Origin of the sequence: Micromonospora sp. NPDC049679 (genome assembly GCF_040659735.1) — a bacterium.
In the GTDB taxonomy this organism is placed as follows: Bacteria; Actinomycetota; Actinomycetes; order Mycobacteriales; family Micromonosporaceae; genus Micromonospora_I.
Map to the genome: position 1 here is coordinate 55,729 of NZ_JBFANZ010000017.1, position 56,367 is coordinate 112,095.

53 protein-coding genes, 1 tRNA gene and 1 pseudogene (2 of these 55 cut by a window edge) are annotated in these 56,367 nt (G+C 71.8%); 39 read left to right on the forward strand and 16 right to left on the reverse strand.

The genetic code is table 11. The features are described 5' to 3' along the window. The 3 genes from AB0J06_RS13605 to AB0J06_RS13615 all read left to right on the forward strand — a co-directional run. Positions 1-753: the 3' portion of a hypothetical protein gene (locus AB0J06_RS13605; protein WP_357428230.1), read on the forward strand. 210 nt of this gene lie to the left of the window's left edge; the window shows 753 of its 963 coding nt (coding positions 211-963); its start codon lies off the left edge, out of view; the stop codon is at positions 751-753. Between the two features lie 39 nt (positions 754-792). Then, positions 793-2,319: a fused MFS/spermidine synthase gene (locus AB0J06_RS13610; protein ID WP_357428111.1), complete on the forward strand. Its 1,527-nt coding sequence runs from the start codon at positions 793-795 to the stop codon at positions 2,317-2,319. Between the two features lie 84 nt (positions 2,320-2,403). After that, on the forward strand, positions 2,404-4,077 hold the full coding sequence (locus AB0J06_RS13615) for a serine/threonine-protein kinase (RefSeq protein ID WP_357428232.1): 1,674 nt from the start codon (positions 2,404-2,406) through the stop codon (positions 4,075-4,077). Between the two features lie 7 nt (positions 4,078-4,084). Here AB0J06_RS13615 and AB0J06_RS13620 read toward each other — a convergent pair whose 3' ends face one another. Both AB0J06_RS13620 and AB0J06_RS13625 read right to left on the reverse strand, forming a co-directional pair. Continuing rightward, positions 4,085-4,759, reverse strand: coding sequence for a TrkA family potassium uptake protein (locus AB0J06_RS13620; RefSeq protein ID WP_357428113.1), 675 nt, complete (start codon positions 4,757-4,759; stop codon positions 4,085-4,087). Then, positions 4,752-6,086, reverse strand: a complete 1,335-nt coding sequence (locus AB0J06_RS13625) for a potassium transporter TrkG (RefSeq protein WP_357428115.1) — start codon at positions 6,084-6,086, stop codon at positions 4,752-4,754. The genes AB0J06_RS13620 and AB0J06_RS13625 overlap by 8 nt, the downstream gene beginning before the upstream one ends. A 150-nt stretch (positions 6,087-6,236) precedes the next feature. Here AB0J06_RS13625 and AB0J06_RS13630 point away from each other — a divergent pair, with 150 nt between their 5' ends. The 8 genes from AB0J06_RS13630 to AB0J06_RS13665 all read left to right on the forward strand — a co-directional run bounded on the left by AB0J06_RS13630 (position 6,237) and on the right by AB0J06_RS13665 (position 15,344). Next, positions 6,237-7,352, forward strand: coding sequence for a glycerophosphodiester phosphodiesterase (locus AB0J06_RS13630; RefSeq protein WP_357428117.1), 1,116 nt, complete (start codon positions 6,237-6,239; stop codon positions 7,350-7,352). 521 nt (positions 7,353-7,873) lie between these two features. After that, positions 7,874-8,128, forward strand: a complete 255-nt coding sequence (locus tag AB0J06_RS13635; protein ID WP_357428119.1) for a hypothetical protein — start codon at positions 7,874-7,876, stop codon at positions 8,126-8,128. A 123-nt stretch (positions 8,129-8,251) separates the two neighbouring features. After that, positions 8,252-9,454 carry a substrate-binding domain-containing protein gene (locus tag AB0J06_RS13640; protein WP_357428121.1) on the forward strand — a complete coding sequence of 401 codons (1,203 nt, stop codon included), beginning with the start codon at positions 8,252-8,254 and terminating at the stop codon, positions 9,452-9,454. Positions 9,455-9,522: 68 nt separating this feature from the next. After that, positions 9,523-10,266, forward strand: a complete 744-nt coding sequence (locus AB0J06_RS13645) for an ABC transporter ATP-binding protein (protein ID WP_357428234.1) — start codon at positions 9,523-9,525, stop codon at positions 10,264-10,266. 53 nt (positions 10,267-10,319) lie between these two features. Then, on the forward strand, positions 10,320-11,051 hold the full coding sequence (locus AB0J06_RS13650; RefSeq protein WP_357428123.1) for an ABC transporter ATP-binding protein: 732 nt from the start codon (positions 10,320-10,322) through the stop codon (positions 11,049-11,051). Beyond that, positions 11,048-11,938, forward strand: coding sequence for a branched-chain amino acid ABC transporter permease (locus AB0J06_RS13655; RefSeq protein ID WP_357428125.1), 891 nt, complete (start codon positions 11,048-11,050; stop codon positions 11,936-11,938). Before AB0J06_RS13650 ends, AB0J06_RS13655 begins: the two co-directional genes overlap by 4 nt. Further along, positions 11,935-13,053, forward strand: coding sequence for a branched-chain amino acid ABC transporter permease (locus AB0J06_RS13660; protein ID WP_357428127.1), 1,119 nt, complete (start codon positions 11,935-11,937; stop codon positions 13,051-13,053). Before AB0J06_RS13655 ends, AB0J06_RS13660 begins: the two co-directional genes overlap by 4 nt. A gap of 119 nt (positions 13,054-13,172) precedes the next feature. Further along, entirely contained in the window at positions 13,173-15,344 is a 2,172-nt protein-coding gene (locus AB0J06_RS13665; RefSeq protein WP_357428129.1) for a DEAD/DEAH box helicase, read from the forward strand. A 59-nt stretch (positions 15,345-15,403) separates the two neighbouring features. Here AB0J06_RS13665 and AB0J06_RS13670 read toward each other — a convergent pair whose 3' ends face one another. Then, positions 15,404-16,396: an NlpC/P60 family protein gene (locus AB0J06_RS13670; RefSeq protein WP_357428131.1), complete on the reverse strand. Its 993-nt coding sequence runs from the start codon at positions 16,394-16,396 to the stop codon at positions 15,404-15,406. Positions 16,397-16,483: 87 nt separating this feature from the next. Between AB0J06_RS13670 and AB0J06_RS13675 the strand changes: the two genes are divergently transcribed. Genes AB0J06_RS13675 through AB0J06_RS13685 form a run of 3 tightly spaced genes read left to right on the forward strand, consistent with a single transcriptional unit; the run spans position 16,484 to position 18,003 of the window. Beyond that, positions 16,484-16,810: a metal-sensitive transcriptional regulator gene (locus tag AB0J06_RS13675; protein ID WP_357428133.1), complete on the forward strand. Its 327-nt coding sequence runs from the start codon at positions 16,484-16,486 to the stop codon at positions 16,808-16,810. 13 nt (positions 16,811-16,823) lie between these two features. Continuing rightward, positions 16,824-17,042 (forward strand): copper ion binding protein, encoded by a 219-nt coding sequence (locus AB0J06_RS13680; RefSeq protein ID WP_357428135.1) that lies wholly within the window; start codon positions 16,824-16,826, stop codon positions 17,040-17,042. Beyond that, positions 17,035-18,003 (forward strand): hypothetical protein, encoded by a 969-nt coding sequence (locus AB0J06_RS13685; RefSeq protein ID WP_357428137.1) that lies wholly within the window; start codon positions 17,035-17,037, stop codon positions 18,001-18,003. The genes AB0J06_RS13680 and AB0J06_RS13685 overlap by 8 nt, the downstream gene beginning before the upstream one ends. Positions 18,004-18,019: 16 nt before the next feature. On the opposite strand, the gene AB0J06_RS13690 is transcribed toward AB0J06_RS13685, so the two are convergent. Continuing rightward, a complete protein-coding gene (locus AB0J06_RS13690) occupies positions 18,020-18,436 on the reverse strand; it encodes a helix-turn-helix transcriptional regulator (RefSeq protein ID WP_357428139.1) in 417 nt (138 codons plus the stop codon). 381 nt (positions 18,437-18,817) lie between these two features. Between AB0J06_RS13690 and AB0J06_RS13695 the strand changes: the two genes are divergently transcribed. Beyond that, entirely contained in the window at positions 18,818-19,207 is a 390-nt protein-coding gene (locus AB0J06_RS13695) for a hypothetical protein (protein ID WP_357428141.1), read from the forward strand. Here AB0J06_RS13695 and AB0J06_RS13700 read toward each other — a convergent pair. From AB0J06_RS13700 to AB0J06_RS13715, 4 genes are all read right to left on the reverse strand, one after another. Beyond that, complete coding sequence (locus AB0J06_RS13700) at positions 19,204-20,376, reverse strand: SAM-dependent methyltransferase (protein ID WP_357428143.1); 1,173 nt, start codon at positions 20,374-20,376, stop codon at positions 19,204-19,206. The two genes, AB0J06_RS13695 and AB0J06_RS13700, sit on opposite strands and share 4 nt — an antisense overlap. A gap of 2 nt (positions 20,377-20,378) precedes the next feature. Beyond that, positions 20,379-21,386, reverse strand: a complete 1,008-nt coding sequence (locus tag AB0J06_RS13705) for an MBL fold metallo-hydrolase (protein ID WP_357428145.1) — start codon at positions 21,384-21,386, stop codon at positions 20,379-20,381. A gap of 44 nt (positions 21,387-21,430) precedes the next feature. Continuing rightward, positions 21,431-22,426 carry a hypothetical protein gene (locus tag AB0J06_RS13710; RefSeq protein WP_357428147.1) on the reverse strand — a complete coding sequence of 332 codons (996 nt, stop codon included), beginning with the start codon at positions 22,424-22,426 and terminating at the stop codon, positions 21,431-21,433. 133 nt (positions 22,427-22,559) lie between these two features. Continuing rightward, a complete protein-coding gene (locus tag AB0J06_RS13715) occupies positions 22,560-24,221 on the reverse strand; it encodes a DEAD/DEAH box helicase (RefSeq protein WP_357428149.1) in 1,662 nt (553 codons plus the stop codon). Between the two features lie 302 nt (positions 24,222-24,523). Here AB0J06_RS13715 and AB0J06_RS13720 point away from each other — a divergent pair, with 302 nt between their 5' ends. Further along, entirely contained in the window at positions 24,524-25,195 is a 672-nt protein-coding gene (locus AB0J06_RS13720; RefSeq protein WP_357428151.1) for a ferritin-like fold-containing protein, read from the forward strand. 54 nt (positions 25,196-25,249) lie between these two features. On the opposite strand, the gene AB0J06_RS13725 is transcribed toward AB0J06_RS13720, so the two are convergent. Both AB0J06_RS13725 and AB0J06_RS13730 read right to left on the reverse strand, forming a co-directional pair. Then, complete coding sequence (locus tag AB0J06_RS13725; RefSeq protein WP_357428153.1) at positions 25,250-25,474, reverse strand: DUF3107 domain-containing protein; 225 nt, start codon at positions 25,472-25,474, stop codon at positions 25,250-25,252. A gap of 66 nt (positions 25,475-25,540) precedes the next feature. Next, positions 25,541-26,167 (reverse strand): TetR/AcrR family transcriptional regulator, encoded by a 627-nt coding sequence (locus AB0J06_RS13730; protein ID WP_357428155.1) that lies wholly within the window; start codon positions 26,165-26,167, stop codon positions 25,541-25,543. 150 nt (positions 26,168-26,317) lie between these two features. Between AB0J06_RS13730 and AB0J06_RS13735 the strand changes: the two genes are divergently transcribed. The 4 genes from AB0J06_RS13735 (at position 26,318) to moeZ (ending at position 31,722) form a co-directional block, all read left to right on the forward strand. Then, a complete protein-coding gene (locus AB0J06_RS13735) occupies positions 26,318-28,372 on the forward strand; it encodes a hypothetical protein (RefSeq protein ID WP_357428157.1) in 2,055 nt (684 codons plus the stop codon). 201 nt (positions 28,373-28,573) lie between these two features. Then, the gene (locus tag AB0J06_RS13740; protein WP_357428159.1) at positions 28,574-29,347 is read left to right on the forward strand and encodes a DUF3152 domain-containing protein; all 774 of its coding nucleotides are present in this window, start codon (positions 28,574-28,576) and stop codon (positions 29,345-29,347) included. Positions 29,348-29,455: 108 nt separating this feature from the next. Next, on the forward strand, positions 29,456-30,433 hold the full coding sequence (locus AB0J06_RS13745; protein ID WP_357428161.1) for a DUF3152 domain-containing protein: 978 nt from the start codon (positions 29,456-29,458) through the stop codon (positions 30,431-30,433). A gap of 68 nt (positions 30,434-30,501) precedes the next feature. After that, positions 30,502-31,722 carry an adenylyltransferase/sulfurtransferase MoeZ gene (gene moeZ, locus AB0J06_RS13750; protein ID WP_357428163.1) on the forward strand — a complete coding sequence of 407 codons (1,221 nt, stop codon included), beginning with the start codon at positions 30,502-30,504 and terminating at the stop codon, positions 31,720-31,722. 200 nt (positions 31,723-31,922) lie between these two features. On the opposite strand, the gene AB0J06_RS13755 is transcribed toward moeZ, so the two are convergent. Both AB0J06_RS13755 and proB read right to left on the reverse strand, forming a co-directional pair. Next, positions 31,923-33,167 carry a glutamate-5-semialdehyde dehydrogenase gene (locus AB0J06_RS13755; RefSeq protein WP_357428165.1) on the reverse strand — a complete coding sequence of 415 codons (1,245 nt, stop codon included), beginning with the start codon at positions 33,165-33,167 and terminating at the stop codon, positions 31,923-31,925. A gap of 10 nt (positions 33,168-33,177) precedes the next feature. Beyond that, positions 33,178-34,287: a glutamate 5-kinase gene (proB, locus tag AB0J06_RS13760; RefSeq protein WP_357428236.1), complete on the reverse strand. Its 1,110-nt coding sequence runs from the start codon at positions 34,285-34,287 to the stop codon at positions 33,178-33,180. Positions 34,288-34,348: 61 nt separating this feature from the next. On the opposite strand from proB, the gene AB0J06_RS13765 reads away from it, so the two are divergent. The 3 genes and pseudogenes from AB0J06_RS13765 (at position 34,349) to AB0J06_RS13775 (ending at position 36,845) form a co-directional block, all read left to right on the forward strand. Next, positions 34,349-34,690, forward strand: a complete 342-nt coding sequence (locus AB0J06_RS13765; RefSeq protein ID WP_357428168.1) for an MGMT family protein — start codon at positions 34,349-34,351, stop codon at positions 34,688-34,690. A 142-nt stretch (positions 34,691-34,832) separates the two neighbouring features. Then, a pseudogene (locus AB0J06_RS13770) lies at positions 34,833-35,396 on the forward strand (NADH-quinone oxidoreductase subunit B family protein); the annotation flags it as partial. 123 nt (positions 35,397-35,519) lie between these two features. After that, positions 35,520-36,845: a DUF2252 domain-containing protein gene (locus AB0J06_RS13775; protein ID WP_357428170.1), complete on the forward strand. Its 1,326-nt coding sequence runs from the start codon at positions 35,520-35,522 to the stop codon at positions 36,843-36,845. On the opposite strand, the gene AB0J06_RS13780 is transcribed toward AB0J06_RS13775, so the two are convergent. Further along, positions 36,842-37,882 (reverse strand): glucose 1-dehydrogenase, encoded by a 1,041-nt coding sequence (locus AB0J06_RS13780; protein WP_357428172.1) that lies wholly within the window; start codon positions 37,880-37,882, stop codon positions 36,842-36,844. The genes AB0J06_RS13775 and AB0J06_RS13780 overlap by 4 nt on opposite strands. Before the next feature lie 125 nt (positions 37,883-38,007). On the opposite strand from AB0J06_RS13780, the gene AB0J06_RS13785 reads away from it, so the two are divergent. Both AB0J06_RS13785 and AB0J06_RS13790 read left to right on the forward strand, forming a co-directional pair. Next, positions 38,008-38,613, forward strand: coding sequence for an NADH-quinone oxidoreductase subunit C (locus AB0J06_RS13785; RefSeq protein ID WP_357428174.1), 606 nt, complete (start codon positions 38,008-38,010; stop codon positions 38,611-38,613). Continuing rightward, positions 38,613-39,575, forward strand: a complete 963-nt coding sequence (locus AB0J06_RS13790; protein ID WP_357428176.1) for a complex I subunit 1 family protein — start codon at positions 38,613-38,615, stop codon at positions 39,573-39,575. Before AB0J06_RS13785 ends, AB0J06_RS13790 begins: the two co-directional genes overlap by 1 nt. 3 nt (positions 39,576-39,578) lie before the next feature. Here the strand turns inward: AB0J06_RS13790 and AB0J06_RS13795 are convergent, their stop codons facing one another. Further along, on the reverse strand, positions 39,579-40,205 hold the full coding sequence (locus AB0J06_RS13795) for a hypothetical protein (RefSeq protein ID WP_357428178.1): 627 nt from the start codon (positions 40,203-40,205) through the stop codon (positions 39,579-39,581). Then, positions 40,196-40,945, reverse strand: a complete 750-nt coding sequence (locus tag AB0J06_RS13800) for a MerR family transcriptional regulator (RefSeq protein ID WP_357428180.1) — start codon at positions 40,943-40,945, stop codon at positions 40,196-40,198. The genes AB0J06_RS13795 and AB0J06_RS13800 overlap by 10 nt, the downstream gene beginning before the upstream one ends. 72 nt (positions 40,946-41,017) lie before the next feature. On the opposite strand from AB0J06_RS13800, the gene AB0J06_RS13805 reads away from it, so the two are divergent. The 10 genes from AB0J06_RS13805 (at position 41,018) to AB0J06_RS13850 (ending at position 51,487) form a co-directional block, all read left to right on the forward strand. Continuing rightward, positions 41,018-41,425: an ester cyclase gene (locus AB0J06_RS13805; RefSeq protein WP_357428182.1), complete on the forward strand. Its 408-nt coding sequence runs from the start codon at positions 41,018-41,020 to the stop codon at positions 41,423-41,425. A gap of 153 nt (positions 41,426-41,578) precedes the next feature. Beyond that, a complete protein-coding gene (locus tag AB0J06_RS13810) occupies positions 41,579-42,319 on the forward strand; it encodes a hypothetical protein (protein ID WP_357428184.1) in 741 nt (246 codons plus the stop codon). Positions 42,320-42,511: 192 nt separating this feature from the next. Then, positions 42,512-43,105, forward strand: a complete 594-nt coding sequence (locus tag AB0J06_RS13815; protein ID WP_357428186.1) for an NADH-quinone oxidoreductase subunit I — start codon at positions 42,512-42,514, stop codon at positions 43,103-43,105. Continuing rightward, on the forward strand, positions 43,102-43,620 hold the full coding sequence (locus AB0J06_RS13820) for an NADH-quinone oxidoreductase subunit J (protein WP_357428188.1): 519 nt from the start codon (positions 43,102-43,104) through the stop codon (positions 43,618-43,620). Before AB0J06_RS13815 ends, AB0J06_RS13820 begins: the two co-directional genes overlap by 4 nt. Next, on the forward strand, positions 43,620-43,997 hold the full coding sequence (nuoK, locus tag AB0J06_RS13825; protein WP_357428238.1) for an NADH-quinone oxidoreductase subunit NuoK: 378 nt from the start codon (positions 43,620-43,622) through the stop codon (positions 43,995-43,997). Before AB0J06_RS13820 ends, nuoK begins: the two co-directional genes overlap by 1 nt. After that, positions 43,994-45,880, forward strand: coding sequence for an NADH-quinone oxidoreductase subunit L (locus AB0J06_RS13830; RefSeq protein WP_357428190.1), 1,887 nt, complete (start codon positions 43,994-43,996; stop codon positions 45,878-45,880). The genes nuoK and AB0J06_RS13830 overlap by 4 nt, the downstream gene beginning before the upstream one ends. A gap of 19 nt (positions 45,881-45,899) precedes the next feature. Then, the gene (locus AB0J06_RS13835) at positions 45,900-47,447 is read left to right on the forward strand and encodes an NADH-quinone oxidoreductase subunit M (RefSeq protein WP_357428192.1); all 1,548 of its coding nucleotides are present in this window, start codon (positions 45,900-45,902) and stop codon (positions 47,445-47,447) included. Beyond that, the gene (locus AB0J06_RS13840) at positions 47,444-48,949 is read left to right on the forward strand and encodes a proton-conducting transporter membrane subunit (protein ID WP_357428194.1); all 1,506 of its coding nucleotides are present in this window, start codon (positions 47,444-47,446) and stop codon (positions 48,947-48,949) included. Before AB0J06_RS13835 ends, AB0J06_RS13840 begins: the two co-directional genes overlap by 4 nt. Positions 48,950-49,121: 172 nt before the next feature. Then, positions 49,122-50,003, forward strand: coding sequence for a zinc metalloprotease HtpX (gene htpX, locus AB0J06_RS13845; protein ID WP_357428196.1), 882 nt, complete (start codon positions 49,122-49,124; stop codon positions 50,001-50,003). A gap of 212 nt (positions 50,004-50,215) precedes the next feature. Then, complete coding sequence (locus tag AB0J06_RS13850) at positions 50,216-51,487, forward strand: MFS transporter (RefSeq protein ID WP_357428240.1); 1,272 nt, start codon at positions 50,216-50,218, stop codon at positions 51,485-51,487. Between the two features lie 79 nt (positions 51,488-51,566). Here the strand turns inward: AB0J06_RS13850 and AB0J06_RS13855 are convergent, their stop codons facing one another. Next, positions 51,567-52,061: a YajQ family cyclic di-GMP-binding protein gene (locus AB0J06_RS13855; protein ID WP_357428198.1), complete on the reverse strand. Its 495-nt coding sequence runs from the start codon at positions 52,059-52,061 to the stop codon at positions 51,567-51,569. A gap of 149 nt (positions 52,062-52,210) precedes the next feature. On the opposite strand from AB0J06_RS13855, the gene AB0J06_RS13860 reads away from it, so the two are divergent. The 4 genes from AB0J06_RS13860 to AB0J06_RS13875 all read left to right on the forward strand — a co-directional run. Then, positions 52,211-52,294, forward strand: a tRNA-Tyr gene (locus AB0J06_RS13860). 559 nt (positions 52,295-52,853) lie between these two features. Next, positions 52,854-53,363 carry a hypothetical protein gene (locus AB0J06_RS13865; RefSeq protein WP_357428200.1) on the forward strand — a complete coding sequence of 170 codons (510 nt, stop codon included), beginning with the start codon at positions 52,854-52,856 and terminating at the stop codon, positions 53,361-53,363. Between the two features lie 710 nt (positions 53,364-54,073). Further along, positions 54,074-54,208, forward strand: a complete 135-nt coding sequence (locus tag AB0J06_RS13870) for a hypothetical protein (protein ID WP_357428202.1) — start codon at positions 54,074-54,076, stop codon at positions 54,206-54,208. Positions 54,209-54,353: 145 nt separating this feature from the next. Continuing rightward, a protein-coding gene (locus tag AB0J06_RS13875) for a sensor domain-containing phosphodiesterase (RefSeq protein WP_357428242.1) crosses the window boundary here: on the forward strand, positions 54,354-56,367 show its 5' portion. The gene runs 416 nt beyond the window's last position; 2,014 of the gene's 2,430 nt are visible here — the first part of the coding sequence; its start codon is at positions 54,354-54,356; the stop codon falls past the right edge of the window.

Genomic DNA, 56,367 nt, shown 5'->3' on the forward strand with positions numbered 1-56,367 from the left:
GCCGAGATGGGTGTGGTGGCCGACAAGTCGTACCGGGTCGGCCGGCTCTCCGCCGTCTCCATGCTGCTCAACAGCGCCTCGCCGGACGCGTTCCTCGAGCGGGCCGCCGGCCTGGACACGATGGCCCAGCGCCAGAACCAGCAGATGCGCCTGCTCACGGAGACGCGCGAGCAGGTCACCCGGGCCAAGGCCGCGATCGACAACGAGGTCAAGGAGCAGCAGAAACAGGTCACGATCATCGCGCGGAAGAAGCAGGACGCGGAGCGGGCACTGGCCGCCGTCGGTGGCGCCGCGGCCGGGGGGTTCGTCAGCGCCAACTCACCGCTCGCCAAGCCGGCGCCGAGAAACCCCGACGGATCGTGGCCGAGCGAGTCCTGCACCATCGACGATCCGACCACCTCCGGTTGCCTCACCCCACGCACCCTGCACGCGTTGCGCCAGGCCCAGGCCGCCGGGTTCGACCACCATGTCTCCTGTTTCCGCTCGGGTGGCGGTGGTGAGCACCCCAAGGGCCGGGCCTGCGACTTCGCGGCGGCAGAGGACGGCTTCGAGGAAGTGGACGCCGCTGGCTCCGACCGCCAGTACGGCAACAACCTCGCCGCCTTCTACATCAAGAACGCCGGCCGGCTCGGGGTGCTCTACGTGATCTGGTACCGCCAGATCTGGATGCCGGGCACGGGATGGCGCTCGTACAGCGGCGGCGGTAGTCCGGCCGGCGACCACACGAACCACGTCCATCTGTCGATGGTGTAAACGCGGATCGCCGGCGTCGGGCTGCGTACCATCGCAGCGATGGAAACTCCACAAGCGGACGTCGTCGATGCCCGGCCGCTCCCCGACGGGCTGGCTGCGGCGCTGGTCTTCCTGGCCAGCGGCGCCGTCCTGGTGCTGGAGGTCGTGGCGCTGCGCCTCGTCGGCCCGTACGTCGGCGTCACGCTGCAGACCAGCAGCGCGGTGATCGGCGTCGCGCTCTCCGCCATCGCCTACGGCGCCTGGTTCGGCGGCTGGCTCGCCGACCGCCGCGATCCGCGGCCCCTGCTCGCCCCGGCGCTCGTGCTCGCCGGCATCGCCACGGCGCTCACCCTGCCGTTGGTCCGGTACGCGGGTGAGGTGCTGCGTGGCGGGGCGGCCGGCGGCATCCTGCTGCTCACCGCGCTCGCCGTCTTCGTGCCGGCCGCGCTGCTCTCCGCGGTCACCCCGCTCGTGGTCAAGCTGCAGCTCGGCGACCTGCGCCGCACCGGTCGGGTGGTCGGGCGGCTGTCGAGCATCGGCACGCTGGGGGCGATCACCGCGACGCTGGGGACGGGCTTCGTTCTCGTGGCGGCGCTGCCGAGCAGCGTGATCATGGTCGGCCTGGCCGTGCTGCTGGGGGTGTCCGGCATCGTGCTCGCCGCGTATCTGCGGCGGCGGGACCGGGGCGACGTGCCGGGTCCGGCGCGGACCCGCGTGGTCGTGGCGGTGCTGGGGCTCGTCGGCGCGAGTCTTTCCGCCGTGGCGCCCACGCCGTGCGACGTCGAGACCGCCTACCACTGCGCGACGGTCGCGGCGGATCCGCAGCGCCCCGGCGGACGGGTGCTGCTGCTCAACTCGGCCCGGCACTCGTACATCGACGTGAACGACCCGACCTATCTGGAGTTCGCCTACACGCAGTGGATCGGCGCGGTCGCCGATGTGATGGCTCCGCCCGGCCGGCGGCTCGACGCGGTGCACCTCGGTGGCGGCGGCTTCACCGTGCCCCGCTACCTGACCGCGACCCGTCCGGGCAGCGTGAACGAGGTCTATGAGATCGACGGTGAGCTGGTCGAGCTGGGCCGCCGTGAGCTGGGCGTACGGGAGGGTCCGACGCTGCGCGCGGTGGTCGGCGACGCCCGGATGCTGGTCGGTGCGCGTCCCGACGCCAGCGCGGATCTCGTGGTGGGGGACGCCTTCGGTCACCTCGTGGTGCCCTGGCACCTCGCCACCCGGGAGATGATCGCGGAGACCCGGCGGATCACCCGTCCGCAGGGCATCTACGTGCAGAATGTGATCGACTATCCGCCGCTGCGGTTCATCCGTGCCGAGCTCGCCACCGTGACGGCGGAGTTCGCACACGTCGCGCTCGTGGCGCCGCCGGCCGCGCTGGCCGGCCGGACCGGCGCGAACTTCCTCATCGTCGCCGGTGAGGCGCCGCTTCCCCTCGGCGCGCTCCGCGCCCGGCTGGCCCGGTTCGACGACCCGGTCTCCGTTCTGTCCGGTGCCGAGCTGGCCGATTTCGTCGGCGCGGCGTCGCCGCTCACCGACGACCACGCGCCGGTCGATCAACTCCTCGCCCGGCCCTAGCGGGCAGCGAGTCCTTCTCCGGCTGCCGCTGACCGATTTCGCCGGGTGAGGTGTAGCTCCGCGAAGATCGGGCATTTGCTCGGCATGGGTGGGGTGGACAAGTACGGCGCTGAGCTGCTCAGCGAGCGGTACCGGCTGGTGGAGCGGCTCGGCATGGGCGGCATGTCGGTCGTCTGGCGTGGCTACGACGAGGTGTTGGGTCGGCAGGTGGCCGTGAAGGTGCTGGCGCCGCAGCTCGCCACCGACCGTGTCTTTCGGCACCGGCTGCGGGTGGAGGCGCAGGCCGCCGCGCGACTCTGCCATCCACACATCACGAACGTGTACGACTACGGCGAGACGGTCGCGAACGGCGCCACCGTGCCGTACGTGGTGATGGAGCTCGTCGACGGCGTGTCGCTGGCGACGCGGCTGGCGCGCGGCGGGGTGCTCCCGTGGCGGGACGCCGTCGCGGCCTGTGCCGAGGTCGCCTCCGCGCTGGCGGCCGCGCACAGCCGGGGAGTGGTGCACCGCGACGTGACCCCGGGAAACGTCATGCTCACCAGCGGCGGCGCGAAGGTTGTCGATTTCGGCATCTCCGCGCTGGTCGGCGAGAGCGACGTGGGCCCGGACGGAAATCTGCTCGGCACGCCCGCCTATCTCGCGCCGGAGCGGCTCAACGGCGGCCAGGTGTCGCCGGCCACCGATGTCTACGCGGTCGGGCTCCTGCTCTACCGCGCGATGACCGGACGGCTGCCGTGGCAGGCGTCCTCCGTCACCCAGATCCTCCGCGCCCACCTGCACGCCGACCCGGCCCCGATGCCGCCGGTCGCAGGGCTCCCCGACGAGGTGGCGGAGCTCTGCCGGCGGTGTCTGGCGAAGAACCCGGCGGACCGTCCGAGCAGCCGGGAGGTCGCCCGGACGCTGGCCATCGCCGCCGGGACCGCTGTCCCCCTGCCGGACATGGCGGTGCCCGCGCCGGGGAGTCCGGCCGTCGAGCCGGGGCTGTCGGCGGTCGGCACGACGATCCTGCCCTGGTCGGCCGCGACCGGCGCGTTGCCGCTCTCCCTGCGGCGGCGTCGGCGCCACTCGTGGCGCCCCACCTGGGTACGGCGGCGCGTGCAGGCGGTCAGCGTCGGCGTCGGACTGATACTGGTCACCGGGGTGCTCTGGACGGGCGCCAGCCGCAACGCGGCGACGGCCGACGCCGAGCGGGTGGCCGCGCCGGCGACCGGCATGATGGCCGCCGTGCAGCCGTCGGTCCCGTGCCGGGTCCGGTACGCGTTGAACAAGGACTCGGGCAGCGGCTTCGAGGCCGCCGTGACGGTGACGAACAGTGGGCAGTCACCGATGACCGATTGGGAACTCGGCTTCGCCTTCCCCGCCGATCAGACGGTTACCGGAGGTGATTCGGTGCGCTGGGAACAGCGCGACGCTCAGGTGAGGCTCCGCCCGGCGGGTGGTGGGCCGCTCGCGCCCGGCGCGTCGGCGACGCTCGGGTTCGCCGGCGCCTACCGGGGGAGCAATCCGCTTCCGCTGGAGTTCGATCTGGACGGAAAGGTGTGCGCCGTCGAGGTTTCCGGGGTGGCGGGATCCGTCCCGTCGAGCGGGGGCGTCGCTGCGGGCGGCCAGACCGCGACCAACCCGGCGGCGAAGCCGGCAACCAACCCGGCCGTGAACACCGCCGGAAACCCCGGGTCGGGCAACTCGGCGAAGAAGTCCCCCAAGAAGGGGAAGCAGAAGAACGACGGTGGGGACCGGCGCGGCCGCGACGACGACTGACGAAAAGTCAGGTGGCCGCCGCGAAGCGCTGAACCTGCTCGGTGGTGCCGGCCACGATCAGCACGCCGTCGGCCGGCACGACGGTCTCCGGGCGGGCGTACGTGAAGTCCTCGCCGGGCCGCTTCACGCCGACCACGGTGACCCCGTACCTGGCCCGGAGTGCCGCGTCGGACAGGGACCGGCCGACGGTGTCACGCGGGGCGCGGGTCTTCGCGATGGCGAAGTCGTCGTCGAACTCGATGAAGTCGAGCATCCGGCTGGTGATGAGGTGGGCCACCCGGTCGCCCATCGCCGCCTCCGGATAGATCACGTGGTCGGCGCCGACCCTGGCGAGGATCTTCCCGTGCTTGACGGAGATGGCCTTGGCCCAGATCTCCGTGACGCCGATCTCGGCGAGCGTGAGCACGGTCATCACACTGGCCTCGATATCCGTGCCGATCCCGACGACCGCGCGGGAGAACTCCTGCACCCCGAGTTGGCACAGCGCCTCGCTGTCGGTGGAGTCGGCCTGCGCGACGTGTGTCAGCCGGTCCGCCCAGGCCTGCACGATCTTCGCGTTCTCGTCGATGCCGAGCACCTCGTGTCCGAGTCGGACCAGCGAGTCGGCGACCTGACTGCCGAACCTGCCCAGCCCGATCACGACCACGTTGTCGTCGCTGGGACCTCTGCCGTTGTCAGCCAACGATGGGCCGCCCTTCCGCATATCGGTACCGCCGGTGTCGGGTGTTCAGGGCGAGCGCCGCCCCGATCGCGATGGTGCCGACCCGGCCCATGAACATCAGGACTACGAGGAGAAGCTGAGCGGCGGGCGGCAGCGACGGGGTGAGACCCATGCTCAGCCCGACCGTCGCGAACGCGGAGGTCACTTCGAAGAGCGCCCGCTCGAACGAGACACCGTCGGTCAACGCGATCAACCCCAGCGTCCCGCCGGCGACCAGCGCGATGCCGAGCAGCGCGACGGTCATCGCCTGCCGCTGCGTTGATTCGTCGATGCGACGCTTTCCGATGACCACGTCGGGTTCGCCCCGGATCTCCGCCCAGATGACGTACGCCAGCAGGAAGAAGGTCGTCACCTTGATGCCGCCGGCCGTGCCGCCGCTGCCACCACCGATGAACATCAGGCCGGTGGTGACCGCCGCCGTCTCGGCGTTCATCGCGGCGTAGTCGACGCTGTTGAAGCCGCCCGAGCGCGGCATGGCGCCTTGCGTGATCGCGGCCAGCACCTTCGTGGAGACGCCCAGCGGGCCGAACGTACGCGGGTTGCTCCACTCGAACGCGAGCATGACGAGAACACCCACGACGAGCAGGACGCCGGATCCCCAGACCGTGAGCCGGGTGTGGGTCGACCACCGGCGCGGCTGCCGGAGTTCGCGGGCGAGTTCGAAAAGAACGGGGAATCCGAGCCCGCCGGCGACGACGCCGATGACCAGGGGGAGGCAGATCCATCCGTCGTCGACGAACCGGATGAGGCTGTCGCTGTAGAGGGCGAACCCGGCGTTGTTGAACGCCTGCACCGCGTGGAAGAACCCTTCCCACACGGCCCGCCCCAGCGGGTAGTCGTAGTGGGCCCGCAACCGCGTGGCCAGCACCGCCGTGATGAGTGCCTCGAACAGGAGCATGGTCACGGCGATCCGGGTCAGGATCCGCCGTACGTCGCCGAACTGCAGACTGCTCTGCTCGGCCTGTGCCACGAGCCGGCTGCGCAGCCCGAGCCGCTGCGTCACCAACAGGCCGAGCAGCGTGGCCATTGCCATGATCCCGAAACCGCCGATCTGGGTCAGCAGCGTGATCAGGACATGCCCGAACGTGGACCAGTACGTCGGGGTGTCGACCACGTTCAGCCCGGTGACGCAGACGGCGGAGGTGGCGGTGAAGAGCGCGGTGATGAACGGCGCGTGGCCGGGCTCGGCCCGGGCCACGGGCAGCATCATCAGCAGGGTGCTGATCGCGACCGCGCAGAGAAACGCCAACGGCACGATCCGCGCGGGGTGTTGCAGCATGCGGCGCATCAGGGACTGTCCTATCACGCGCGACCGCCACCTGACGCTCTCGGGTGTTCGCCGCGCGGACAGTTGCCGACCCACTGCGCGTTGACGGGGGCGTCTTGACTTCGCAGCGGCGGGAGCCTGACGGTGGGTTCCCCGGCGTGAGGAGATGCCATGTTGCGACGTACCCTTCCCGCTCTCGGTGTAGCCGGCGCGTTCCTGGCGGCCGCCGTCGCGGTCCCGTCGGCCCCGGCCGTCGCCCGCCGCGACGCCGACGGTTTCCGCCCCGCGGCGACGCCGATCGTCATCGCCCATCGCGGCGCGAGCGGCTACCGGCCCGAGCACACGCTGGAGTCCTACCGCCTGGCGATCCGGATGGGGGCCGACTACATCGAGCCGGATCTGGTCTCGACGAAGGACGGCGCGCTGGTCGCGCGGCACGAGAACGAGATCTCGGGTACGACCGACGTGTCGACCCGCCCGGAGTTCACCGCCCGCAGGGCCATGAAGATCATCGACGGGGTGGCGGTCACCGGCTGGTTCACCGAGGACTTCACGCTCGCTGAGCTCAGGACGTTGCGGGCCAAGGAGCGGCTGCCGCTGGTACGTCCGACCAACGCCGCGTTCGACGGCCGGTTCGAGGTGCCGACGCTGCAGGAGGTGATCGACCTCGCGAGGAGCGAGAGCCGCCAGCGGGGGCGCACGATCGGGATCTACCCGGAGACCAAGCACCCGAGCTACTTCCGGTCGATCGGGCTGCCGCTGGAGGAGCCGCTGGTACGGGCGCTCAAGCGCAACGGCTGGACCGGCCGCAAGGACCCGGTGATCATCCAGTCCTTCGAGACCGCCAACCTCCGCAAGCTCGACACGATGCTCGACGTGAAGCTGATCCAGCTTCTCGATGCGTCAGGCCGCCCCGCCGACTTCGCGGCCTCGGGTGATCCCCGCACCTACGCCGACCTGGTGCGGCCGGCCGGGCTGCGGTGGATCAAGGGGTACGCCGACGGGATCGGCGCGCACAAGAACCTGATCGTGCCGCGGGACGCGACCGGCAAGCTGCTCGCGCCGACCGCCGTCATCCGCGATGCGCACCGGATCGGGCTCTTCGTGCACGCCTGGACGTTCCGCGCGGAGAACCAGTTCCTTCCGGTCGACTTCCGCCTCGGTGCCGACCCCAACGCCCGCGGCGACATCACCGCCGAGTACGAAAGGTTCCTGGGTCTCGGCCTCGACGGCGTCTTCAGCGACCACCCCGACACTGCGGTAGCCGCCCGCGCCGGCCGAGCCTGACCACCCACCCACCCACCCACCCGCCCCGCCCGCCCCACCGCACCCCGCCCGCGGACGTCCCCGAGGTGGCCTACGCGGTGGCGGCGCAGCTCCGGCACGAGTTCCGGATCGAGTGGACGCCGCCAACACCGGAGAACGCAGCGGGTGACCGCGAAGACCGCGCAACTTCCGGGATTTAGTGGCTACCGCCAGCCGGGAGGTCACTGTTTCCCGGAAGTAGCGCGATCTACCGGTCAGAAGACCCTGGCGGCGCGGATGCTGGTGATCACGAACGATTGGTGGGGTCATGGCCCCACCGATCCTTCGCGATCACGCGATTGGCGCGACCTTCAGTTCCTTCTCGGGAACGGCGGCTGTGCTGTGGACATAGAGGTGTCGGGCAGGTTTTCCTCGTCCGGCTCCGGGTGGTTCGGCAAACCTTCGCGAGGCGGACCAGCAGTGGCTCCGTGCTCGTACTCGCCGATGAAGGCTGCGGTCGCACTGCGCGACTGGCAGTCGCGGTTTTCGCCGGAGGTGCGGATGTGACCCGGCAGCGTTACGTGGTCCACCTGCCGGTCTGCGCCGCCAGCCTGGACAGCGCCACCCTGCTCGCCCGCAACCTGGCCCGGTCGTTGACCTTCCTGCCCGCGGTGGACGCCGCCGAGATCACCGTCTCCGAAGAGGACCACCAGGGCGTACGGCATCGGGTTTTCTGCGATCGGTTGCTCGACGGGCGCCGTAGGTGTGCGCTGCGCACCGACCATCCGGGTGAGCGTGTGCCGGAATCGGCGCGGTGAGCTGTCCCGGGCGGCCACCTGATCCGGGGTACTTATGGCGTGATCCCACATAGCCCGTGGGTCGCGTCACTCCTAGCGTGAGCCGACAACGAGTTCCCTCCGAGTTGCTCCAGTGGAGTCGCAATGACGGTTAGGACGACGCGGCGGGTGTTCGCCACCGCCGCCACGATGATGGCCGCGGCACTTGCCGTGGCGGCGTGTGGCAGCCCGCAGGAGAGCGCCGCCGGCGGCGGCAGCGACGCCCCGGTCAAGGTGGGGCTGGTCTACTCCCAGTCCGGGCCGCTCGCCACCTACGGCAAGCAGTACATCGAGGGCTTCAAGGCCGGCCTCTCCCACGCCACCAAGGGCACCAACAAGATCGGCAACCGTACGGTCGAGGTGACCGAGGTCGACGACGCCGGGGACCCGGCGAAGGCGGTCTCCGCTGCGAAGGACCTGATCGGCAAGGGCTACAAGATCCTGGCCGGGTCTACCGCCTCGGGCGTGGCCCTGCAGGTGGCCCCGATCGCCGCGCAGAACAAGGTGCTCTTCGTCTCCGGTCCGGCCGCGACGGACGGCGTGACCGGCGTCAACAAGTACACGTTCCGCTCCGGGCGGCAGTCCTACCAGGACGTGCTGACCGCCAAGTCGTTCATCGGCGACGCGACCGGCAAGAAGGTCGTGGTCTTCGCGCAGGACAGCGCGTTCGGCAAGAGCAACGAGGCCGCCGTCAAGGCGGTCATCGGCGGCGCGGGCGCCACGGTGACGAGCGTCCTCGCACCGGCCAGCGCGACGGACTTCACCCCGTTCGCCAGCCAGCTCTCGGCGGCCAAGCCCGACCTGCTCTTCGTGGCGTGGGCCGGCACCACCGCTCCGGCGATGTGGCAGACGCTGGACCAGCAGGGCGTGCTCGCCAAGACCACCGTGGTGACCGGCCTGGACATCCGGGCCTCCTGGCCGACGTTCGGCGCGGCCGGCACGAAGATCTCGTTCCTGTCGCACTTCTTCGACGGCGCCGCCGACAACGAGGCCGCCAAGGCGGCGAAGGCAGCGGTCCCCGGTGGCGTGCTCGACCTTTTCCACCCCGATGGTTTCCACGCCGCGCAGATGATCGTGCGGGCGGCGCAGGAGGGCGGCGACGACGTCGACAAGATGGTGAAGGTCCTGGAGGGCTGGAGCTTCGACGGGGTCAAGGGCAAGCTGACCGTGCGCGCCGACGACCACGCCCTGCTGCAGCCGATGTTCCAGGCCAAGCTCACGGGCAGCGGCGAGCAGCTCAAGGCTGAGCTGCAGAAGACCCTCCCGGCCGGGGAGAGCGCTCCTGCGGCCGTACCGATGAAGGGCTGATCGTGACGGAGCGCTCCGGGCCGGTGGCGGCACCTGCCGCCGCCGGCCCCGGCACCCCCACCGCGGCGGTGCTCACCACCCGCGGGTTGAGTTGGCGGATCGGTGAGGTCGCGATCGTCGACGGCGTCGAGTTCGACCTCGCGCCGGGAGAGTTCCTCGGCGTGATCGGCCCCAACGGCGCGGGGAAGACGTCGCTGTTCAACCTGATCACCGGCCTGCGCCGTCCCACCGCCGGGCAGGTGCTGCTGCACGGGCAGGACATCACCGCCCTGCCGCCGCACCGCCGCGCCCGCCAGGGGCTCGGCCGTACCTTCCAGTCCTCCTCGGTCTTCGGCTCGCTGAGCGTGCGGGAGAACGTGCGCCTCGCCGTACAGGCGCACCGGGGTGGCTCGATGAGGCTGTGGCGACGCGCGGCGGCCGACCGCGACGTGGTGGCCGCCGCCGACGCGGCGCTCGACCGGGTCGGGCTGGCCCACCGCGCCGAGGCGCTGGCCGGCACGCTCGCCCACGGCGAGAAACGCAAGCTGGAGATCGCGCTGCTGCTCGCCGGCGAGCCCACGGTGATGCTGCTCGACGAGCCGATGGCCGGGGTGAGCGCCGAGGACGTGCCCGAGCTGGTCACCGTGATCCGGTCGTTGACCGGCGACACCGGACGCTCGGTGCTGATGGTGGAGCACCACATGGACGTGATCCTGGAGCTGGCCGACCGGATCGCGGTGATGCACCACGGCGCGCTGCTGGCCTGCGACACCCCCGACACGGTGATGGCGAACCCCACCGTGCAGGAGGCATACCTGGGGGAGGAGCTGTGAGCGCGAGGAGTGAGCGCAGCGAGCCCCGCAGTCGCGGAACGAATGGCGGAGCTGTGGCCCCGGTCCTGACCGTGACGGACCTGTCGGTCCGCATCGCCGGCCTGCACATCCTGCAGGGTGTCTCCTTCGAGGTGGCACCGACCGGCGTCACCGTGCTGCTCGGCCGCAACGGCGTCGGCAAGACCACCACGCTGCGCGCCATCCTCGGCCTCACCCCGCGCGGCGGCGAGGTGCGCGGCGCGGTGCGGATGGGGGAGCAGAGCCTGACCGAACGCCCCACGCACCGGCTGGTCCGCGACGGCCTCGGCTACGTGCCCGAGGACCGCTGCGTCTTCGCCGGCCTCACGGTCGCCGAAAACCTGCGGCTCGCCGAGCGCCGGGGGATCAAACCGGCGTACGACCGGGTGTACGAACTCTTTCCCGAGCTGCTCCGGCGCGGCCGGCAGCGGGCCGGCTCGCTCTCCGGCGGCCAGCAGCAGATGCTCGCCATCGGGCGGGTGCTGCTCTGCGACAACAAGCTGCTCCTCATCGACGAGCCGACCAAGGGGCTCGCTCCGAAGGTGGTCACCGAGGTCGCCGAGGTGCTCGAACGGGTCGCGGTGACCGTGCCGGTGCTGCTCGTCGAGCAGAACCTGGCCGTCGTACGACGACTCGCCACCGATGCCGTGGTGCTCGCCGCCGGCCAGGTCGCCTGGCACGGGGACGCCCAGCAACTGCTCCGCGAGCCCGAGCTGACCCGGTCGCTGCTCGGTGTCGGCTCGCACGCCCGGGAGGTGTCCGCGTGAGCGCCGTCGTCCTGCTGACCCTGACCGGGTTGGGGCTCGCCGCCCTCTACTTCCTGGTCGCCTCCGGGCTCTCGCTCGTCTTCGGCCTCGCCGACGTGCTCAACTTCGCCCACGGGCTCTTCCTCTCCGTCGGCGCGTACGGCACCTGGTGGGCCGCGCAGCACCTGCCCGGCGCCGGGGCCGACGGGTTCGGCTTCGTGCTCGCGGTCGCCTTCGGCGTGGTCGCCGGCGCCGTCGTCGCGGCCCTGGTCGAGCTGGTCATGATCCGGCCGCTCTACTCGCGCACCATCGAGCAGGTGCTGGTCACCGTCGGGCTCTCGCTGGCGGGGGTCGCTCTGCTCCAGGCGACCTGGGGCGCCGACCCGCGCACCTTCCCCCGTCCGGCCTGGACCCAGCAGGTCACCGAGGTGCTCGGCGCGAAGGTGCCCAACTCGGGTCTGCTGCTGATCGTGGCGGCGGCCGCCGTACTCGGGTTGATCCTGATCTTCCTGCGTTACACCCGCTACGGCCTGGTGATCCGGGCCGGGGTGGAGAACCGCGAGATGGTCACCGCGCTCGGCATCGACGTCCGGAAGGCGTTCACGCTGGTCTTCGCGATCGGTGGGGCGGCCGCGGCGCTCGCGGGTGCGCTCGGCGGGGTCTACTTCGGCTCGGTCTCGCCCGGCCAGGGCGGCTCGTTGCTGATCTTCGCGTTCATCGTCGTGGTGATCGGCGGGATGGGTTCGGTCGTCGGCTCCGCCTACGCGGCGGTCGCGGTCGGCCTGCTACAGCAGTTCGTCAACTACTACGGCACCTCGGGCGCCGGGGACATCTGCGTGGTCGCGCTCCTCGCGATCGTGCTGCTGCTCCGCCCGCAGGGGATCGCCGGAAAGGCGGCTACGGCATGACGGATCTGCGGACCCCCGCCGTCGAGGCGCCCGTCGCGGCGCCCTCGGATCCGCCCCGCCGCGGTTGGTGGTCGGTGGTGCGGCCCTGGACGCCGTTGCTCGCACTGTTGGTCGCCGCCGGGCTGCCGTACTCGACGCTCTACCTGCCGGGCGTCTTCGACGACGCGCTGAACAAGCCCGGCACGCTGCAACTGCTCGCCCTCTGCCTGGTGTTCGGCGGTCTGGCCGCCGGCTACGACCTGCTCTTCGGGCGCACCGGGATGCTGTCGTTCGGGCACGCGCTCTACTTCGCGGCCGGGGTCTACGGCACCGACATCCTGGTGACCAAGGTGGGGCTGCCGCTCTGGCAGGCCGCGTTGCTGGCACTTGTCGGCGGCGCCATCCTCGCCGCGCTGATCGGTGCGGTGGCGCTGCGTACGGCCGGTATCGCCTTCGCCATGGTCACGCTCGCCTTCGCCCAGGTCGGGGCGATCCTGGTGGCCCGCGACTTCGGCGGGCTGACGGGCGGCGAGGAAGGGCTGCCGCTCGACGTCTCCGGGCTGCCCGCGCTGTTCGTCGGCGTGACGAACACGGTCAATCTCTACTGGCTGGCCCTGGCCTACCTGGTCCTGGTCGTCTTCGTGGTGCACCGGGTGTCCGCCTCGCCGACCGGGCGGGTCCTCGCCGGGGTGCGGGACGACGAGCGGCGCATCGGGGTGCTCGGGCTCGACCCGTACCGGTTCAAGCTGGTCGCCTTCACCCTTTCCGGGGCGCTCGCGGCCGGCGGGGGAGTGATCTACTGCCTGCTCGTCGGCGGTGCCTCGCCGCACATCACCTCGTCGGAGCTCACCCTGTCGCTGCTGGTCATGGTGGTGCTGGGCGGTCCGGCGACCCGGTGGGGGCCGGTGATCGGCGGGATCCTCTACATGTATCTCGACCACCGGCTGACCGCGTTCGGCTCCTCGTCGACCGTCGAGGGGCTGCCCAGCGTGCTGAGCGGGCCGCTTTCGCAGCCGCTCTTCGTGCTCGGGACGGTCTTCATCCTGGCGGTCTACTTCTTCCCCGGCGGCCTGGCCGGCCTCGCCGACCGGCTGGGCCCGCTCCGCCGCCTGACCGGACTCCGCCCCGGCCGGTGATCCTTCGCACGTTGATCAAGGGATGGGTGGCAGCGGAAGACGCCCCTGACTGCTGCCGATCCCTTGATCAGCGGGGCGAGGTGCGGGGCGAGGTCGGGAAGCGCTGGTAGAAATGCCGGGTGAGCGGCGATGGCGTGGACCGGGTAGGGGTGCGGGAGCGGGCCGAGGCGGTGCTGCGGCGGTTGGCCGGCGAGCACGCCCGGCTGCGTGAGGACCAGTGGCGGGCGATCGAGGCACTGGTCGTCGACGGGCGCCGGGTGCTCTGCGTGCAGCGCACCGGCTGGGGCAAGTCGGCGGTCTACTTCGTGGCCACCGCGCTGCTCCGCCAAGGCGACCGGGACGACGCCGGCAGCGGCGCGGGTCCGACGGTCATCGTGTCGCCGCTGCTCGCGCTGATGCGTAACCAGGTCGAGGCGGCCGCGCGCGCCGGCATCCGGGCCCGCACGATCAACTCCGCCAACCTTGACGAGTGGGACCAGATCACCACGGAGATCCACGCCGGCGAGGTGGACGTGCTGCTCATCAGCCCGGAACGCCTCAACAACCCCGACTTCCGCGACACCGTGCTGCCCAAGCTCGCGGCCACCACCGGCCTGCTCGTCGTGGACGAGGCGCACTGCGTCTCCGACTGGGGGCACGACTTCCGCCCGGACTACCGGCGACTGCGTACGTTTCTGACCAACCTGCCCGCCGGCACCCCTGTGCTGGCCACCACCGCGACCGCGAACGAGCGGGTGACCACGGATGTGGCGGAGCAGCTCAGCGGGGGCGAACAAGCCGACACGCTCGTGCTGCGTGGGCAACTCGAGCGCGAATCGCTGCGGCTCGCCGTACTCGATCTGCCGAGCCCGGCCCACCGGCTGGCGTGGCTCGCCGACCACCTCGACCGGCTCCCCGGCTCGGGGATCGTCTACACGCTCACCGTGGCGGCGGCGACCGAGACGGCCGATTTCCTCCGTTCGCGCGGCTACGCGGTCGCCTCGTACACGGGTCAGGCCGACGACGCCGACCGGCGCGGCGCCGAACAGGACCTGCTCGACAACAAGATCAAGGCGTTGATCGCGACGTCGGCGCTCGGCATGGGCTTCGACAAGCCGGACCTCGGCTTCGTCGTGCACCTGGGCGCGCCGCCCTCGCCGATCGCCTACTACCAGCAGGTCGGCCGCGCCGGGCGCGGCGTGGAGCACGCCGAGGTGCTGCTCCTGCCGGGCGCCGAGGACCAGGCGATCTGGCGCTACTTCGCCTCGCTCGCGTTCCCGCCGGAGGAGCAGGTCCGCTCGGTGCTCGCCGCGCTGGAGCAGGCCGGTCGCCCGCTCTCGACGCAGGCCCTGGAACCCATCGTCGACCTGCGCCGCGCCCGCCTCGAACTGATGCTCAAGGTCCTCGACGTCGACGGGGCGGTGAAGCGGGTGCGCGGCGGCTGGGTCGCCACCGGGGAGCCGTGGGTCTACGACGTCGCGCGGCTGCGCCGGGTCGCCGAGGCGCGCAGCGCCGAGCAGCAGGCGATGCGAGAGTACGCGGGCGAGATCGGCTGCCGGATGGAGTACCTCCGCCGCTGCCTCGACGATCCGGGCGCCACCCCGTGCGGCCGCTGCGACCGCTGCGCCGGCCCGCAGTTCGACACCGACGTCTCGGCTCCCGGGCTCGCCGCCGCGCAGGCGTTCCTCGGCCGCCCCGGCGTCGAGATCGCGCCGAAGAAGCTCTGGCCGACGGGGCTGGAGGCGGTCGGCGTACCGCTGCGCGGCAAGATCGGGCCGGCCGAGCAGGCGTCGTCGGGGCGCGCGGTGGGGCGGCTCTCCGACCTCGGCTGGGGCGGACGGCTGCGCGGTCTGGTCAGTCCGGACTCTCCCGACGGGCCGCTCCCGGACGATCTGGCGGCCGCCGTGGTCGAGGTGCTCAAGGCGTGGGCGCACGGCGACGATCCCTGGCCGGCCCGGCCCGTCGGCGTGGTCGCGGTCGGGTCGCGCACCCGGCCGCTCCTGGTGGCGAGCCTGGCGGAGCGGATCGCCGCGGTCGGCCGCCTGCCGCTGCTGGGCGCGGTCGGGGCGACCGGCGTCGCGCCGCCGGCCGGTGGCGGCGCGCGCGGCAACAGTGCCCAGCGGGTACGCGCGCTGCACGGCGCCTTCGCCCTGCCCGGTGAGCTTGCGGCGAGCCTCTCGGGCCTGGCGGGTCCGGTGCTGCTCGTCGACGATCTCGTCGACTCCGGCTGGACGATGGCGATGGTGGCGCGGGAGCTGCGTCAGGCCGGCGCCCCCGCGGTGCTACCGCTCGCGCTCGCCGTCGCCGGCTGACCGCGACCGCCGGGATCGCGGGGGTCGCGGTGCGGCGCGTCGATCGGGGCCGGCCGGGGTCAGCGCGGCCGGCCGTAGCCGTAGACGGGCTGGAAGTTGACGGCGTTGAGGCTCACCGGTTGCCCCTCCTGCGGCGCGTGGATCATCATGCCGCCGCCCACGTACATCCCGACGTGATGGATGTCGCCGTAGTAGAAGATCAGGTCACCGGGCTGGAGCTCGGGACGGCTGACCCGGGTCATCGACGACCACTGCCGTTGCGAGCTGTGCGGTAGCCGCACCCCGGCGGCGTGCCACGCCGCGGCGGTGAGGCCGGAGCAGTCGAACGCGTCGGGACCGGCCGCACCCCAGCGGTAGCGCTTGCCGAGTTGGGCGTAGGCGTACTTCACCGCGGTCGTTGCCGAGCCGGGTGACAGGGTGGGGAGGCGGTGGTCGGCCGTACGCGGATCGCTCGTGATCTTCACGGGGCGCCCGTCGCGGAGCTGGACCAGCCGCGCGAGCTCGCCTTCGACCTGCTTCTTCTTCGCGGCCAGCCGCTGTTCCTGGGCCTGCTGCCGGGTGGTGAGCTGTCGTGCCGACTCGCGCGCGGCCTGGAAGCGTTCCTGGCTGGAGCCGAGCGCGGCGATCACCTCCTGCTGGTCCCGGCTGAGTTCGCCGAGCATGAGCAGGTGGTCCACGAAGTGCTGGGGTGACTCGCTGGTCAGCATGGCGACCATCGGGCGGAGTCCGGCGCCGTTGCGGTAGGCGGCCGCGGCGAGCACGCCCACCTGTTCGCGCCGGGCCTGGATCTGCTGCGCCAGCGGGTCGATCTTCGCGGTCAGGCTGCTCGTCTGCTGGCGAGTGGTGCGCAGGTCCTCCCGCAGGCCGTTGTACTGCTCGACGACGACCTCCAACTCCTGCGTGGCCTGGCTGATCCGCCAGTCGAGGTCCTGGCCGGAGGGCTCGGCGCTGGCGGGTCGAGGGGGCAGCACCACGGCGGCGAGGGCGGCGGCGGTGAGCGTGGCGGCGGCGAGCAGGGTGGCGGCGCGGCCGGGGCGGGGGGAGATCGGCACGACGGATCAACGAGCGATGAGCGACAAAGGGCACGCACGTGGCATCCAGGTGGAAGTCGGATACGGCCGGGGGGTATTGTCGCCAGCATGACCGCACAGGAGCCGGCCGCCGACCAGACGAACGCCGAGCACGGCACGTACTGGTACGCGGCCGACAAGCAGGCGCTCCTCGGGCGCCTGCGCCGCATCGAGGGCCAGGTACGGGGACTGCACCGTATGGTCGAGCAGGACACCTACTGCATCGACGTGCTCACCCAGATCTCCGCGGCGACCCGCGCCCTCCAGGCGGTCGCGGTCGGCTTGCTCGAAGGCCACATCGCGCACTGTGTGATGGAGGCCGCCAAGGATGGCGGTGACCCGTCCGCCAAGGTCAAAGAGGCGTCCGACGCCATCGCCCGACTCGTTCGCTCCTAGGAGACGTGCAGAGATGTCCGTGACCACCACCTACACCGTGACCGGCATGACGTGCCAGCACTGCGTACAGGCGGTGACCAGCGAACTCGCGGAGCTGCCCGGGGTGCGCGAGGTCCGGGTGGACCTGCCCGCCGGCGCGGTGTCGGTAACCAGCGACGCCCCGCTCTCCGTGGACGCGGTGCGCGCGGCGGTCGACGAGGCGGGCTACGAGTTGGTGGGCGGCGGTGTCTGACACGGCGACCGCGCCGTCGGCGACTCCCGCGGCCCCGCCGCCACCGGTTGACCGCGCCACGCTGCGACTCGCCGCCTTCGTCGGGGGTCTCGCCCTCGCCCTGGTCGCCGGCTTCGGACTCGGTCGGGTCGTGACCACGTCCGGCTCGTCGCGCCCGTCGGACACGGCTCCTGCCGCCGACCACACGCACGCGCCGGGCACGGGGCCGCACGACCACGGCAGCGGCGGCACGGGCACCACCGCCCGGGCCGGTGCGGAGGCCGGTGGACTGGGCCTCAGTGGCAGCGGGTACACCCTGGTCCCGACCGCGACCGAGCTTCCGGCCGGCGCCCGCCACGACCTCCAATTCCGGATCGTGGGGGCGGACCGGAAGCCGGTGACCACCTTCGCGGTGGTGCACGACAAGCCGCTGCACCTGATCGTCGCCCGACGTGATCTCTCGGGCTACCAGCACCTGCACCCGACGATGGCCCCCGACGGCACGTGGAGCGTTCCCCTGGTCCTGCCGCAGCCGGGCATCTGGCGCGCCTACGCCGACTTCACCGCCGTCGACGCGACCGGCACGCAGACCGCGTTGACGCTCGGCGTCGACCTCGTCGCCGCCGGCACGTACGCCCCGCGCGCGCTGCCCGCGCCCGCGAAGGAGGCGACCACGGACGGCTTCACCGTCAGGTACGAGGGAACGCCGCAGGTCGGCGCCGTCGCGCCGGTGCTGTTCCACGTCCTGCGCGACGGCGCGCCCGTCACCGGTCTGGAGCGTTACCTCGGCGCGTACGGCCACCTGGTGGTGCTGCGGGAGGGCGATCTCGGCTACGTGCACGTGCACCCGGAGGAGCAGATGAGCGGGGGCGCGGTGAAGTTCTGGCTGGCGCTGCCGAGCCCGGGTCGCTACCGGATGTTCTTCGACTTCCAGGTCGCGGGTGCGGTGCACACCGCCGGGTTCACCGTGACGGTCGCCTGACCGGCCCCGGGCGGGGCTAGCCGGCCCGGTGCACCGGGCGGCGGGCCAGATAGCGCAGCAGGTCGCGGATCAGTTTCTTCTCCGCCGCCGGGACCCGCGGGTCGGCGAGCCGGGCCAGGATCACCCGTACGTCCGCGTCGATCGGTGACTGCGGTTCGGGGCGACGCCTCACCGCCGGCGCCTCGGGCAGGCCGAGGGCCCGCATGGCCGCCGCCACGGGGACGTGGAGCGCGTCGCAGAAATCGCGCACCTTCGCCAGTTCGGGATAGTCCTGCCAGTCGCCGGCGAGCCAGCGGAACACGGTGGAGCGCCCCACTCCGGTGTGGGCGGCGAGGTCGGTGACGGTCCAGCCCCGTTCGTTCTTGGCGTCGTCGATGGCGCGCCGGACGAATCGCGCGAACGCCGCCTGCGGCGAGTCCTGTGCCGCGACCATCTCCGGGTGTTCCTTCCGGGCCGAGACCACGATGTGGGGTCATCTGGAGGGTAGTACGAGGTATCCGTGACATACCCTGACCGATCGACTGATGAGTCCCGCGGACGGGACTGCTTAGGGTAGGTCTCATCCTTGGGACCGGCACCTGATCACGGGTCATCCCCGCCGGTTCTGCCGGATACGCCGGGCGCCACCCCCGCGGGCCCGCGTGGTGTCGGTGCGGGATCCCGCTGGCTGGGGGGCAGCGGGAACCCGCATTGACCGACATTCAAGCTGTCACCCGTTGACTACATCTACTATGCTCGCGCTCCGACGGGGCAACCGCCGCCATGGCGCATCGGCTCCCCGCGATCCTTCCCCACGGCTGTGTTGAGGAGCATGATGGGCGCTCCAGCTTCCCCGGTGCCGCACACCCCGGGCCCGGTCAGCCTGTTCTTCGTGGCGAAGGCCGCGGTCTTCGCCACCGGATTCTGGATCTGGCTGCTGATCCTGGTCGTCGGCGGGCGGGAGGCGTCCGGGCTGCACGTGCTCGCCGCGACGGGGGCGATCACCACAACCGTGGTGGGCGTCGTGCTCGGGGTGCGGGTGGCGATGCAGCGCAACGAGGCCGAGCGGCACGCGGAGCTCAAGCGGCTCCTCGTGGACATCTCGTGGAACGCCTTCACCGCCGCCGGTAACGCCGACGGCCCGGGCAACGTCGTCCCCTTCCGGTCCGTGTCCCATGACGGCCCCGTGCCGACGACGCGGACCTCCGGCGACAGCGGCGATTAGCGCCCGTCCGGCTCGTCGTCGAGGAGCGTGTGCAGCCGGGGCGTGACGCCCCACGCGGTGACGAGCGCGTCATACTCCGCCCGTTGCCCGGTCGTCGCCGCCGCATCGGTGCGTCGCGCGCGCAGCAGCAGGTTGCGCGGCGTGTGCTGCGAGCCGACGAACTCGATCACCTCGACCCGGTAGCCACGCAGCCGCAACAGCGCCGCACGCAGCGAGTCGGTGAGCACGTCGGCGAAGCGTTCACGCAGGATGCCCTGGGCGGTCAGCAGGTTGTACGGCGCCGGCGCGGGATTGTCGCGCAACTGGGCAGCGATGTCGTGGTGGCAGCAGGGGGCGGCCAGCACCCAGCGGGCGTTCCACCGCACGGCGCGGGCGAGCGCCTCGTCGGTGGCGGTGTCGCAGGCGTGCAGCGCGAGCACCAGGTCGGGTGCGGGGTCGACCGACGCCGCCAGGATCGTGCCGGCGACGAAGCGGACGCGGTCGCCGTACCCGAGTTCCTCGGCGAGCGCGGTGTTGCGCCGACGCTGGTCCTCGCGGACGTCGACGCCGGTCACCTCGACATCCACCCCCCGGCCGGAGAGGTAACGGTAGGCGGCGAAGGTCAGGTAGGCGTTGCCGCAGCCGAGGTCGACGACGCGCAGCGGTCGCGCGTAGTCGTCGGTGAAGACCGATGCCGGGAGGGTCGCGGCCAGCGCCCGCAGGAAGGCGTCGACCTGGCGGCGTTTGGCCGCGTTGGCGCCGATCGCGGCGAAGAGCGGGTCACCGGGATCGAGCAGATAGTTCTTCTCCCGGTCGTGCGCCGCCGGAGCGTCGGCCGCGCGTTCCGCAGCGGAGCGGTGCACCTGCGCGTCGCCCTTCTTCGTGATCCGTACCTGCACCGTCGCCGTCGCCGTCTCGACGTGCCAGTTGCCGAACGGTTCGGCGAGCAGCGCGTCCACCGCCGCGTCGGCCTCCGACCCCTGGCTCACGTTGCGGGTGTGCGGGCGCGTCCCGTCGTTGGTCACGATCTGCAGCCGCGGGCCGCTCTTGAGAGCGACCGGGCGCAGCTCCGCGCGGACGTACGCGGGACTCTGGCCGCGACGACGCCCGGCGGCGACCGCGCGGGTGAGTTCGGGATCGAGTAGCAGCGCACGCACTTCGGCGAGCGCCTCGCTCAGTTGTTCCGGCATAGCTACATGATCCGGGTTTCGCCGACGGCCAGGTTCCAGAGGTCCTCCCGCGGCCGTCCGGACGTCTCCCACGCCTTCGTCGCCCGCTCCACCGGCTCGAGCAGCGGCTCGGCAGAGAGCACGAACGTGCCCCAGTGCATGCTCGCCATCCGTCGCGCCCCGACGTCGAGGCAGGCCTGGACGGCCTCCTCCGGGTTGAGGTGGACGGGCTTCATGAACCAGTTGGGCTCGTAGGCGCCGATCGGCATCAGGGCCAGGTCGATACCGGGGTAACGGGCGGCGATCTCACCGAACCAGTGGCCGTAGCCGGTGTCGCCGGCGAAGTAGACCCGCGACCCGTCGTCGGCGGTGAGCACCCAGCCGCCCCAGAGGGTCTTGTTGGTGTCGGTGAGCGTGCGGCGGCTCCAGTGGTGCGCCGGCACGAAGTCGAACCGGGCGGAGCGGGCGCCGGGGGCCTGTTCGGGCACCGCGGAAACGATCTCACGCGACTCCCACCAGTCCAGCTCGGTCACGTCGCGGAAGCCCCGGCGCCGGAACCAACCGGCCAGCTTCGCGGGCACGAGGACCGGCGTCTCCCGGGGCAGGCGATGGATCGTGGGGTTGTCGAGGTGGTCGTAGTGGTTGTGACTGATGACGACGGCGTCGATCGTGGGGAGTGACTCCCAGGTGACGCCGACCGGGGTCACCCGCTCCCGTACGCCGGGGATCCTGCTGGACCAGACCGGGTCCGTGAGGACGGTCAGGCCGCCGATCTGAATGACGTACGTGGCGTGCCCGACCCAGGTCACCAGCGTCTGGCCGGGCTCGGCGCGGGGCAGGACGGGCGGGCGGTGGACCGGGATCCGGGCGGCGTCGGCCAGGTTGCCGCGGGGGCCGAGCTCGCGGAACATCTGGAACAGCTCGCGGAACGTCGGCAGCGGTGACGTCAACCGGTCGTTGAAGTTGTCCGGCCAGTTTCGCCCGTCGGACGTGCGCTGGGCGTCTTCGAGCTCTTTGCGAACCTTGAACATCCCACCTCCCGTGCGGCTGGCCCGGTCTCAGCGTATCCGGGCGGTCAGGCCGTGAGGGCGGCCACGACCGCCGTGGCGGTGTCGGCGAGCAGGGTGTCGGGGAGCATCGGCGCACCCGCGATGGTCGCGAAGAGGGCGGTGAGGCCGGGCAGCGGGAAGCCGTCGTCGGCGAGTACGGCCGGAGCCTGCCGCCCGAGCGCCTCTCGCGTGCGTTGCCACGCCTGTGACACCTCGTCGGGGGAGGGGACGCCGAACCCGTGCCCCACGGGAGCGGAGTGGCGCAACCGGACGATCGGTGACCCGACGAAAGCCAACGCGAGTCGGCTGCCATCGGTGACCGTCGCCTCATCCTCTTTGGATAGTCGGGTGAGGACGGTGCACGGGCGCTCGCACTCGGCGGCGCAGACGCCGAGCGCGTGCGACGTGTTGCTGTGCTGGCGATCCAGGTAGGTGCGCCAGCCCGACGCGCTGTCGGCGGCCACCCGCAGCGCCCGTTGCGCCGCCGATTTCTCGGCTCTCGTGTGCGCGCAGGAAGGGTCGTCGTGGTCGCCCCAGGCGCTGCCGCTGCCGTCGACGGCGTCGGGTAGCCGCGCGGGGTCGCCGGCGTGTCCGAGCACGGCTTCCCAGGCGAGCAGCGGCGCGTATTCGCTGGCGATGTGCACGGCGGCGACCAGCGCCGTCGTCTCCCGCCGCCGCCAGTGCGCGTCGATGACCTCCAGCAACAGCCGGTAGGCGGGCCGCAACGACCCGAGCGCGCCGCGGTGGCGCTCGCCGGGGGCCTGGGGCATCCGGCAGGCCAGCGCCCGCGTGACCAGTTCCGGGGGGATGCCATGCGACCCGGAGGTGGCGGCTTCGGGCACAGCGAAGTCCTCGGCGTCGAGGTCGAAGAGGCGCTGTCCGAACGCGCAGAGCTGCTGGATCCGGACCGCGTCACGGGTCGTCAACCGGTCACCGTCGGCGCCCTGGCCGACCAGCGCGGCGACCTCGCCGAAGGCGTAGCGGTCGGCCAGCGCGATGAGCACCTCGTAAGCGGTCTGCACGACCGGAACTCTCTCACGCCGGCCCGGACCCGCGACGCCCCCGTACGCGCCCTGCTGATCATGCAGTTGTGGCCGGAACGACGTCCTCGACGAGGAGTCATTTCCGGCCACAACGACACCGATTGGGAGTTGGTCAGCCCGCGTCCGACGTGCCCGCGTCGACCGTTCCGGAGCCGCCGCGCGCGCCCCGGCCGCCGCGACGCCGACGGCGCCGCGGCTTGCTGCCGCCTTCGCCGCCTTCGCCGCTGTCGGTCGCTGCGACCGGCGCGTCGACCGCCGTGCCGCCGGCCTCGCCGGCGGTGATGACCTCACCGGCCCGGCGCCGCCGCCGCTCACGACGGGGGCGATCCGCCTCCTCACCCGCCTGCGCGGGGGAATCGGCGCGGGGGGCCGGCGAGTCGCCGGTGCCGCGACGGCTGCGCGACCGGGAACCCGAACCCCGACCGCCAGCATCGTCACCGCGGCGAGTGCCGCGCGACCGCCCGCCGAGGTCCTCTTCGATTTCTGCCGAGAGGCCGGCCCGGGTGCGCTCGGCGCTCGGCAGGGTGCCCGAGAGGTCGGTCGGGATGTCGAGGTCGGTGTAGAGGTTGGCCGACGTGTGGTACGTCTCCGGCGGCTCCGGCAGCTCCAGCCCCATCGACTTGTCGATCAGCCGCCAGCGCGGCATGTCCTCCCAGTCCACGAAGGTCACCGCGACGCCGGTCGCTCCGGCCCGGCCGGTGCGGCCGATGCGGTGCGTGTAGGTGTCGGGGTCCTCGGGGCAGTCGTAGTTGATGACGTGCGTGACGCCGGAGACGTCGAGGCCGCGGGCGGCCACGTCGGTGGCGACCAGTACGTCGATCTTGCCGGCGCGGAACGCGCGGAGCGCGCGCTCCCGGGCGCCCTGACCCAGATCGCCGTGGACCGCGGCGGCGGCGAACCCGCGGAAGTCGAGATCCTCGGCGACCCGGTCCGCGGCCCGCTTGGTCCGCGTGAAGATCATGGTCAGGCCCCGGTCCCGCGCCTGCAGGATCCGGGCCACCACCTCGATCTTGTTCATCGGGTGGGTGCGGTAGACGACCTGCTTCGTCAGCGGCGACGGCCCGGTCTCGGCGGTGTGTCCGGCGTGGATGGTCACCGGGTGGCGCAGGAAGCGCCGGGCCAGCGTGACGATCGGGTCGGGCATCGTGGCCGAGAAGAGCATGGTCTGCCGGTCTTCGGGGAGCATCGCCAGGATCTTCTCGACGTCGTCGAGGAAACCCAGGTCGAGCATCCGGTCGGCTTCGTCGAGAACGAGCGCGCGCACCCGGTCCAGCCGAAGGTGCTTCTGCTTCGCCAGGTCCATCAGCCGGCCCGGCGTGCCGACCAGGATCTCCACGCCGCTGCGCAGCGTGTCGACCTGAGGCTCGTACGCCACGCCGCCGTAGATCGGCAGCACCCGCACGCCGCGCGTCTTGCCCGCGGCCGCCAGGTCCTTCGCGACCTGGAGGCCCAGCTCGCGGGTCGGCACGACGACCAGCGCCTGCGGCAGGCCGTCAGCGCCCTCGCCCGGCGCGAAGACCCGGTCGATCAGCGGAACGCCGAAGCCGAGGGTCTTGCCGGTGCCCGTCGGCGCCTGGCCGATCAGGTCGGTGCCGCGCAGCGCGATGGGCAGCGCGTATTCCTGGATCGCGAAGGAGCGGATGATGCCGACCGCGGCCAGCGCCTCGACGGTTTCGGGCCGGGCGCCGAGCTCGGCGAACGTCGGGCTCTCCGGGCGCACCGGCACGGGTTCGGTCAGCTGCTCGCCGACCTCGGGTTCGTTGATGTCTGTCATTGGGTGTTAGGGGTGCCCTCTCGTGGTGCGCCCCGTTGTCCCAAGGGCGCGGTGTCGGTTAGGCGCGGGCCACACGCGATCTACGGATCGCGGGCCGCACGCGCGTCGCGGGAAGGTCCGAAGCAATCTCGACGCCCGCGGCAACTTCCGCTATCTTACCTGACCGGCCGTTTGTCAGCCGCAGCTCGTAATCGGCGGATGACGGCGGGGTGGTCGACTGTGACATCCGTTACGTGAACGGCGCATGTCCCGCGCCACCTCGCGACCTGCCGCGAACGCGGGCCGGACGGTAGCCTGCGGTCGTGTCCGAACCCTCAGATCCGCTCGCCGACCCCACCGGCGCGGCCCTGGTCGAACTTCTCGGGATGGTCGCCTTCGGCGAGCTGCTCGCCTTCGACCGGATGGCCGCCGACGCCCGGCTCGCCCCCGACCTGCACCGCCGGGCCGTGCTCAGCGAGATGGCGGCCGCCGAGATCGTCAATTACCGCCGGCTCGCCGCCCGCCTCGCCGAGCTCGGGATCGAGCCGGCAGAGGCGATGGCGCCGTACGTGACGGCGTTGCAGGGGTACCACGACTCGACCGAGCCGAAGGACTGGTTGGAGGCGCTGACCAAGGCGTACGTGGGTGACGGCATCGCCGACGACTTCTTCCGTGAGGTCGCCGCGTTCCTGACCGAACGCGACCGGCAACTGGTGCTCGACGTGCTGCACGACTCGCACTACGCCGACTTCGCCTGCCACGAGATCCGGGCGGCGATCGCCGCCGATCCGAAGGTGGCCAACCGGCTGTCGATGTGGGCCCGCCGGCTGGTCGGCGAGGGACTCTCGCAGGCGCAGCGGGTGGCGGGGGAGCGCATCGCGCTCACCCTGCTGATCGTGGAGGGGACCGGCGACCAGTCCGGGGTGCAGGCGCTGTTCAGGCGCCTCACCGCCGCGCACACCGCCCGGATGACCACGGTCGGCCTGAACAACTGAGCGGGTTCTCCGCCGACCAGGGGCACGGCCCATGGTCGGCGGAGCGGCCCCTGATCAGCGCGCGGTGAAGCCGACGGCGCGCGGCGAAGCCTCGGCGATCTCCACGTACGCCACCTTGCTCACCGGGACGATGATCCGCCGGCCCTTCTCGTCGGTCAGCGAGAGGGTCCCCTCGTTGGCGATGGCGTCGGTGACGATTTGCTCGATCTCGGCCGGCGACTGCGCGCTTTCCACGACCAACTCGCGCGGCGCGTATTGCACGCCGATCTTGACCTCCACGGGGCCCTCCTCATCCGGGCGAAAACTGCACCCTTGCGAAGGCTAGCGGATCAGCGGAGGCGGCGGTCAGGCTGACTCGCCCTGCAACGGAAAGCTCGCGATGCCGCGCCAGATCAGAGCGGCGAGCAGCGCCTCGGCATCGCCCTTGGGCACCTGCCGACCGTTGGCGAGCCAGAACTGGGCCGCGGTCTCGGCCGCGCCGACCAACCCGGACGCGAGCAGCTCGGCGCGGGCCCGGCTCACGCCGGTGTCCGAGATGATGGTGTCGGTGATCGCGGCGATGGACCCCTTCTCGACCCGCGCCACCCGTTCGGCCACGGCCGGCTCGTTGCGGAGATCCGACTCGAAGACCAGGCGGAACGCCTCGTCCTTGTGATCGACGAAGTCGAAGTACGCCTGCACCGCGCCCTTGACGCGTTCCTTGTTGTCGTTCGTCGCCGCCATGGCGGCGTGCACCCGGGCCACTATCGCGTCGCAGTGGGTGTCCAGCAGTGCCAGATAGAGCTCGAGCTTGCCCGGGAAGTGTTGGTACAGCACCGGCTTGGAGACGCCCGCCCGCTCGGCGATGTCGTCCATGGCTGCCGCGTGGTAGCCCTGGGCGACGAACACGTCCTGCGCGGCGGCGAGCAGCTGCTTGCGGCGCGCCGAGCGGGGCAGGCGTGCGGGCCGGCCGGCGGTCTGTGCGCCGGTCATGTACACCTCCGAGTTTCACATTGCTGGCGAATGTTCCTGCAACCAGAATTATCCGGGCCATATTCCCTGCGGCCGAATTTGCCTGACGTCGCAACTTATCGCCGCTGTCAGCACACGGTAGCCTCAGCGGGGGCGACCGAGGAGCGCACGGTGGATGAAACAGGGCAACCCGGGAGCGCCGCGCCGGGAGATAACGGCAACGGGCCTGGTCCAGAGGACCGGGTCCGGCCGGGCACTGGCTGGGCGGCGGCCGATGCCGCGTGGTCCGGTGCGGGTGCCCCCCTGGGTCCCGGTCCCGATCCGGTGACGTCCCCGTGGCGGCAGGCCGAGCCGGGCGCGTCGCGGGGCTGGGCCGATCCGCCCTCGCGCTACGCGGACCTGCTCGGACCGCCGCCCGTCCCCGAGACGCGGCAGGGGAGCAACGGGGTGGCCCACGACAGGGTGCAGCCCGACGGCCGCCGTCCCGCGCCGCCCGCCCCGGCGAGCGCCCCGCCCTACCCGTACGAGGGTGATCTCGAGGACGCCGCGCGCGATCTCGCCATGCCGCTGACCGACCCGCCCCCGACCGACCCGTCGACGCCCGGTCCGGCGGCACCCGGCCGTGCCCCGTCCGACGCCGAGTCGGCGCGGCACGCCTACGACGCGCCGACCCTGCCCGGCGCGGCCAACGGCATGCCGCCGGCGCGTTGGCGCGACACCCCGCCGCCGGTCCCGTCGCGGGCGCTGCCCGCCGTTCCGGCGCCCGGCGCCGTGCCCGCCGCCGCCGACCAGCCGACTCCCATCGGGCGGGAGGTGCCGCCGGAGTTCCGGGTCCAGCCGGGTTCGGAGCGGCCGGTGTACAAACGCCCCGCCGACGTGAAGCGGTCGGAGAATCGTGGCGGTGACAGCGAGTGGGCGCCGTCGGATTGGCGGACCAACCGTCCCGCCGATCCCGCCCCCGGGTACGACGACGCTTCCCGCACCCAGCCGCCTTTCGACGGCGCCGAAAGCGGTCACCCCGCGCCGGCGCCCTCCGGTTACGACAACACACCGGCCTACTCCGGCTACCGCGAGGCGCAGCCCGGTGCCACACCCCTCGGGCCGGTCGGGCCGGTCCCCGACCCCGATGACACGCTGCCGCAGCGGGTTCCCGCCGAACCAGACGTGCCCACCGTGCCGGAGCCGCCAGCCGTGGAGCCCCCCGCCGAGACCCCCGAACTCGCCCGCATCGCGACCCACCTGCGTCGGGAGGATGTGCCGCCGCGGCCGCCCGAGCGGCCCGACGGCTTCGACGTCAAAGCGATCCTGGCGGCCGTACGCGGTGTCGCGGGGGTCCGCGACGCCTCCCTGCGCACCACGCCGGCCGGGGCGCACAGCCTGCGCCTCGATCTCGCCGACGGGGCGGACCCGGCCGACGTGAGCCGCCTGGTCGCGAGGCTGCTCCAGGAGCGGATGGGGCTCGACGCGGCGCCCCAGAACCTGCCGGGTGCGGGGTCGGACGAGCCCACCGGTGGCTCCTATGTGCCGGAGCAGACGAAACCACGGCGCCGTGCCGAGAGCGGTTACCCGGAGGTCGCGGCGGAGACGCCGCGGCGGCGCCGTCAGGCCGCGCACCGGGGTCGCGCCGGCGTCGCGGAGACCGGCGAGATCTCGGCGGCCACCAGCGGATGGGCCCCGGACCTCCCGGAGGCGGGCGCCGCCGCCGGCGTCATCGGCACCGTGTCGGGCAATCCCGTGACGGCCGCCGCCTCCTACTCGGGAGGTCAGCTCACCACCACGGAGGCTGCTCCGTCGCGGCCGCTCGACACCGGTGGCCGACCCGGCCCGCGGGTCGTGATCGACCACGTCCAGGTGAGCACCTTCGGTATGGACGCCACTGTGGAGGTACGGCTCGCCGCCGGCCGGCAACGGGCCGGCGGGGTCGCCACCGGGCCGGCCGTCGACGGCTACATCCTGCGGCTCTGCGCCGCCTCGGCCGCCTCCGCCATCGACGAGTTGCTGGCCACGGCGGAAAAGACCACCGAGCGGGGACGGTGCTTCGTCGAGCACGCCGCGCTGGTGCCGTTCGGCAGCTGCGAGGTCGCCACCGTCGTCGTACTGCTGGTCTGCGACGGCTGGGTCGAGCAGCTCGTCGGCTCCGCGCTGGTCGCGGGAGACCCCCGGCAGGCGGCGGTGCGGGCCACGCTCGCCGCCGTCAACCGCCGGCTCGAGGCGCTGCTCGCCTGAGTCGGACCGCTGCCGGCTCGCTGTGGTCCGACGGTCCGCCCGGGCTCTTCGCGCGGCGGACGGGGTATGGCACGATGGCCCTCGATGCCTGCCCCCGCCGCCGGTCCGTCCCGCCCGCCGCTCCCGCGCCGACCAGGCCGAGCGGTGGAGCCACGCCGGCGTCGGGCGCGGCGGCGATCGGGATGGCTGTTCCGATTCGTCATGCTCGCCCTGGCTGGCGGCCTCGTGGCGGTCGGCATGGTGGTGCCACAGTTGGCCCGCGACGCCGTCGCGGAGCGACCGGCCGGCTCGCCCATCGGCCGCCAAACCGTGCCGCCCTTCCCGACCGCGCCCGCCACCCGGTCCGCCGCGCCGTCTCCATTTCCGGTGCTGCGGATGGCCGGTCGGTTCCCCGCCGTCGGACCGGGCACCTTCACGTTCGGCGCTACGCAGGGTCCGACGGTCGGGCGGACGGGCATGCTGCGCCGCTATCGCGTCGCCGTGGAACGCGACACCGGCGAGGACGTCGCCGACTTCGGCGCGGTGGTCGAGTCGGCGCTCGGCGATCGCAGGAGCTGGACCGGGGGCGGCGACCTCCGGTTGCAGCGGGTGCCCGAGCGCGCCGCCTTCGACTTCACGGTCTATCTGGCGACCGCCGCGACCGCGAGTCGCATGTGTCTCGCGGGCGGCGTCGACATCGGGGTGCAGGGGCGTCCCTACACGTCCTGCCGGGCGCCGGGCCGCGTGATCATCAACCTGGACCGCTGGCGGCTCTCGGTCGATCACTTCGTGGCCGCGCAGGTCCCGTTGGCGACCTACCGGGCCTATGTGGTCAACCACGAGGTCGGCCATGAGTTGGGCAACGGGCACGAGGCGTGCCCGGGCGCAGGAAGACCGGCGCCGGTGATGACGCAGCAGACGCTTTTCCTCAACGGGTGTGTCGCCAACCCCTGGCCCTATCTGGACGGCCGACGGTACGCGGGACCGTTGTTGTAAACCGGTGGGCCGAGTGGCCGATAGAAGCGGGTAAACCAGTGGTAATCCGGGCAAGCCGGCGCGTCGTAGCCGGGATTCTCCGGGCATCTCGTGGCAGGCTGGGAGTCAATGTCTACACCGGTCACACACCCCTCGAAGGCCCCGTCCGCCGCGGGGGCCGTCGTCGATCGCCGCCCCCGTCTTCCGCGTGTCGGCGGCAACGAGGACGGCCCGCCACCGTCCGATGAACGGCCGCGTCGCGACAAGAGAGACCGGCTCGAGGCCGCCAAGCGGATCGCCCGGGAGCGCATGCAGCACCGGCGCCGGCGCGCCGCCGTACTCGTGATTCTGCTGGCCGCCGCCGGCCTGGTCGGCGTCGACCTCGCGCGCGGCGGACCGAGCGACCCGGCCCGGCCGCAGGCGAGCGGGCCGACCGGCGGAACAGCCCCGGCGGGGCCCCCGGACCTCGGCCTCAACGCGGTCATCGCCACGGGCCCGACCGCGGCACCCACGTCGGCGCCCGCCGCCGCCCCGAACCTTCCGGTCACCGGACGAGGGACCTTCCGCTACGCGACAGGGCAGGGGCCGGCGCTCGGCAAGGCCGGCACGCTGCGCCGGTTCCACGTCGCGGTCGAAGACGGCATGGGCCAGGACACGGCAGCCTTCGCCACGGCCGCCGAGAAGATCCTCGGCGATCAGCGGAGCTGGATCGCGTCGAAGCAGTTCCGGCTGCAGCGGGTGCCGAAGTCCGTCAGCGCGGAGTTCACCCTCTTCCTGGCGACCGCCGGCACGTCCGAGAAGATGTGCGCGACCGGTGGCCTGAGCACGGACAAGTTCACCTCGTGCCGGCTGCCTGGCCAGGTGATCATCAACGTGGCGCGCTGGCTGGGGGCGATCCCCAACTACGGGGCGCCGCTCGCGGACTACCAGGCGTACGCCGTCAACCACGAGGTCGGACATCAGCTCGGCCAGGGACACGAGGCATGCCCCGGTCCGGGCCAGCGGGCCCCGGTCATGCAGCAGCAGACGTACGGGCTGAAGGGCTGCCGGGCCAACGCCTGGCCGTACCTGGACGGCCAGCGCTACACCGGTCCGCCGATTCCGTAGATATTCCCCATCCCGGATGTCGGGCGGGTGTCCCACCTCATGGTGGAGGACCCGGCAAGCGAGCAACAATGGCGCAGCACACCACTGCCGAACCCGGGGAGTCCACCGTGTCGCTGCCCCCGCTCGTCGAACCTGCCGCCGAGCTGACCGTTGACGAGATCCGCCGCTACTCGCGCCACCTGATCATTCCCGACGTCGGGGTCCAGGGGCAGAAGCGGCTGAAGAACGCGCGCGTGCTCTGCGTGGGCGCCGGCGGTCTCGGCTCGCCGGCCCTGCTCTACCTGGCGGCGGCCGGCGTCGGCACGCTCGGCATCATCGACTTCGACACCGTCGACGAGTCCAACCTGCAGCGCCAGATCATCCACGGCCAGTCCGACATCGGCCGGCCGAAGGCCGAATCGGCCGCGGAAAGCGTGCGCGAGATCAACCCGCTGGTGAACGTCGTGATCCACAACACGGCGCTGGACCGCGACAACGTGCGCGAGATCTTCAGCCAGTACGACCTCATCGTCGACGGCACGGACAACTTCGCCACCCGCTACATGGTCAACGACGCGGCCGTGCTGCTCGGCAAGCCGTACGTCTGGGGTTCGATCTACCGCTTCGACGGCCAGGCGTCGGTCTTCTGGGCCGAGCACGGCCCCTGCTACCGCTGCCTCTACCCGGAGCCCCCGCCGCCCGGCATGGTCCCGTCCTGCGCCGAGGGCGGCGTGCTCGGCGTGCTCTGCGCGTCGATCGGGTCGATCCAGGTGACCGAGGCCATCAAGCTGCTCGCCGGCGTGGGTGACCCGCTGGTCGGCCGGCTGATGGTCTACGACGCCTTGGAGATGTCCTACCGCAAGATCAAGGTGCGGAAGGACCCCAACTGCGTCCTGTGCGGTGAGAACCCGACCGTGACCGACCTGCTGGAGGACTACGAGGACTTCTGCGGCGCCGTCTCGCCGGAGGCCGAGGAGGCGGCGGTCGACTCGACCATCACCGCGCGCGAGCTCAAGGAATGGCAGGACGCCGGCAAGGACGTCTTCGTCGTCGACGTGCGCGAGCCCGCGGAGTACGAGATCGTGCGCATCCCCGGCGCGACCCTCATCCCCAAGGGCGAGATCATCTCCGGAGAGGCGCTGTCGAAGCTCCCGCAGGACCGGCAGATCGTGCTGCACTGCAAGTCCGGCGTACGGTCCGCCGAGGCGCTCGCCGCGCTGAAGGCGGCCGGATTCCGCGACGCGGTCCACGTGCAGGGCGGCGTGCTCTCCTGGATCAAGCAGGTCGACCCCTCGCTCCCGACGTACTGACGTCATTCGTTGCGCAATCGCACGACTGGTCCGGCTCCGCGCGCTCACGCCGCGGAGCCGGACACGTTCCGGAGTCCTTTTCAACCCGTCGCATGGGCCCGCGCTGACTGACCTACCGCGTTGGCGGTGATCCGCGCCTACCGCTGACGGCGTCGCCGCGCCGACCGCCGGCCCGCCGTGGCGCCCGGGCATCAGCGGCGTCAGCTGCGGATGTGCCCGTCTCCGGTCACCACATACTTGGTCGAGGTCAGCTCGGGCAGCCCCATCGGGCCGCGCGCGTGCAGCTTCTGCGTGGAGATGCCGATCTCGGCACCGAACCCGAACTCGCCGCCATCGGTGAACCGGGTCGACGCGTTCACCATCACGGCGGCCGCGTCGACGCGGGCGACGAACTCGCGTGCCGCGGGGACCGAGTCGGTGACGATGGCCTCGGTGTGCCCGGTGCCGTACCGGCGGATGTGCTCGACCGCCGCGTCGAGCGAGTCCACGACGGTCGCCGCGATGTCCGCGGAGAGGTACTCCGTCGCGTAGTCCTCGTCGGTCGCCGCGACCACGGCGTCGGAGAACGCGGCCACCTCGGGAGAGCCGTGCACGGTCACGCCGGCCTCGTGGAGCGCGGCCAGCACCCGGGGCAGGAACGCGGCGGCCACGTCGGCATGCACCAGCAGCGACTCGGCGGTGTTGCAGGTGGAGAGGCGCTGCGTCTTGGCGTTGAGCACGATGGCGAGCGCCTTGTCGAGGTCGGCGGCGGCGTCGACGTAGACGTGGCAGTTGCCCACCCCGGTCTCGATCACCGGCACCGTCGACTCCTCGACGACGGTGCGGATCAGTGAGGCCCCGCCGCGCGGGATCAACACGTCGACCAGGCCGCGGGCCCGCATCAGCTCCTTGACCGAGTCGCGGGAGGTGGCGTCCAGGAGTTGGATGGCGTCCGCGGGGAGCCCCGCCCCGCCCACGGCGTCCCGGAGTGCCGCGACGATCGCCGTGTTGGACCGGACCGCGGACGACGAACCGCGCAGCAGCACGGCGTTGCCGGACTTCAGGCAGATGCCGGCGGCATCCGCCGTGACGTTCGGCCGCGCCTCGTAGATGATCCCGACGACGCCGAACGGCACCCGCATCTGGCGCAGCTCAAGGCCGTTGGGCAGGGTCGCTCCGCGGACCACCTCGCCGACCGGGTCGGCGAGCGCGGCCATCTGCCGCAACCCGTCGGCCATGCCCGCGACCCGCTCCGCCGAGAGGGCGAGGCGGTCGAGCAGCGCCGTGGACAGTCCGGCTTCGCGTCCCGTCTCGACGTCCGCCGCGTTCGCCGTGAGGATCTCCGGGGTACGGGAGACGAGCGCGTCGGCCATCGCCCGCAGGGCGGCGTCCTTGACCGTACGGGTCGCCGTGGCGAGTTCGTTCGCCGCCGCGCGGGCCCGCCGCGCCTGCTCGGTGACGCTCATGTTCCGCTCCTCACAGCAGCACCAGGTCGTCGCGGTGGACGACCTCACGTTCGTACGCCGGGCCCAGCGCCGCGGCGAGGTCGCCGGTGGAGCGGCCGAGCAGTCCCGGCAACTCCACCGCGTCGTAGTTGACCAGTCCCCGCGCCACCGGCGCGCCCGAGTCGTCCACCAGGTCGACCGGGTCGCCGGCGGTGAACGATCCGTCGACCGCGGTGATCCCGGCGGGTAGCAGGGACTTGCGGCGGGCCACCACCGCCGCAACGGCGCCCGAGTCGAGGTGCAGTCGGCCACGGGGCGAGGTGGCGTGCGCCAGCCAGAAGAGCCGGGCCGCCGGCCGGTCGCGTACCCGGTGGAAGAGGGTGCCCACCGACTCGCCGGCCAGCGCCGGCGCGGCGAGTGGCGCGGCGGTCAGCACGACCGGGATGCCCGCGCCCGTCGCGATCCGGGCCGCCTCCACCTTGGTCACCATGCCGCCGGTGCCGACCCCGGCCCGGCCCGCCTTGCCGACGGCGACGCCGGCCAGGTCCCCGTCGCCGCGGACGTCGGTGATGCGGGTGCTGCCGGGACGCGCCGGGTCGCCGGTGTAGAGCGCGTCGACGTCGGAGAGAAGGACCAGCAGGTCGGCATCGACGAGCGCGGCGACCAGCGCGGCGAGCCGGTCGTTGTCGCCGAACCGGATCTCGTCGGTGGCGACCGTGTCGTTCTCGTTGACGATCGGGACGGCCCGCAGGTCCAGCAGTTTGCGCAGGGTGCGGTAGGCGTTGCGGTAGTGGGCGCGCCGGGTCACGTCGTCGGCGGTGAGCAGCACCTGTCCGACGGTGAGCCGATGCCGGGCGAAGCTCGCCGCGTAGTGGCCGATCAGCAGCCCCTGCCCGACGCTGGCGGCGGCCTGTTGGGTGGCGAGATCGCGCGGCCGACGGGCGAGCCCGAGCGGGGCGAGACCGGCGGCGATGGCGCCGGAGGAGACCAGCACGATCTCCCGTCCCTCGGCGGCGAGGCCGGCGAGCACGTCGGTGAGACCGTCGACCTGTTCGGTGTCGAGGCCTCCGGCCGCGGTGGTCAGCGAGGACGAACCGACCTTGACCACGATCCGCCGTGCTGCCGTTACTGCTTCACGCACCCGCCCATTCTGCGCGGTCATCCTCGCAAGATCACTCGAACATCCCATATCGTGGCGGTCCGTGACGCCAGAGGAGTACGTCGAAGAGGTGCTCGCGCTCGTCGAGCGGATCCCGCCGGGTCGGGTGATGTCCTACGGGGCGGTCGCCGAATACCTCGCGGATCGCTCCGGGCGGGCCTCGGCGCGGCTCGTCGGCACGATCATGGCCCGGTACGGCGGCGGCGTCCCGTGGCACCGGGTGGTGAACAGCGCGGGGCGGCTGCCCCCGGGGCACGAGGTCGAGGCGCGTGACCGCCTCGCCGCAGAGGGGGCGACGCTGCGCGGCGCCGGAGTCGACATGCGCGCGTGCGCCTGGTGGCCGGGGGAGTACGGGGCACCGGTGAACGCGCGAGGATCCGCGTGATCAGGGAGCGGTGACGCGGCGCGCCGACGACACGCCGGACGTAGTCCCTGATCACGCGATCTTGGGGGCGCGGGACGGCAGGTTCGCGGCGCGCGCGCTGTGATTGACTATCGGCAACGGGACGGAAACGAGGGGGGAGATCGTGCAGCTGCCGGGAGTGCTCGGCGAGCCGATCCGGTTCGTGCTGAACTGGGGCCGGCGCTACTCGCTGTGGGTCTTCAACTTCGGCCTCGCCTGCTGCGCGATCGAGTTCATCGCGACCAGCATGGGTCGGCACGACTTCATCCGGCTCGGCGTCATCCCGTTCGCGCACGGCCCCCGCCAGGCCGACCTGATGGTCGTCTCCGGCACCGTGACCGACAAGATGGCGCCGGCGATCAAGCGGCTCTACGACCAGATGCCGGAGCCGAAGTACGTCATCTCGTTCGGCGCCTGCTCCAACTGCGGCGGCCCCTACTGGGACTCCTACTCGGTGACCAAGGGAGTGGACCAGATCATCCCGGTCGACGTCTACGTCCCCGGCTGCCCGCCCCGGCCCGAGGCGTTGCTCCACGGCATCCTGCGTCTCCAGGAGAAGATCGCCGCCGAGCAGGCCGGCATCGGCGGCGTGTCCCGCCCCGACCCGCTCGCGTCGCCGACCGACCGCCCCGGTGCCCGATCCGCCGAGGCGCTCGCCGCGCCACTGGTGCGGTCGCCCTCCGCCACCGGGCCGACGCCCGCGCGCGGGGCCGCGCCGCCGGCCGATCCGGCCGACCCGCAGCGTCGCTGACCAGGTACGCCTTCCTCGTTCAGCAGACCGGCGTCGCCCGCCTCGATTACGGTTTCGATCATGAACGTAGAGACCCGCGCCGCGCACATCGTCGACGTCGTGACCACCGAGTTCGGCGAGCTGATGGCGCTGGACCCGGCGGCGTTCCGACGCAAGTTCCGCAAGATGGCGGCCACCCCGTTCGCCTTCTACCGCGGCAGCGCCTCGCTGTTCTACGCCGACATGTGCGGCGACTTCGCCGACGACCGCTTCCTGGACGAGCGCACCAGCCGGGTGTGGATCCACGGTGACCTGCACGCGGAAAATTTCGGCACCTACATGAACGGCTCCGGCGAGCTGGTCTTCAACGTCAACGACTTCGACGAGGCGTACGTCGGCCCGTTCGTCTGGGACGTCAGGCGCTTCGCCGCCAGCGTCGCGCTGATCGGGTACGTCAAGGCGCTCTCCGATCGCGTCATCAGCGAGCTGGTGACCCGGTTCGCGACCGCCTACCTGACCGAACTGCGGGCCATCGCGGCGGGCGGGGACGACGCGATCGGGTCCATCACCCTCGCCAATGCGGACGGCGTGCTGCGCCGGGTGCTGCAGCAGGCCCGGCTCAACACCCGGGTCGACCTGCTCGGCCAGCAGACCACGATCGACAACTACGAGCGGCGGTTCGCGCTCGCCGACGGCGTGTACGAGATCACGGCGGCGACCCGCGAGCGCGTGCTCGCCGCGTTCCAGCAGTACCTGACCGCCCTGCCGCCGGCCACCGCCGCGCTGCGCCCGGTCGCCGCCAAGATCAAGGACGTGGTGCTCCGTAAGGGGGTCGGGATCGGGTCGGCGGGGCTGCCCTCGTACAACCTGCTGCTGGAGGGGCACACGCAGGCACTGGAGAACGACGTCGTCATCTACATGAAGCAGGCCCAGGTGCCCGCGGTGGCGCGGTACGTCGACGACGACACGGTGCGCGGCTACTTCCGCCACCAGGGGCACCGGACCGCGGAGTCGCAGCGGGCGCTGCAGGCCCACGCGGATCCGTGGCTCGGCTTCACCGAGCTGGACGGGGTGGGCCAGCTCGTCGCCGAGGTCTCGCCGTACGCGGCCGACCTGGACTGGTCCGACGTCAACGAGCCGGACGAGTTGGCCGGGGTGATCGGCGACCTGGGCCGGGCGGTGGCCCGCATGCATTCGGTGGCCGACGACGAGTCCAGCCACGACCTGGTCGACTTTTCGACGGAGGAGGCGATCGTGGCCGCGGTGGAGAAGGACGAGCCGGGCTTCGTGCAGCACCTGGTCGAGTTCGCGCACGCGTACGGCGCGCGGGCCCGGCAGGACCATCAGATCTTCGTGGACCTCTTCCGCAATGACAGGTTGCCCGGGCTGCAGGAGCGGCCGATCTAGAACTCCAGCACGACCTTGATCTCACCGCCGGGAGCGCCGTACGCCTGCGCGTAGTCCTTCGCCCGGAAGCGGCTGGTGATGAGGCTGGAGAGCCATCCGGCGTCTGCCCGCCCGAGCGCTTCAGCGCCCTGCGTCCAGTGGCGGCGGTTGGCGTTGACCGAGCCGAAGACCGCGTTGTTGCGCAGCACGATGTCGCGGGCGAACACGCTGGTGTCCACGCCGTCGCGCGGCTCGCCGGTGCCGACCCCGAGCAGGCAGACCACGCCGTCCGGGCCGGCCTTGCGCATGACGTCGAGCACCACCGAGTCCACGCCCGTGCACTCGACGACCACGTCCGGTTCGAAGTCGAGGTCCATCGCCGACCCGGTGTGGTAGCGCGCGCCGAGTTGGGCGACGAGCGCCGGTTTCAAGCCGCTCGTGCCGCGCGCCAGGACGTGCAGGTCGAGGTCGCGCTGCTTCGCGAACAGCGCGGCCAGCAGACCGATCGGGCCGGTCCCGGTCACCAGCACGGTGCGCGGCTCCCATAGCGCCCGCCTGCCGATCCGTTCGATGTGCTCCCACGCCTTCGCGACCACGCTGGTCGGTTCGAGGAGGACACCGACCTCGCGCAGGGCGGGATCGAGGCGGACGAGGCGGTCGGGCGGCATCCGCCACCGTTCGCGGGCGAAGCCGTGCGCGGCCTTGATCCCGTGCTCCGTGTATTTTCCGTTGCGGCACATGTCCCACTCGCCGACGGCGCAGTTGGGACAGGGGACCGGGTCGGGCTGACGCACGATGCCGGCGACCAGGTCGCCGGGGCGCAGGGTCCCGGTCGGATCTTCCAGCACGCGGCCGAGGGACTCGTGCCCGAGCACGAGGTGATCGGAGCCGGGCGGCGACTCGCCGAACTCGGCGGAGATGATCTCCCGGTCGGTGCCGCAGATGCCGACGGCCAGGGCCTCGACGAGCACCGCGCCCTCCGACTCGGACGGCTCGGGCGCGTCGTCGACGAGACGCAGCGAATCCTTGACCCCCGGGGTCACCATGACTGCCCGCATCCTGGTCATTCTGGCCCTCCGCGCCGGTGGCCGCCCGGCAAACCCGAGGCCGGGCAGCGTGCCCGGCCCACGGCGGGCACACCGGGTACGTCGGGATCGGCGGCGGACGTCCTAGGATCAGGCGCATGACCCCCGAAGACGTCGGTGCCCGGCTGGCCGCGGTTCTCGACGTCGCCGCGCTGGAGACCGGCGTGTCCGGCGGTCAGGCGTACGCGCGCGCCACCGTGGACGTGCCGGCCCAGCGGTGGCGCGAGGCCGTCCGGGTCGCGCGCGACGACACCGAGCTGTCCTGTGACTTCTTCGACTGGCTCTCCGCCGTCGACGAGTTGCCCGACGGGTTCACCGTGGTGGTCCACCTGTGGTCGACGCGGCACCGGCACGGGCTGCTCCTGCGCACCCGCATCCCCCGGGACGCCGCCACCGTCGATTCCGTGGTCGACGTGTTCGCCGGCGCGGATTGGCATGAGCGCGAGACGCACGAGATGTTCGGCATCGACTTCGCGGGGCATCCAGGGCTGAAGCCGCTGCTGCTGCCGCCGGAGTTCGAGGGGCATCCGCTGCGCAAGGAGTTCGTGCTGGCGTCGCGGGTGGCCAAGCCGTGGCCGGGCGCCAAGGAGCCGGGTGAGGCGGAGGGGGGCGCAGGCCGGCGCCAGCCGATGCGCCCGCCGGGCGTGCCGCTGCCCACCGAGTGGGGTCCGCAGGCCGGACCGAGCGCCGGAGGCGATGTCTGATGCCGCTCTGGCTCGAGCTGGCCGTCCGGGTCATCGCCGTGCTCGCCGCGTTCCTCACCCTGCCGCTGATCGTCGGCCAGGTGGAACACAAGGTGATGGCGCACATGCAGGGCCGGCTCGGCCCGATGTACGCCGGTGGCTTCCACGGTTGGGCGCAGCTCGTCGCCGACGGCGTGAAGTTCGTCCAGAAAGAGGACATCACGCCGCGCGCCGCCGACCCGGTGGTGTTCCGGCTGGCTCCGGTGATCGCGCTGGTGCCCTACCTGCTGGTCCTGCTCGTCATCCCGCTCGGCCCCGGCGACCTGGTGGCTCAACCGCTCGACATCGGACTGTTCTTCGTCCTCGCCGTCGTGGGTGTCGGCGTGGTCGCGGTGCTCATGTCGGCGTGGGCGTCGGCCAACAAGTACAGCCTGCTCGGCGGGTTGCGCGCGGCCGCTCAGGTGCTCGGCTACGAGCTGCCGCTGGTCCTCGCCGCGGCCAGCGTCGCGATGGCGGCCGGCACCCTGTCGCTGTCGGGCATCGTCGAGGCGTGGCGCCCGTGGTGGCTGCTCTGGCAGGCGCCAGCGATGATCGTTTTCTTCATCGCCGGGCTCGCCGAGATCCGTCGGCCACCGTTCGACATGCCGATCGCCGACTCCGAACTGGTCTTCGGTTACCTGACCGAATACACCGGGCTGCGGTTCGCCTTCTTCCTGCTCGCCGAGTACGTCGGGATCGTCGTGATCGCCGCGCTCACCACCGTGCTCTTCCTCGGCGGCTGGCGTGGTCCCTTCGATGACCAACTGGGCTGGCTCTGGACCCTGGTCAAGATCTTCGCCGTCGCCTTCGTGGTCATCTGGCTCCGGGTCGCGTACCCGCGGCTGCGGGAGGACCAGTTGCAGCGCCTGTGCTGGCTGGTGCTCGTGCCGGTCTCCCTCGGCCAGTTGGTGCTGACCGCCGCCGTCCGGGTCGCCCTTCCCTGACCGTCAGCTGGGCAGGTCGGTGGCGACCGGAGGTGTCAGCCCGGATCGGAGGGCGGCCAGCAGCGCGTCGGGATCGTCCGCGCCGATGTGGATCTCGTCCACCTCGGCCCAGCGACCACGACCGGCGGGGACGGTCCGTGGCGCGGCCAGGGTCAGCACGATGCGGGTTTCGCCGCCCACGACGTACGCCAGCCGGCGCGCGTCGACAGCGACGGCCGCACCCAGCCCGCCCGCGTCCCAGGCGCGGACGGTGGCGGGCGCGACCGAGGCGAGCTCGTCGAAGCGCAGCCGCAGGTCGCGGGCGGTCCCGTGGCGCAGTCGGACGCCCGAGTCGCCGACCACGTACGGGCGGACCACGTACGACGCCCACAACCCGAGGAGCAGCAGCAGCCCCCAGACGCCGACCACGAGCAGCGCCAGCCGGAGCGACGCCCAGGGTGTCATCACGTGCACGGCGACGACCTCGACCGCGCTGACGGCGACCAGCGTCAGCCACACCGGGGTGACGGCGCGGTGATAACTGAAGACGCGGCTTCCCGCCTCGACGCCGTCCCGCCGGCCGATGAGGAGGAGGAACAGCGAGCGCCACAACGCCGCCTCGAACCGGACGACCCGCCAGGTCAGTCGCATGACAGTCCCTTCGCGATCAGCTCCGCGCAGCGGCGCTGGGGCGGGGAGAGGGTTTCGGTGAGGTAGGCCTCGAAGATGGCGTACCGCCCGGCGTCCCCCTCGCCGGCGCCCATGTCCAGCCCACGCAGGGTGGTGATCATGGCGGCGGCCAGGGAGGTGACCTCCGCCCCGGTCGTGGCGGCGTCCGCATCGGCGTCGGCCAGCGCCGAGAAGCGGCGCGTCAGCGCGACCAGTGCCGGAGCGTCGCCGAGCATCTGTTCGTAGAGCCGGACCAGGTGGGGCACCTGTTCCGGGCTGAGGAGCACCACCAGGGCGAGCGCTTCCCGTTCCCGCGCGAGGTCGGCCGGATCGGCGCCGAGCGCCTGTGCCCGGTCGAGAACGTGGGCGAGCGGCGGCGGGAGCGTCACGTCGTCCGGGCCGGCGAGCAGCGCCGCGATCTGCTCGCGTTTGTCGGCGATGGCGCGCTCGCGGCGCGCCAACTCCTCGTCCAGACAACGCAGTGCGGCGCGCATGTCGCCCGGCTCGGCGGCATCCCCGAGCAGCCGCCCGATCTCCGCCAGCCCCAGCCCGATCTCCTGCATCCGGCGGATCCGGGTGAGCCGGATCAGCTGCGCCGGACCGTAGCTGCGGTATCCGTTGGCCCGCCGGGGCGGCTCGGGCAGGAGTCCGACACGGTGGTAGTGCCGGATGGCCCGCGGGGTGACCCCCACCAGATCGGCCAGCTTCGAGATCGTCAACACCCGTCCAGTAGAAACCCTGACGCCGCGTCAGGGTCAATACAGATTGTTACGGAGGTCGATAGGCTGCGGGCCGTGACGGAGATCGAGAGCACGGTACGGCGGTTCGTGGCGGACGTCTGGAACGGTGGTCGGGAGGAGACGGCGTACGAGATCGTCGCGGCCGACTGTCCGGGCCTCGGCGCGACCGGCCCGGATGGCACTCTCGCCTGGCACCGTGACCGCCGCGCGGCCTTCCCCGATCTGCGGTACAAGGTGGTCGACCTGGTCGTCTCCGCCGATCGGGCCGCGGTGCGGTGGCGGGCGGCCGGCACGCAGCTCGGCCAGTTCGGTCCGGTCCCGCCGACCGGCCAGTTGGTCAGCTACTCCGGCGCGACGTTCCTCCGCTTCGACACCGACGGGAAGATCATCGACGCGTGGAGCGTCAACGAGCTCTTCCAGCTCCTGCAACAGCTCGGAGTGGAGGTTCTGCCACCGGCCTGAGGGATGCCCTCCGCTGTCGTTCTCGGTAGGTGTGCGCGCACGCAAAATCACGGGCAGTCAAAGACCGCGTGCGCCCATACAATCGTGTGGCATCTGTCACACCGGGCTCGGATGATCCGCGCCGGGCGTACCGGCGCGAAAGGGAGCGCGAGGTTGAGCGCACGTCATGGAGGCGGTCGCGACGGCATCTGGCGCATCGGCCCCGTCCGCCTGTTGACGGCGGTCGTACTCGGCTATCTGAGCCTGGTGCTGGTGCTGACGGTGCTGAAGCTGGATCTCATCCGTCCGGACTCGGTGGTCCCCAACCCGGGTACGGGCGCGACCGGCGCGGCACCCGACCTGCCGGGGTCGCCGGCGACGGAGGACCCGGGGTTCCCCACCCCGACCGTCCCGGTTCCGGCGCCCTCCCCGGCGACGCCGAGCGTGGTTCCCACCGGCACCCCGCCACCGCCACCGCCCCCACCACGGCCGACCGCTGCCACCACCCCGCCCGCGCGGTCGGTCGTCACCGCGTATGAGGCCGAGTCGGCGGGGAACGGCCTGGCCGGGACCAGGACCTTCAACTGTCCGGGCTGCTCGGGCCGGAAGAAGGTGGGCAACATCGGCCGCGACATGGGGGCGCTGCGAATCAACGGCGTCACCGCCCGGACGGGTGGCCCGGCCGTTGTCACACTCGGCTACGTCAACGGTGAGGGCACCCGTGCGGCGCAGCTCAGCGTCAACGGCGGTCCTCCGCTCTCGCTGAGCTTCCCGGGCACCGGCGGGTGGAGCACCAGCGGGGCTCTGGTCGTCACGGTCACCCTCAGAGCCGGCGCCAACACGCTGACGCTGTTCAATCCGAGCGCCGCCGCGCCCGACTTCGACAACATCACGGTCAGGGTTCCGGCCCGATAGCACCCGTCCGCGTGAAACCGGTCGGGCCGGCGGCTGTGCCGAGGTGTGCACGGGCTGTTCCACCTCCCGCGACACTCGGCGCGGCCGCTCCGCCGCCGCAGCGACGACCTGCCGCTGTCACCGCGGCGGGAGGGGGTGCTCGCGCCCGCGCGACGGACGGGGCAGGATGAGGCACATGAGGGAGCGAGCGGCATGAGCGAGCGCGGACACGGCGAGGGGCTGGTCAAGGGACTGGCCGTCACGCTCAAGACGATGGTCCGGCCGACGCACACCCAGCAATATCCGGACGTCGCCCCGGAGCTGCCGCCACGTTCGCGCGGTGTGATCGCGCTGCTCGCGGAGAACTGCACGGTCTGCATGCTCTGCGCCCGCGAGTGCCCGGACTGGTGCATCTACATCGACTCGCACAAGGAAGAGGTCGTGGTGCCGGGCGCGGCCCGCCCGCGTCAGCGCAACGTGCTCGACCGCTTCGACATCGACTTCTCGCTCTGCATGTACTGCGGGATCTGCGTCGAGGTCTGCCCCTTCGACGCGCTCTACTGGTCGCCGGAGTTCGAATATTCCGAATACGACATCCGGGATCTGATGCACGACAAGGACCATCTGGGGCAGTGGATGGCGACCGTGCCGCCGCCGCCCGCGCACGATCCCAACGGCGAGGCGTCCAAGGAGGAAACCACGGCCGCCCGCAAGGCCGCCGCCGGTGGTCCGGGGGCGCCCGCCGTACGCCCGCAGCGTCCCGCCCGTCCCAGCCCCGAGGTGGCGCCCCCCGAGGCAGAAGCGTGACCGGCGCGGACGTGCTGCTGCTGGCGCTCGGTGCGGTGGCGGCCGGCGCCGGGCTGCTCGTGGTGACCACCCGCCATCTCGTCCGTGCCGGGCTCTACCTGGTGGTCTGCCTGGCCGCCGTGGCCGGGCTCTACCTGGTGCTCACCGCCGAGCTGGTGGCCTGGGTGCAGGTGCTCATCTACGTGGGCGCCGTGGTGGTGCTGCTGCTGTTCGCGGTGATGCTGACCCGCGCACCGATCGGCGCGTCCGAGGACCTCGACCGGCCGGGTTGGCCGGCCGCCCTCGTCGGTGGCGGAGCTGGCCTCGGCCTGGCGGCCCTGCTCGTGGACGCCTTCCGGTGGTCCACGGTGGAGCTTCCGGAGGCCGGCACCGCGGAGCGGCTCGGGACGTCCGTCTTCGGCTCCTGGGTCCTCCCGTTCGAGGTGCTCTCCGTGCTCCTCCTCGCCGCGCTGGTCGGGGCGATCGTGCTCTCCCGCCCCGAGATCGGCGCGCCGGCGGAGGGGGAGGGGCAGTGATCCGTCCCGTCATCCCCTACGTCACCGCCGCGCTCCTCTTCGGCCTCGGCGTCTACGGCGTGCTGCGTCGACGCAACGCGGTGCTGCTGCTCATGTCGGTCGAGTTGATGCTCAACGCCGTCAATCTGATCCTGGTCACCGCCGACACCACGGTCCGGGCGGTGCTGCCGCAGAGCGGGCAGGTCTTCGCGCTCTTCGTCATCGTGATCGCCGCCGCCGAGGTGGGGGTGGGGCTCGCCATCGTGCTGCACCTCTACCGGCTGCGGTCCAGCGTCGCGGTCGACGAGGTGCCGCTCGGCGGCGAGCCGGTCGAGGGCGACGGCGGCATCGCGGTGCGGCCGACGGACGCGGCGCCGGGGGAGCGGGTGGCGCGGTGACCGTCGAATCGCTCGGACTGCTGCTGCCGGCCGTACCCTTCGGGTTCGCCCTGGTCGGGCTGCTCCTGCCGCTGCGCTCCCGCGCGGTGGCCGCGGGGCTCGGCATCGCCGGCGCGGCCGCCGCGCTGCTGATCGCGACGGCGCTGCTGGCGTCGCTGGACGGCCCGGTGGAGAGCAGCGCGCGGTGGGTGGACTTCGGCGGGTTGACCGTGACCTACGGTGTCCGGCTCGATCCCGTGGCCGCTCTCGTGGCGGTGGCGGTCGGCGCGGTCGCGCTCGCGGTGCAGGTCTACTCCGTCGCCTATCTGGCCGACGACGACCGCTACCCGCCCTACGCGGCCCAGATCAGCCTCTTCACCGCCGCGATGCTGCTGGTCGTGGTCGCCGGTGACCTCCTCATGCTGCTGGTCGGCTGGGAGGTCATGGGGATCTGCTCCTATCTGTTGATCGGCCACGACCGGCGGCTGCCCGAGGCGCCGGCGGCCGCCGTGAAGGCGTTCCTGGTCACCCGGGTCGGCGACGTCGGATTCCTGCTGGGGATCGCGCTGCTCGGCATCAAGGCGGGCAGCTTCCGGATCGCCGACGTACTCGCCGCGGACCTCGGCGTCGGCACGCTGACCCTCGCCTGCCTGCTGCTGCTCGCCGGGGTGGCCGGAAAGAGCGCCCAGTTCCCGCTGCACACGTGGCTGCCCGACGCGATGGCCGGCCCGACCCCGATCTCCGCGCTGATCCATGCCGCGACGATGGTGGCGGCCGGCATCTACGTGGTGACCCGGCTGTACCCGCTCTTCCTGGCCGCGCCGATCGCGTTGACCGTGCTCGGCGTACTCGGTGCGATCACCCTGCTGCTCGGTGCGTTCGCCGCGACCGCGCAGGACGACATCAAACGGGTTCTGGCCTGGTCGACGGTGTCGCAGATCGGCTACATGTCCGGAGCGCTCGCCGTCGGGTCCTCGTCGGCTGCGCTTTTCCACCTGCTCACCCACGCCGCCTTCAAGGCGCTGCTCTTCCTCGCCGCCGGATGCGTGATCCACGCCGTCGGCACCAACCTGATGTCGGCGATGGGCGGACTGCGTCGTGCGATGCCCGTGACGTTCTGGTGCACCGCGATCGGGTTGGGCGCCCTCGCCGGGGCGCCGCCCCTCGCCGGGTTCTGGAGCAAGGAGAGCGTCCTCGCGGTGGCCGAGCGGGCGACGCATGGCGACGGGCCGGTGCCGGGCTGGCTCGGCTGGCTGGTTTGGCTCGCCGGCCTCGTCGGGGTCGCGCTCACCGCCGCTTACGCCACCCGCCTCCTGCTCCGTACCTTCCTGGGCGTCACGCGGTCGCCCGCCGCGCACCCGCACGATCCGCCGGCGTTGATGCGTTGGCCGGTGCTGCTGCTCGCGGTGCCGAGCGGGCTGCTGGGACTCGCCGTCTTCGCGGACGCGTTCGCCCGGCGGTTGCAGCCGGTCGCCGGGGGAGAACACCGGACTCTGCTGCCGCGGCACGAGAGCCTGGTGCATCTCGGGCCGGAGTTGCTGCTGCCGTTGGCGTTGCTGCTGCTCGGTGCCGGGTCGGCGTGGCTGCTCTGGCGCCGCGACCCGACGGTCGATCCGGCCCGCGCTCTCGGTCCGCTGCGGCCGGCCTTCGCGCACGCCTTCTGGCTCGACGAGCTCCAGCACGTCCTGGTCGTCCGACCGGTGCGGGCGCTCGCCCGGGCCGTACGCCGTGTGGACGAGACAGTGGTGGACGGTGCCGTCGAGCGGACCGGACGGGGAACGCTCGGGCTCGGCGGCGCGGTCGCCGCGCTGCACCGGGCCGGGCTGCCCCGCGCGGCGACCGCCGTACTGGCCGGCGCCCTGCTGATCGGCCTTGCCGCCGCCGTCTTCGGAGGCCTCACATGACCCGACGGGGGGTGGCGGAGTGAACGGCGGAGAGTTCGCGCTCGCCGCGACGCTGGCGGTGCCGGCGGCCGGCGCCGCTGTCGTGGCGTTGGTGCCGGCCCGGGCCGACCGCGCCGGTCGGCTGCTCGGGACGGCGTTCGCCGCGGTCGGGTTCGTGGTCAGCCTGCTGCTCTACATCGGGAGCCGCGGCTGGTCCACCCCCCGGCCCGCGCAGGCCGGCGTGTCGGCCGTCCAACCGTGGCACGAGCTGGATCTGACCTGGGTGCCCGGGCTCGATCTGCGGTTCCATCTCGGGGTGGACGGGCTCTCCTACCCGCTCGTGGTCCTGACCACGCTGCTCACCCTGCTCTGCTGCGCCTACACCGTCTGGCGCACCCCCGGAGCCCGGCCGGGGCGCGCCCTCGTCGCGTTGCTGCTGGTCATCGAGGTCGGCATCCTCGGCACCTTCCTCGCTCTCGACCTGGTGCTCTTCTTCGTCTTCTTCGAGGTCGTGCTGCTGCCGATGTACGCCGTGATCGCCGGCTGGGGTGGCGATGGCAGCGGAGCAGGCGACAGCCGTCCGCACCGGGCGGCCGCCCGAAAGTTCGCGCTCTACACGCTCTTCGGCTCGGTCCTGCTGCTGGTCGGCGTCTTCACCGTGATCTCGGCTGCCGGCACCGCCGACATCGTGGCGCTCACCGGCGGCGCCGGTATGTCGCGCCCCGTTCAGCTCGCCGCGTTCGTGCTGCTCGCGGTGGCGTTCGCGGTCAAGAGCCCACTCTGGCCGCTACACACCTGGCTCCCCGACGCGCACACCCAGGCACCCACCGTCGGCAGCGTCATCCTCGCCGGGGTGCTGCTCAAAATGGGCACGTACGGCCTCATCCGGGTTGCCGTCGGGGTGGCCCCCGAGGGCGCCCGGTGGGCCGCGCCGGTGCTCGGCGTGCTCGCCGTCGCCGCGATCATCATCGGGTCGCTGGTCTGCCTGGCGCAGGTCGAGTTGAAGCGCCTGATCGCCTACTCCAGTGTCGGACACATGGGTTTCGTGCTGCTCGGCATCGCCACGCTCACCGCGACCGGCATCCAGGCGGCGCTGATCGGCAACATCGCGCACGGTGTCATCACCGGACTGCTGTTCTTCCTGGCCGGGGCGGTCAAGGACCGGTTCCACACGGGCGCGCTGGACGCGCTCGGCGGCCTACGGGAGCGGATGCCGTTCCTCTCCGGGCTGCTCGGTTACGCGGCGATCGCCTCGCTCGGGCTGCCCGGCCTCGCCGGCTTCTGGGGTGAGGCGTTCGCGGTTGTCGCCGCGTTGCGCCGCGGCGGCCCGCTCTGGACGACGCTGGCCGTACTGGCCGCGCTCGGCGGCGCGCTGACCGCCGCGTACTTCCTGCGCCTGCTCCGCCGGGTCACGCACGGTCCGGCGTCGCCGGTGGTCACCGCCGCCGACTGCCGGGGGATCGCGGGGGTGGAGGCGGTGGCCTGGGCGCCGCTGGTCGTCCTCGCGCTGGCGGTGGGGCTGGTGCCGGCCCTGGTGCTCGGCCTCGCCGGCGCCCCGGTGCAGGCCCTGGTGGAGGTGGTCCGGTGACCCAGGCCGTCGACAGTCTCGCGCTCCTTCCGGCCTACCTGGCGGCCGGCACCGCCGTACTCGTGCTCCTGGCCGATCTGTTCGTCGCCCGGCGCGGGGCCACCCTCGCCGTGGCGATCGTCGGGTCGCTGCTGACGGCGGTCGCGGCCGGCGCGGCCGCGACCCAGCCCGCCCGCGCCACGTTCTGCACCGGCATGCCCGCCCCGGACGCGGTCGAGGTCCCGCCGGACTGCTCGTACGTCGCGGACGGCCGGGCGGCCCTCGTTGCGGTGCTGTTCGCGCTTCTCACCGCGGCGGTGCTCGCGCTCTCCGCGCCCGCGCTGCGTGTGGCGTCCGTTCCGGCGGGGGAGTACTGCTTCCTGCTCGCCTGCTCGATGACCGGCGGCGTGGTCCTCGGCGCGGCCGGCGACCTGATCACCCTGATCGTGGCGTTGGAGACGCTTACCCTGCCCCTCTACGTGCTGGTCGGGCTGCGTCGCCGCGCCGTGGCGTCCGCCGAGGCCGCGGTCACCTTCTTCGTGGTCAGCGTCGTCGCCACCGCGGTCACGCTGCTCGGCGCGGCGCTGCTCTACGCCGCCAACGGCGCCGTGCACCTGGACCTGCTCCACGCCGCGTCCGCGACGGAGTCGCCGGGAATGGCGCGGCTCAGCCGGGTGGCCGTGGTGCTGCTGCTGGTCGGCCTGGCGTTCAAGGTCGCCGCTGTGCCGCTGCACGCCTGGGCGCCGACGACGTACGACGGCGCCCCGCTGCCGGTGGCCGCCTACCTGTCGACCGCCTCGAAGCTCGGCGGCGTCGTCGCGATCCTCTACGTCGTGGTGGACGGGCTCTGGCCCTGGGCCGAGGTGTCGGGAGTAGCGCTCGCCATCCTCGCCGTGTTGACCATGACTGTGGGTAACGTCGTAGCGCTGCGGCAGACCCGGACGGTACGGCTGCTGGCCTGGTCGTCGGTGGCGCAGGCCGGCTACATTCTGGCGCCGCTCGGCGCGGCCGCGACCGCTGCCGGCCGGACGAACGACGCCCGCACGATGGCGGTGGCCGCCGCCGTGGCGTACACGATCTTCTACGTCGTGCTGGAGTTGGCCGCCTTCGCCGCGCTCGTGGCGCTGCGCCCGGCCGGCGCGGACGGCGGCTCGATCGCCGAGTACCGGGGAGCGGCGCGCCGCCATCCCTGGGTGGGCGCGGCGCTCGTCCTCGCGCTGATCGGGCTCGCCGGGCTGCCGCCCGGCCTCGCCGGACTCTTCGCCAAGGTGGCGGTGGTGCGGTCGCTGGTCGGCGGGGGAGCGGGGTGGCTCGCCGTGCTGGTCGCGCTCAACGCGGTGGTCGGGCTCGCCTACTACGTACGCGTCTCCGCCGTCCTCTACGCGCCGACGACCGGTGAGCACGCGACGCCCGCGCGGGTACGGGTGCCGTGGCCGGTGGCCGTGGCGTTGGGGGGCGCGACGCTGGTGGCGCTCGTGGTCGGGTTCGCCCCGCAGTTCGTGCTCGACGCCGCGCTCCGATAGCCGTTCACGCACCGCGTCGGACGCGCTCAGCCGGATACCCGTCAATGTTGCTCGCCGCGATTCTCAGATAACTTTCAGCTATTTCCGGATTGTTGCGGGTATGCAGATTGTTGAACCGGTCGAGGACTCCCGGGTTCGCAGACTCCCGGGTTCGCGTACTCAAGGAGTGACCATGAACCGCCACCACAACGGTCTCAAGACGGCTGCTCTGCTCGGCCTGCTCACTGCGATCATCCTCGCGGTCGGTTACTGGTTCGGCGGAAGCGCCGGCCTGGTCATCGCCGTGCTCATCTCACTGGTGATGAACGGTGTCACCTACTTCTGGTCCGACAAGATCGCGCTGCGGTCGATGAGAGCCCAACCGGTCAGCGAAGCGCAGTACCCGGCGCTCTATCAAATGGTGCGCGAACTGGCCACCGAGGCGCGGCAGCCGATGCCCCGGCTCTATGTCAGTCCGACCCCGCAGCCCAACGCCTTCGCCACCGGGCGCAACCCGGCCAACGCGGCGGTCTGCGTCACGAACGGGATCACGCAGATCCTCGACTACCGCGAGCTGCGCGGGGTGATCGGACACGAACTCTCACACGTCTACAACCGCGACATCCTGATCTCCAGCGTCGCGGCCTCGCTCGCCGGCATCATCACCACGCTGGCGAACCTCGCGTGGTTCATCCCGCTCGGCGGCGGTGACGACGAGGATCGTCCCAACCCGGCCGTGATGCTGATGATGCTCATCCTCGGGCCGCTGGCCGCGACGATCATCCAGTTGGCGATCAGCCGGAACCGCGAGTATGAGGCGGACGCGTCGGGGGCCCGACTGACCGGCGACCCGCTCGCGCTGGCCAGCGCGTTGCGAAAGATCCACGCCGGTACGCAGCGCATGCCGCTGCCCGCGGACAGTCCGGCTGCCACCACCGCGCACCTGATGATCGACAACCCGCTGCGCGGCGGCGGTCTCGCTGCACTCTTCTCCACCCACCCGCCCATGGAGCAGCGGGTCCTGCGACTGCAGCAGCTGGCCGCCACCCAGGGCCCCGTCCAGTTCCAGCGCTAACCCCCGCCCCCCGCTGGTGCACCCCGTCGATCAAGGACGAGTTCACACGGTTCGATCTCCATTCGTGTGAATTTCTCCTTGATCGGCGGGGTTTTCCTCGATCGGTAAAGGGCTGTGACGCTGCTTCCACTCGTCCGAGAACCCGATTGCCCGAACCCTCCGCGTCGTTAGGGTCTGATAGCGGGTCGGTCGTTACAAGGGGGTCGGTGGCAGTGGTCGCGTTGCGGCAGTACCTGGGAGTGTGGCGGATCCCGGGAGCGCCGATGCTGCTCATCGCCGGGATCATCGGGCGCCTCGGCATCGGCATGACCCCGCTGGCGCTGCTGCTCGTCGTGCAGAACGTCACCGGGCGGTACGCGCTGGCCGCCGTGGCCGGTGGCCTCTACGCGCTCGCCGGCGCGGCGCTCAGCCCGATCGCCGGCCGCATCGCCGACCGCGTCGGCCCCGCCCCGGTGCTGCTGGTGACTGCCGTGGCGCACCCGCTCGCGCTCGTCGGCCTGCTGTTCGCCAGCCGGTCCGGTGCCGACGCGCTCACCGTGATCTACCTGGCCGCGGCGGCCGCCGGTGCCACGTACCCGCCGCTGACCGCCGCCATCCGCGGCGCCTGGAACGATCTGACCGGTCCCGCCACCGGCCGGTACGGCCTGCGCAACACCGCCCTCGCCGCGGAGACCTCGCTCTTCGAGGTCGTCTTCGTGATCGGCCCGCTGCTCGTCGCGGCGTTCGTGCTCGCCGCGGACGCGGCCACCGCGCTCATCGGCGCCGCCGTGGTGACGCTCCTCGGCACGGCCGCGGTCGCGTTCGGCCGGGCGATGCGGAGCTGGCAGCCGCATCCGCGCAACGCGCAGGCCAGCGGGTTGGGCCCGCTCAAGGTGCAGGGCTTCCCCGCGTTGCTGCTCTGCGTCGGCGGCCTGGGGGTCGCGTTCGGCGCCGCCGGCGTCACCGTCCCCGCGTACGCCGCGGCGCAGCGTCCCGGCGATTCGGAAGGTCTCGCGAGTGTTCTGCTCGCCGTGTGGGGTGTCGGCAGTGCCATCGGCGGCATCTGGTTCGGCACCCGCCCGTCGGCGAGGAACATGCCGCGTCAGTTCGCCGCGCTGCTAGCCGCGGTCGCCGGCACGTTCGTCGTGTTCGCGGCGATGCCCAACCCGGTCGCGCTCGGCATCGCCCTGATCATCGGCGGTGCCGTGATCGCGCCCGCGTTGACGCTCGAGAACACCATGGTCGGCCGGATCGCTCCGGGCAGCATGCTGAACGAGGCGTACACGTGGGTTGTCACGGTCGCGGTCGCGGCCAGCGCGGGCGGCGGAGCGCTCGCCGGCATCATCGTGGATCGTCCCGGCGGCGTGCCGTGGGCGTTCCTCCTCGCCGGCGCGGCGGTCGGCGTCGCGGCGGTCGTGGCCGCGCTGCCGACCGGTTCGATCGCCCGTGCCGAGGCGCGCGCCGCGGTCAACGTCGAGCAGGCGCTCGCCGCCGAACTGATCTGAAAATCGAGGTACGCGGAGCAGGGGCCGAAAGCCGATCGTTCTGGTCAGCTTTCGGCCGTGACCGCTACCGCGACAGGTCTTACCGGTAGTTGGTGAACTGCAGGGCGACCCCGAAGTCCTCCTGCTTCAGCAGGGTGATGATCGCCTGAAGGTCGTCCTTCTTCTTGCCGGTGACCCGGAGCTGGTCGCCCTGGATCTGGGCCTGCACGCCCTTCGGCCCCTCGTCACGGATCTTCTTGCTGATCGCCTTGGCCTTGTCCGAGTCGATGCCCTGGATGATCTTGCCGTCGATCTTGTAGGTCTTGCCTGACGAGCGGGGCTCACCCGCGTCCAGCGACTTCAGCGAGATGTTCCGCTTGACCAGCTTCTCCTTGAAGACGTCGAGCGCGGCCTTGACCCGCTCCTCCGTCTCGGCCTGGAGACTGACCGCTTCCTCGCCCGACCAGGAGATCTCGGCGCCTGTGCCGCGGAAGTCGAAGCGCGTGGAGAGCTCCTTCTCGGTCTGGCGGAGGGCGTTATCGATCTCCTGCCGGTCGACCTTGCTGACGATGTCGAACGACGGGTTCGCTGCCATGCTCATGCTCCTGCTGTCCGGCGATATGAAGATGTCCCGGGCCACGTGACAGCGGCCCGACATCCCGACCGTACCCGGTTGCATGTGGGGGCGGTGCTACCGCTATCCTTGCTTCCGCTGCCACGGTTTCATCCGTGGTGGCACGCCCTGGCGGGTTGCCCGAGCGGCCAATGGGAGCGGACTGTAAATCCGTCGCGAAAGCTTCAGAGGTTCGAATCCTCTACCCGCCACCAGGTGCGAGAGCGGCCCCTGACCAGCAGAGATGCCGGTCGGGGGCCTCTTTCATGAGTCTCACTCAGTCCCGCTCTGCCCGCCCGATCTCGCTGGCTGTGTCACATACGTCGAGGTCGCTGTCGCTCGCTGGTGGGAATCTCTATCCCGGTTGTAGACGCTGCCGCCAGCGGTGACTTGGCGCCGAGCCCAGCGTTTCCCCCTGATGTGCCCGTGCGGGCGAGATCGTCACGTGCTTGTTCGACGACCGCCCAGACATCAGAGTGATCATGCCAACCCTGGCCGGAGCGAAAGCGTGTCAATCCGCGACCTCATGCCGCTCGGCACCCCGTGGACGGGGAATGGGTAGCTTGTCGGCCCACCCATGCTCGTAGGACTTCAACAGCCTGCGTACGAGGTGCCCGCTGGGCGATCTCCTCGCTGAGTGGGCGGCGAACGATCGCCTGCGCGGCCTCTCGCCGGAACTGGCTCGACGACAACAGCGGAAAGACGGGTGACCGCCTTTCGGCTTGGCGATGGTGTACTCATCGTCCGATCCGTCGAGGCACGCGGTGATCAACAATGCTGCTCCTGGCGCCCGCCGGAAGCCTGGGCCAGGGATTCGCGCCGGGGCAGTCGGTGACCGTACAGATGCATCCTTCGTCGCCGCGGATGGTGTGGGCGAAGGAAGGGCCGAACGGTTTTCCGGATGTGTGGTGTGAGTCCGCGACGCAGGATGTGCGACTCGCCTCGATGCAATCGGAAGCCTCACTGTTCGATGTGTATGAACTCACCGTCGACGGCGAACGATGGCGAGGGGTCTCGACGATGCTCGGTAGTCCCGCGGGCACGTACGACATCGTCTGTCGGGGCTCCGGCGCGACGTCGGCGCTGAGCATCGGGGACGCCCCCTGGTCCTACGATCTCCGCCACACCAGATTCTTCCGTATGGCAACAGTCGGTCTTCCGCTTTCGGACACCGCTATCGCTACGGTGATGATGGTCTTGGGCGGCGTCGTCGGCGGCTTGGTCATCGCAGTTGTGGTCGCCCGCCGGCGACGGACGCTTCACCAGTCACAACCGGCCGCATGACATTGGTTGTCCGTTCTGCTGCGATGTCCCGGCCGGTGCCAGGGCCGCCGTAGGCCGTCGGCGTGCCGGCGCGCCCGCGTTCGGGGAGCTAGGTAGTTGAGCGTCGCCCGTCGCCCCAGCACGGGCGCCTCGCCGTCACGAACGTGCGCGACGCCCGTATGTCCCTCAAATGCCGAACGGGTCAGCGGACTTGATCATCTGTGCCGCCCTCGGCTGTCGATGTCGGTTCGGGGCGCGTTGTCGGGAGCGGCGGGCGGAGCGGTCGCGGTGCGCGTCGGTGAACGGACGGCTGCGAGCCACCGCGGACCGCCGACCGCGCGGCGTCGTCGAGCGGCCATGATCGGGTTGCCCAGGGGCGTAATCGGACGTGGCCGCCGGGGCATCGACCGGCGGACCCTGCGGGGTGGCTTTCGTTGCGGTTGGGGCTGGTGAGTCGCTTCGATCAAGGTGCGAAGGAAGTAATGGGGCGAAAAGGACTTACCCAAGTGATTGTTAAAGTCGGCCTCATCCGATTGGTTGGATCTCGCTGCAGAGGGCTCTCTCGGGCATTCTGCGTATGGGCTTAGGCGGGTCGGTGTGGCAGCATCATCCCTACCCTCAACTGTTCGATTCACCTTTTAGCCTCTGACGGGAGCAACCTGATGCCTGCACGCGGGATCGGCCGCTGGGTCGGGCGAGCGGCAATGTTCGTCGCCCTTGGAGTCGGCCTCTTGGCCGTTGCCGGTCTGGCCAACGTCAGTGGCGTCGGCGGTTCCGTGGTGACCGGCCAGGCGGAGTTCGGAGACGGGTTCGACTCTTCGGACAAGCAGCCCGAACTCACCACGATGGACTTCGACTGGAACTAGGTCGAGCTTTCGCGCACCGCGACGGCGCCCGTCGCTGAGGACGAAGGTGGCCACCCAGAGGAATCTCCCCCGCCGGTCTCCGGATCTTGCCTGGTTGATAACCGGGCCTTTGGCGTTGGTGGCCATCGTGAGCGCCGTCGCGCTCATGGTGGAGCATCCACAGGCTGCGGGGGAGTGGGCGATCGGCCTGCTCTTCTTCGTGCTGTTCGTCTCCGCCAGCTCCGTCGTCCTCATGTTCGAGGTGCGCCGGCAGGCGTTCTCCGTCACGCTGGTCGAGATTCCGTTCCTGCTGGGGCTCTTCTTCCTGCCCCCGCTCACGCTGATCCTGGTCCGCGTGTTGGGTTCCGTGGTCGCCCAGACACACCGTCGGGTCCCGCCCATCAAGCTCTGCTTCAACACGGCGAGCCATGCGGCCGGAGCTGCGCTCGCCTGCGTGCTGGTGTTCGCGGCCGGTCCGCTGCAGGGCGCTTCACCCCGCACCTGGCTGGTGCTGTCCGGCGCGGTCGGCATCAATGTGCTGGTCACCCTGGCAGGCGTCGTCGGGGTGATCACCCTCGTCCAAGGGCGGATCTCCAGCCGCGAGTTGGCCCGTACAGCTGTCCCCGGTCTCGTCGTGGCCGGCATCAACACCACGATCGGCCTTCTGGTGCTCGTGGTGGTGGACCAAGGCGGGGTCTGGTCGGTGTTCATCCTGGCGGCTCTGGCGAGCTTCTTCGTGGTCGCCTACCGGGCCTACGCGCAGTTCCTGCGCCAGCACCGGACGCTGAGCGAGATCTACGACCTGACCCGGGCGATCGCCGACACGCCCCACGACGGCACGCTGCCGGATGTGCTGCTCGGTCGGGTCCGGGAGTTGCTCCAGGCGGAGTACGCCACGTTGTGGATGCCGGTGCTGGGTCGCTATCCCGAGGTGCTCCTCTCCGCACGGGTGGATGACCGGGGCCTGGTGGACGTCGCGGGAACCCCGGACACGCTGCGCAGGCGGGTCATGGAGACCGGGGAGACGGTCGCGGTCGGCGCGAAGTTCGGCGACGCGCAGCTACGCGAGCACCTGCTGGAGTCGGGCGCCAAGGACGCGATCGCGGTGCCGCTCAAGGCGGGCTCGGCGGTGATCGGCTGCCTGGAGGTCTCCGGCCGACTCGGCGACCTGACACACTTCGGTCCGGGCGACGTACGACTCCTCGAGGCGGTCGCCGCACACGCGGCGGTGGCGGTGGAGAACTCGCGCCTGGTGGACCGGCTCCGCCATGACGCGGCGCATGACGGGCTGAGCGGGTTGCCCAACCGCCGCCGCATCACGGCGGCGCTGGAGGAGTCGGTCACCGTCCGCGCGCCGGGCGAGGTCGTCGCCGTGCTCCTCTTCGATGTGGACGGGCTGCGCCAGGTCAACGAGTCGCTCGGCCACGCCGCCGGTGACCAGGTCCTGGTCGAGGTGGCCCGGCGACTGCGCGCCTCGGCGCCATCGTCCGCACTCGTCGGCCGACTGGGCAGCGACGAGTTCGTGGTGACTCTGCGCGCCGAGAACGCGGACACGGCCATGGACCTCGCGGCGGAGTTGCGGGAGCAGATCCGCGACCAAATGATCTTCGGCACGCTCACCCTCGACGTCGACACGGCGGTCGGTGTGGTCGTACACCCGGATCACGGCAGCGACCCGGCGACCCTGCTGCAGCGGGCCGACCTGGCCGCGACGGCCGCCAAGACGATGCCCGGCAGCGTCCAGCTCTTCAACCCCGGTCTGGAGTCGCGTTCGGTGCGCCGGCTCGGTCTCGCCGGCGATCTCCGCCGGGCCCTGGACAACGACGAGCTGGAGGTCTACTTCCAACCAAAGGTCACGCTCGGTGACCGGCGGCTGGTTGGGGTGGAGTGCCTGGCGCGCTGGGAACACCCGTCGCACGGGGCGGTCTCGCCGGAGGACTTCGTCGCGGTCGCGGAGCACACCGGGCAGCTGAGCAAGCTGACGGAGGCGGTACTCAAGGAAGGGCTGCGGCGGTGCCGGGACTGGGAGGTCCGCCACGACGCGCTCTCGGTCGCCGTCAACCTGTCGGCCCGCACCCTCAACGATCCGCATTTCCCCAACCGCGTCGAGGAGTTGCTCGGCGAATTCGGTGTGCCACCGGAGCGGTTGACCTTCGAAATCAAGGAAGAGGGCGTCCTCG

Excerpts from the sequence above, each read along its gene's own strand:
- AB0J06_RS13740 (WP_357428159.1), top strand. The coding sequence starts at position 28,574 with ATGCTCGCCCTGGCTGGCGGCCTCGTGGCGGTCGGCATGGTGGTGCCA.
- AB0J06_RS13615 (WP_357428232.1), top strand. The coding sequence starts at position 2,404 with ATGGGTGGGGTGGACAAGTACGGCGCTGAGCTGCTCAGCGAGCGGTAC.
- AB0J06_RS13865 (WP_357428200.1), top strand. The coding sequence starts at position 52,854 with ATGCTGCTCCTGGCGCCCGCCGGAAGCCTGGGCCAGGGATTCGCGCCG.
- AB0J06_RS13715 (WP_357428149.1), bottom strand. The coding sequence starts at position 24,221 with ATGACAGACATCAACGAACCCGAGGTCGGCGAGCAGCTGACCGAACCC.
- htpX (WP_357428196.1), top strand. The coding sequence starts at position 49,122 with ATGAACCGCCACCACAACGGTCTCAAGACGGCTGCTCTGCTCGGCCTG.
- AB0J06_RS13675 (WP_357428133.1), top strand. The coding sequence starts at position 16,484 with ATGACCGCACAGGAGCCGGCCGCCGACCAGACGAACGCCGAGCACGGC.
- AB0J06_RS13785 (WP_357428174.1), top strand. The coding sequence starts at position 38,008 with ATGACCCCCGAAGACGTCGGTGCCCGGCTGGCCGCGGTTCTCGACGTC.
- AB0J06_RS13795 (WP_357428178.1), bottom strand. The coding sequence starts at position 40,205 with ATGCGACTGACCTGGCGGGTCGTCCGGTTCGAGGCGGCGTTGTGGCGC.
- AB0J06_RS13695 (WP_357428141.1), top strand. The coding sequence starts at position 18,818 with ATGGGCGCTCCAGCTTCCCCGGTGCCGCACACCCCGGGCCCGGTCAGC.
- AB0J06_RS13855 (WP_357428198.1), bottom strand. The coding sequence starts at position 52,061 with ATGGCAGCGAACCCGTCGTTCGACATCGTCAGCAAGGTCGACCGGCAG.
- moeZ (WP_357428163.1), top strand. The coding sequence starts at position 30,502 with ATGGCGCAGCACACCACTGCCGAACCCGGGGAGTCCACCGTGTCGCTG.
- AB0J06_RS13630 (WP_357428117.1), top strand. The coding sequence starts at position 6,237 with ATGTTGCGACGTACCCTTCCCGCTCTCGGTGTAGCCGGCGCGTTCCTG.
- AB0J06_RS13625 (WP_357428115.1), bottom strand. The coding sequence starts at position 6,086 with ATGCGCCGCATGCTGCAACACCCCGCGCGGATCGTGCCGTTGGCGTTT.
- AB0J06_RS13775 (WP_357428170.1), top strand. The coding sequence starts at position 35,520 with ATGAACGTAGAGACCCGCGCCGCGCACATCGTCGACGTCGTGACCACC.
- AB0J06_RS13660 (WP_357428127.1), top strand. The coding sequence starts at position 11,935 with ATGACGGATCTGCGGACCCCCGCCGTCGAGGCGCCCGTCGCGGCGCCC.
- AB0J06_RS13745 (WP_357428161.1), top strand. The coding sequence starts at position 29,456 with ATGTCTACACCGGTCACACACCCCTCGAAGGCCCCGTCCGCCGCGGGG.
- AB0J06_RS13610 (WP_357428111.1), top strand. The coding sequence starts at position 793 with ATGGAAACTCCACAAGCGGACGTCGTCGATGCCCGGCCGCTCCCCGAC.
- AB0J06_RS13700 (WP_357428143.1), bottom strand. The coding sequence starts at position 20,376 with ATGCCGGAACAACTGAGCGAGGCGCTCGCCGAAGTGCGTGCGCTGCTA.
- AB0J06_RS13815 (WP_357428186.1), top strand. The coding sequence starts at position 42,512 with ATGAGCGAGCGCGGACACGGCGAGGGGCTGGTCAAGGGACTGGCCGTC.
- AB0J06_RS13640 (WP_357428121.1), top strand. The coding sequence starts at position 8,252 with ATGACGGTTAGGACGACGCGGCGGGTGTTCGCCACCGCCGCCACGATG.
- AB0J06_RS13690 (WP_357428139.1), bottom strand. The coding sequence starts at position 18,436 with ATGGTCGCGGCACAGGACTCGCCGCAGGCGGCGTTCGCGCGATTCGTC.
- AB0J06_RS13680 (WP_357428135.1), top strand. The coding sequence starts at position 16,824 with ATGTCCGTGACCACCACCTACACCGTGACCGGCATGACGTGCCAGCAC.
- AB0J06_RS13790 (WP_357428176.1), top strand. The coding sequence starts at position 38,613 with ATGCCGCTCTGGCTCGAGCTGGCCGTCCGGGTCATCGCCGTGCTCGCC.
- AB0J06_RS13730 (WP_357428155.1), bottom strand. The coding sequence starts at position 26,167 with ATGACCGGCGCACAGACCGCCGGCCGGCCCGCACGCCTGCCCCGCTCG.
- AB0J06_RS13705 (WP_357428145.1), bottom strand. The coding sequence starts at position 21,386 with ATGTTCAAGGTTCGCAAAGAGCTCGAAGACGCCCAGCGCACGTCCGAC.
- AB0J06_RS13755 (WP_357428165.1), bottom strand. The coding sequence starts at position 33,167 with ATGAGCGTCACCGAGCAGGCGCGGCGGGCCCGCGCGGCGGCGAACGAA.
- AB0J06_RS13780 (WP_357428172.1), bottom strand. The coding sequence starts at position 37,882 with ATGCGGGCAGTCATGGTGACCCCGGGGGTCAAGGATTCGCTGCGTCTC.